Annotated in this window: 50 protein-coding genes (1 of these 50 running past the window's edge); 14 read left to right on the top strand and 36 right to left on the bottom strand. The window is 48.1% G+C overall.

Going from position 1 to position 57,671, the window contains the following annotated elements; all coding sequences use genetic code 11:
* From ychF to ACTCCX_RS04165, 7 genes are all read right to left on the bottom strand, one after another.
* Nucleotides 1-1,088: the 5' portion of a redox-regulated ATPase YchF gene (gene ychF / locus ACTCCX_RS04195; RefSeq protein WP_463274888.1), read on the bottom strand. Its footprint begins 13 nt before the window's first position; the window shows 1,088 of its 1,101 coding nt (coding positions 1-1,088); the start codon lies at nt 1,086-1,088; its stop codon lies beyond the left edge, outside the window.
* A gap of 50 nt (nt 1,089-1,138) precedes the next feature.
* Nucleotides 1,139-1,345 carry a DUF951 domain-containing protein gene (locus tag ACTCCX_RS04190; RefSeq protein WP_463274887.1) on the bottom strand — a complete coding sequence of 69 codons (207 nt, stop codon included), beginning with the start codon at nt 1,343-1,345 and terminating at the stop codon, nt 1,139-1,141.
* Between the two features lie 37 nt (nt 1,346-1,382).
* Nucleotides 1,383-2,276: a ParB/RepB/Spo0J family partition protein gene (locus ACTCCX_RS04185; RefSeq protein WP_463274886.1), complete on the bottom strand. Its 894-nt coding sequence runs from the start codon at nt 2,274-2,276 to the stop codon at nt 1,383-1,385.
* Nucleotides 2,266-3,030 (bottom strand): ParA family protein, encoded by a 765-nt coding sequence (locus ACTCCX_RS04180; protein ID WP_463274885.1) that lies wholly within the window; start codon nt 3,028-3,030, stop codon nt 2,266-2,268. The genes ACTCCX_RS04185 and ACTCCX_RS04180 overlap by 11 nt, the downstream gene beginning before the upstream one ends.
* A 178-nt stretch (nt 3,031-3,208) precedes the next feature.
* Nucleotides 3,209-4,417 carry an IS200/IS605 family element RNA-guided endonuclease TnpB gene (gene tnpB, locus ACTCCX_RS04175; RefSeq protein ID WP_463274884.1) on the bottom strand — a complete coding sequence of 403 codons (1,209 nt, stop codon included), beginning with the start codon at nt 4,415-4,417 and terminating at the stop codon, nt 3,209-3,211.
* Nucleotides 4,418-4,771: 354 nt separating this feature from the next.
* Nucleotides 4,772-5,488 carry a 16S rRNA (guanine(527)-N(7))-methyltransferase RsmG gene (gene rsmG / locus ACTCCX_RS04170; protein WP_463274883.1) on the bottom strand — a complete coding sequence of 239 codons (717 nt, stop codon included), beginning with the start codon at nt 5,486-5,488 and terminating at the stop codon, nt 4,772-4,774.
* A gap of 131 nt (nt 5,489-5,619) precedes the next feature.
* Complete coding sequence (locus ACTCCX_RS04165) at nt 5,620-6,282, bottom strand: HAD family hydrolase (RefSeq protein WP_463274882.1); 663 nt, start codon at nt 6,280-6,282, stop codon at nt 5,620-5,622.
* 348 nt (nt 6,283-6,630) lie between these two features.
* Here ACTCCX_RS04165 and ACTCCX_RS04160 point away from each other — a divergent pair, with 348 nt between their 5' ends.
* Nucleotides 6,631-6,987, top strand: a complete 357-nt coding sequence (locus ACTCCX_RS04160; protein WP_463274881.1) for a GIY-YIG nuclease family protein — start codon at nt 6,631-6,633, stop codon at nt 6,985-6,987.
* A gap of 264 nt (nt 6,988-7,251) precedes the next feature.
* Here the strand turns inward: ACTCCX_RS04160 and thiD are convergent, their stop codons facing one another.
* The 6 genes from thiD to ACTCCX_RS04130 form a co-directional block, all read right to left on the bottom strand.
* Complete coding sequence (thiD, locus tag ACTCCX_RS04155; protein WP_463274880.1) at nt 7,252-8,034, bottom strand: bifunctional hydroxymethylpyrimidine kinase/phosphomethylpyrimidine kinase; 783 nt, start codon at nt 8,032-8,034, stop codon at nt 7,252-7,254.
* A gap of 7 nt (nt 8,035-8,041) precedes the next feature.
* Nucleotides 8,042-8,683 carry an HAD family hydrolase gene (locus tag ACTCCX_RS04150; protein WP_463274879.1) on the bottom strand — a complete coding sequence of 214 codons (642 nt, stop codon included), beginning with the start codon at nt 8,681-8,683 and terminating at the stop codon, nt 8,042-8,044.
* Nucleotides 8,680-9,321, bottom strand: coding sequence for a thiamine phosphate synthase (gene thiE / locus ACTCCX_RS04145; protein ID WP_463274878.1), 642 nt, complete (start codon nt 9,319-9,321; stop codon nt 8,680-8,682). Before thiE ends, ACTCCX_RS04150 begins: the two co-directional genes overlap by 4 nt.
* Nucleotides 9,308-10,132, bottom strand: coding sequence for a hydroxyethylthiazole kinase (thiM, locus tag ACTCCX_RS04140; protein WP_463274877.1), 825 nt, complete (start codon nt 10,130-10,132; stop codon nt 9,308-9,310). The genes thiE and thiM overlap by 14 nt, the downstream gene beginning before the upstream one ends.
* Before the next feature lie 244 nt (nt 10,133-10,376).
* Complete coding sequence (locus ACTCCX_RS04135; RefSeq protein WP_463274876.1) at nt 10,377-11,924, bottom strand: prolyl oligopeptidase family serine peptidase; 1,548 nt, start codon at nt 11,922-11,924, stop codon at nt 10,377-10,379.
* Between the two features lie 181 nt (nt 11,925-12,105).
* Nucleotides 12,106-12,954, bottom strand: coding sequence for an AraC family transcriptional regulator (locus ACTCCX_RS04130; RefSeq protein ID WP_463274875.1), 849 nt, complete (start codon nt 12,952-12,954; stop codon nt 12,106-12,108).
* A 211-nt stretch (nt 12,955-13,165) separates the two neighbouring features.
* Between ACTCCX_RS04130 and ACTCCX_RS04125 the strand changes: the two genes are divergently transcribed.
* Nucleotides 13,166-13,588 (top strand): hypothetical protein, encoded by a 423-nt coding sequence (locus tag ACTCCX_RS04125; RefSeq protein WP_463274874.1) that lies wholly within the window; start codon nt 13,166-13,168, stop codon nt 13,586-13,588.
* Nucleotides 13,589-13,641: 53 nt separating this feature from the next.
* Here the strand turns inward: ACTCCX_RS04125 and mnmG are convergent, their stop codons facing one another.
* From mnmG to purE, 15 genes are all read right to left on the bottom strand, one after another.
* A complete protein-coding gene (gene mnmG, locus ACTCCX_RS04120) occupies nt 13,642-15,537 on the bottom strand; it encodes a tRNA uridine-5-carboxymethylaminomethyl(34) synthesis enzyme MnmG (protein WP_463274873.1) in 1,896 nt (631 codons plus the stop codon).
* Nucleotides 15,538-15,703: 166 nt separating this feature from the next.
* Nucleotides 15,704-17,095 (bottom strand): tRNA uridine-5-carboxymethylaminomethyl(34) synthesis GTPase MnmE, encoded by a 1,392-nt coding sequence (gene mnmE / locus ACTCCX_RS04115; protein WP_463274872.1) that lies wholly within the window; start codon nt 17,093-17,095, stop codon nt 15,704-15,706.
* Nucleotides 17,096-17,341: 246 nt separating this feature from the next.
* Complete coding sequence (locus ACTCCX_RS04110; protein ID WP_463274871.1) at nt 17,342-18,334, bottom strand: zinc-binding dehydrogenase; 993 nt, start codon at nt 18,332-18,334, stop codon at nt 17,342-17,344.
* Between the two features lie 97 nt (nt 18,335-18,431).
* The gene (gene purD / locus ACTCCX_RS04105) at nt 18,432-19,706 is read right to left on the bottom strand and encodes a phosphoribosylamine--glycine ligase (protein ID WP_463274870.1); all 1,275 of its coding nucleotides are present in this window, start codon (nt 19,704-19,706) and stop codon (nt 18,432-18,434) included.
* Nucleotides 19,707-20,207: 501 nt separating this feature from the next.
* Entirely contained in the window at nt 20,208-21,749 is a 1,542-nt protein-coding gene (gene purH, locus ACTCCX_RS04100) for a bifunctional phosphoribosylaminoimidazolecarboxamide formyltransferase/IMP cyclohydrolase (protein WP_463274869.1), read from the bottom strand.
* Between the two features lie 87 nt (nt 21,750-21,836).
* On the bottom strand, nt 21,837-22,409 hold the full coding sequence (gene purN / locus ACTCCX_RS04095; RefSeq protein WP_463274868.1) for a phosphoribosylglycinamide formyltransferase: 573 nt from the start codon (nt 22,407-22,409) through the stop codon (nt 21,837-21,839).
* The gene (gene purM / locus ACTCCX_RS04090; RefSeq protein ID WP_463274867.1) at nt 22,406-23,455 is read right to left on the bottom strand and encodes a phosphoribosylformylglycinamidine cyclo-ligase; all 1,050 of its coding nucleotides are present in this window, start codon (nt 23,453-23,455) and stop codon (nt 22,406-22,408) included. Before purM ends, purN begins: the two co-directional genes overlap by 4 nt.
* Nucleotides 23,455-24,915 carry an amidophosphoribosyltransferase gene (gene purF, locus ACTCCX_RS04085; protein ID WP_463274866.1) on the bottom strand — a complete coding sequence of 487 codons (1,461 nt, stop codon included), beginning with the start codon at nt 24,913-24,915 and terminating at the stop codon, nt 23,455-23,457. The genes purM and purF overlap by 1 nt, the downstream gene beginning before the upstream one ends.
* Entirely contained in the window at nt 24,891-27,119 is a 2,229-nt protein-coding gene (purL, locus tag ACTCCX_RS04080) for a phosphoribosylformylglycinamidine synthase subunit PurL (RefSeq protein ID WP_463274865.1), read from the bottom strand. The genes purF and purL overlap by 25 nt, the downstream gene beginning before the upstream one ends.
* A complete protein-coding gene (gene purQ / locus ACTCCX_RS04075; RefSeq protein WP_463274864.1) occupies nt 27,119-27,799 on the bottom strand; it encodes a phosphoribosylformylglycinamidine synthase subunit PurQ in 681 nt (226 codons plus the stop codon). Before purQ ends, purL begins: the two co-directional genes overlap by 1 nt.
* Nucleotides 27,799-28,050, bottom strand: coding sequence for a phosphoribosylformylglycinamidine synthase subunit PurS (purS, locus tag ACTCCX_RS04070; protein ID WP_068562113.1), 252 nt, complete (start codon nt 28,048-28,050; stop codon nt 27,799-27,801). Before purS ends, purQ begins: the two co-directional genes overlap by 1 nt.
* A gap of 72 nt (nt 28,051-28,122) precedes the next feature.
* Nucleotides 28,123-28,833 (bottom strand): phosphoribosylaminoimidazolesuccinocarboxamide synthase, encoded by a 711-nt coding sequence (gene purC / locus ACTCCX_RS04065; RefSeq protein WP_463274863.1) that lies wholly within the window; start codon nt 28,831-28,833, stop codon nt 28,123-28,125.
* 192 nt (nt 28,834-29,025) lie between these two features.
* Nucleotides 29,026-30,324, bottom strand: a complete 1,299-nt coding sequence (purB, locus tag ACTCCX_RS04060; protein WP_463274862.1) for an adenylosuccinate lyase — start codon at nt 30,322-30,324, stop codon at nt 29,026-29,028.
* Between the two features lies 1 nt (nt 30,325).
* The gene (gene purK, locus ACTCCX_RS04055) at nt 30,326-31,468 is read right to left on the bottom strand and encodes a 5-(carboxyamino)imidazole ribonucleotide synthase (RefSeq protein ID WP_463274861.1); all 1,143 of its coding nucleotides are present in this window, start codon (nt 31,466-31,468) and stop codon (nt 30,326-30,328) included.
* Complete coding sequence (purE, locus tag ACTCCX_RS04050) at nt 31,452-31,940, bottom strand: 5-(carboxyamino)imidazole ribonucleotide mutase (RefSeq protein WP_463274860.1); 489 nt, start codon at nt 31,938-31,940, stop codon at nt 31,452-31,454. Before purE ends, purK begins: the two co-directional genes overlap by 17 nt.
* 378 nt (nt 31,941-32,318) lie before the next feature.
* On the opposite strand from purE, the gene treR reads away from it, so the two are divergent.
* The gene (treR, locus tag ACTCCX_RS04045; protein ID WP_463274859.1) at nt 32,319-33,035 is read left to right on the top strand and encodes a trehalose operon repressor; all 717 of its coding nucleotides are present in this window, start codon (nt 32,319-32,321) and stop codon (nt 33,033-33,035) included.
* Between the two features lie 54 nt (nt 33,036-33,089).
* On the opposite strand, the gene ACTCCX_RS04040 is transcribed toward treR, so the two are convergent.
* Nucleotides 33,090-34,220: a GerMN domain-containing protein gene (locus ACTCCX_RS04040; RefSeq protein ID WP_463274858.1), complete on the bottom strand. Its 1,131-nt coding sequence runs from the start codon at nt 34,218-34,220 to the stop codon at nt 33,090-33,092.
* Between the two features lie 184 nt (nt 34,221-34,404).
* Between ACTCCX_RS04040 and ACTCCX_RS04035 the strand changes: the two genes are divergently transcribed.
* Entirely contained in the window at nt 34,405-35,916 is a 1,512-nt protein-coding gene (locus ACTCCX_RS04035; RefSeq protein WP_463274857.1) for a DUF438 domain-containing protein, read from the top strand.
* 410 nt (nt 35,917-36,326) lie between these two features.
* On the opposite strand, the gene treC is transcribed toward ACTCCX_RS04035, so the two are convergent.
* The 7 genes from treC to rpmH form a co-directional block, all read right to left on the bottom strand.
* Nucleotides 36,327-37,982: an alpha,alpha-phosphotrehalase gene (treC, locus tag ACTCCX_RS04030; RefSeq protein ID WP_463274856.1), complete on the bottom strand. Its 1,656-nt coding sequence runs from the start codon at nt 37,980-37,982 to the stop codon at nt 36,327-36,329.
* 78 nt (nt 37,983-38,060) lie between these two features.
* Nucleotides 38,061-39,506 (bottom strand): PTS system trehalose-specific EIIBC component, encoded by a 1,446-nt coding sequence (gene treP / locus ACTCCX_RS04025; RefSeq protein WP_463274855.1) that lies wholly within the window; start codon nt 39,504-39,506, stop codon nt 38,061-38,063.
* 228 nt (nt 39,507-39,734) lie between these two features.
* Nucleotides 39,735-40,742: an oxidoreductase gene (locus tag ACTCCX_RS04020; protein ID WP_463274854.1), complete on the bottom strand. Its 1,008-nt coding sequence runs from the start codon at nt 40,740-40,742 to the stop codon at nt 39,735-39,737.
* Between the two features lie 155 nt (nt 40,743-40,897).
* Nucleotides 40,898-41,722, bottom strand: a complete 825-nt coding sequence (gene jag / locus ACTCCX_RS04015; RefSeq protein ID WP_463274853.1) for an RNA-binding cell elongation regulator Jag/EloR — start codon at nt 41,720-41,722, stop codon at nt 40,898-40,900.
* Between the two features lie 35 nt (nt 41,723-41,757).
* Complete coding sequence (gene yidC, locus ACTCCX_RS04010; RefSeq protein ID WP_463274852.1) at nt 41,758-42,588, bottom strand: membrane protein insertase YidC; 831 nt, start codon at nt 42,586-42,588, stop codon at nt 41,758-41,760.
* A gap of 31 nt (nt 42,589-42,619) precedes the next feature.
* Nucleotides 42,620-42,964, bottom strand: coding sequence for a ribonuclease P protein component (gene rnpA, locus ACTCCX_RS04005; protein ID WP_463274851.1), 345 nt, complete (start codon nt 42,962-42,964; stop codon nt 42,620-42,622).
* Between the two features lie 224 nt (nt 42,965-43,188).
* Nucleotides 43,189-43,323 carry a 50S ribosomal protein L34 gene (gene rpmH, locus ACTCCX_RS04000; RefSeq protein ID WP_072763781.1) on the bottom strand — a complete coding sequence of 45 codons (135 nt, stop codon included), beginning with the start codon at nt 43,321-43,323 and terminating at the stop codon, nt 43,189-43,191.
* Between the two features lie 570 nt (nt 43,324-43,893).
* Between rpmH and dnaA the strand changes: the two genes are divergently transcribed.
* The 10 genes from dnaA to ACTCCX_RS03950 all read left to right on the top strand — a co-directional run bounded on the left by dnaA (nt 43,894) and on the right by ACTCCX_RS03950 (nt 56,383).
* Nucleotides 43,894-45,225: a chromosomal replication initiator protein DnaA gene (gene dnaA, locus ACTCCX_RS03995; protein ID WP_086942861.1), complete on the top strand. Its 1,332-nt coding sequence runs from the start codon at nt 43,894-43,896 to the stop codon at nt 45,223-45,225.
* A 177-nt stretch (nt 45,226-45,402) separates the two neighbouring features.
* Complete coding sequence (gene dnaN, locus ACTCCX_RS03990) at nt 45,403-46,554, top strand: DNA polymerase III subunit beta (protein ID WP_463274850.1); 1,152 nt, start codon at nt 45,403-45,405, stop codon at nt 46,552-46,554.
* Nucleotides 46,555-47,155: 601 nt separating this feature from the next.
* Nucleotides 47,156-47,422: a S4 domain-containing protein YaaA gene (yaaA, locus tag ACTCCX_RS03985; RefSeq protein ID WP_463274849.1), complete on the top strand. Its 267-nt coding sequence runs from the start codon at nt 47,156-47,158 to the stop codon at nt 47,420-47,422.
* Nucleotides 47,419-48,540, top strand: coding sequence for a DNA replication/repair protein RecF (recF, locus tag ACTCCX_RS03980; RefSeq protein ID WP_463274848.1), 1,122 nt, complete (start codon nt 47,419-47,421; stop codon nt 48,538-48,540). Before yaaA ends, recF begins: the two co-directional genes overlap by 4 nt.
* Nucleotides 48,541-48,544: 4 nt before the next feature.
* Entirely contained in the window at nt 48,545-50,482 is a 1,938-nt protein-coding gene (gene gyrB / locus ACTCCX_RS03975; protein ID WP_463274847.1) for a DNA topoisomerase (ATP-hydrolyzing) subunit B, read from the top strand.
* A 54-nt stretch (nt 50,483-50,536) separates the two neighbouring features.
* Entirely contained in the window at nt 50,537-53,128 is a 2,592-nt protein-coding gene (gyrA, locus tag ACTCCX_RS03970) for a DNA gyrase subunit A (RefSeq protein WP_463274896.1), read from the top strand.
* Nucleotides 53,129-53,603: 475 nt separating this feature from the next.
* Complete coding sequence (gene rpsF / locus ACTCCX_RS03965) at nt 53,604-53,897, top strand: 30S ribosomal protein S6 (protein WP_463274846.1); 294 nt, start codon at nt 53,604-53,606, stop codon at nt 53,895-53,897.
* A 38-nt stretch (nt 53,898-53,935) separates the two neighbouring features.
* Nucleotides 53,936-54,487 (top strand): single-stranded DNA-binding protein, encoded by a 552-nt coding sequence (ssb, locus tag ACTCCX_RS03960; protein ID WP_463274845.1) that lies wholly within the window; start codon nt 53,936-53,938, stop codon nt 54,485-54,487.
* A 42-nt stretch (nt 54,488-54,529) separates the two neighbouring features.
* Nucleotides 54,530-54,772 (top strand): 30S ribosomal protein S18, encoded by a 243-nt coding sequence (rpsR, locus tag ACTCCX_RS03955; RefSeq protein ID WP_086942853.1) that lies wholly within the window; start codon nt 54,530-54,532, stop codon nt 54,770-54,772.
* Between the two features lie 1,290 nt (nt 54,773-56,062).
* Nucleotides 56,063-56,383, top strand: coding sequence for a hypothetical protein (locus ACTCCX_RS03950; RefSeq protein WP_463274844.1), 321 nt, complete (start codon nt 56,063-56,065; stop codon nt 56,381-56,383).
* Nucleotides 56,384-57,671 lie beyond the last annotated feature (1,288 nt).

Below are 57,671 nucleotides of genomic sequence, written 5' to 3'. Positions count from 1 at the left end.
CGGAATTCCATTACGTCGCCGTCTTGGACTACGTAGTCTTTTCCTTCTAGTCTGACTTTTCCTGCTTCTTTGGCGGCTTGCATGCTGCCGTAGGCCAACAGGTCAGCGTAGGAAACCGTTTCGGCGCGGATGAAGCCGCGTTCGAAGTCGGAATGGATGATACCGGCTGTCTGTGGTGCTTTCATACCTAATTTGAATGTCCAGGCACGGACTTCTTTTTCGCCTGCCGTGAAATATGTTCCCAAGCCAAGCAAAGTGTAAGCTTTACGGATCAGTTGATCCAATCCGGATTCTTTGATGCCCAACTCCGCCAGGAATTCAGCCTTTTCTTCATCATCCAGTTCCGCCACTTCTTCTTCGATGCGGGCACAGACGGTGACAACTTCTGCGCCTTCTGTCGCCGCAAACTCACGGACAGCTTGGACCATTTCATTGTCTCCGCCGGCAATCACATCCTCTTCGGAAATGTTTGCGACATAAAGAACCGGTTTGGTCGTCAACAGGAACAGGCTTTTCACTAACGGTTCTTCTTCTGGCGTGAATTCGATTGTGCGAGCGGATTTGCCTTCTTCCAAGGTCTTTTTGATTTTATCAAGAATCTCCAGTTCACGGACAGCATCCTTGTCTTTTGTGCGGGCAATTTTGCTGATGCGTGTATAGCGTTTCTCGATGGACTCCAAGTCCGCAAAAATCAGTTCCAGGTTGATGGTTTCGACATCATCCAACGGATCCACTTTACCGCTGACGTGGGTGATGTTATCGTCTTCGAAACAACGGACAACATGACAGATGGCATCCACTTGACGGATGTTGGCTAAGAATTTGTTTCCCAGACCTTCCCCTTTGCTGGCGCCTTTTACGATTCCGGCGATATCCGTGAACTCAAAAGTTGTCGGGACGGTCTTTTTGGGTTTCACCAATTCTGTTAATTTATTCAAACGTTCATCGGGAACTTCGACGACTCCGACATTCGGGTCGATCGTCGCGAATGGGTAGTTTGCGGCTTCCACTCCCGCTTTGGTGATGGCGTTGAACAAAGTGGATTTACCGACGTTCGGCAATCCTACGATTCCTGCTGTTAATGACATTTCTTCACACTCTTTCCACTTATATTGCTTTTATTTGTTCATTCAAAGACCTATTCGACAGTTTCTTCTGCCTTAGCCAGTACTTTTTTCATTTTTTTCTCGAATTCGCGGCGCGGCATCATGACCATCTGCCCGCATTTTAGGCATTTGATCCGGATGTCCATACCCATTCGGATGATTTCCCATGAGTTGTTTTTGCAGGGATGCGGTTTTTTCATTTCGACCACATCATGCAATCCATAATCTTGTTGTACCAAGGCTAGATGCACCTCTTTCTGATCTCTTCGTCTGTTTTTAATCGTCCAGGGAAATTTCCAGGATATCCAAAATCCGGGTCAGGTCGGCTGGTGAAAGGTATTCGATCTCGATTTTGCCTTTTTCGCCCTTGCTGGATATCTGCACGGATGTTCCGAATTTGTCCATCAAACGTTCTTCACTTTCTTTGATGTATACCGGTTTCGTTTCTTTTTTCTTCTTGGTTTTCTTTTTGGCGACATCTCCAGGATTGTTCAGTTGTTGGACCAGCAATTCCAGATGTCGGACCGTGATGCCCTCTTCAGCAGCGCGTTTCGCCAATTCGCTGATCAGCGATTCATCGTTCAACCCCAAAAGCGTACGGGCTTGTCCCATCGAGATCAATCCATCCTGCAACATCAACTTGACGTCCTGCGGCAGATTCAACAGGCGCAGGTGGTTGGCGATGTACGGACGGCTCTTGCCTAACCGTTGGGCTACGTCCACTTGCGTAAGATTCAGCTTGTTCATCAAGGTTTGGTAGCCTTCCGCTTCTTCCAGCGGTGTCAGATCTTCCCGTTGCAGATTTTCCAGAATGGCGACTTCGATCATGGCCGTTTCATCGAATTCCCGGACGATGGCAGGGATGGTTGTTTTGCCGGCCAAACGGGAAGCGCGCACGCGGCGTTCGCCTGCAATGATTTCATAGCCTTTCACGCTGGATTGGCGCAGGATGACCGGCTGGATGACGCCGTTCAGCATGATCGAGTCCGCCAATTCGCGCAAAGTCGAGTCATCGAAGGTTTTCCGCGGCTGATAAGGATTGGGGCGGATTTCGTCTAAGGGGATCTCCTGCACCTTTTCTGTTTTTTCATCGATCTTCTCGATGTCTTCAAAGTTGCTGAAGAGCGCATCGATACCGCGTCCTAGCCCTTTGCTGTTCTTATTCGCCATCTGCTAACACTTCCTTTGCCAACTCAAGATAAACTTCCGCTCCTTTTGAACGGATATCATAGTCAACGATCGATTGTCCGTAACTTGGCGCTTCGGATAAACGGACATTTCGCGGAATGATTGTCTTGTATACTTTTTCTTTGAAATACTTTTTGACCTCATCAACGACTTCGAATCCGAGGTTCGTCCGAGCATCCAGCATCGTCAATAATACCCCTTCCAATTTCAGGTCCTTATTGAAATGCTTTTGGACCAGGCGGAAAGTATTCAACAGTTGACTTAACCCTTCCAAAGCATAGTACTCGCACTGGACCGGAATCAGAACCGAATCGCTGGCGGTGAAGGCATTGATCGTCAAATGACCCAGCGACGGCGGGCAATCGATAAAAATGAAGTCATATTCATCGCGCAAAGACTGCACTGCCTCATAAAGGCGCGCTTCACGATGCGGCTGGTTCGTCAATTCGATTTCAGCCCCTGCCAATTGGATGGTTGCAGGCACGACCCATAAATTTTCCCGCGAGGATTCTCTGATGACGTTCGCGATGGGTTCCTGATTCACTAATACATCATATATATCTTTTTCAACATCTGCTTTTGAAATGCCAAGTCCGCTTGTGGCGTTCCCCTGGGCATCACTATCTATCAATAAAACTTTTTTGCCCAAATAGGCCAAAGAAGCTGCCAAATTGACGGTGGTCGTCGTTTTTCCGACGCCGCCTTTCTGATTTGCGACTGCAATAATTCGTGCCATCTATTCTCCTCCACTTTCTGTCGTTCATTTGAAGCTGCTCTGACGCCGTTCCACTTTTTTGCCTAAAAAAAGAGAAAAAACGATGCCTGCGCCTTTTCTCCTACGCATTTCTTCAAAATGAATCATCATTTATCGCTCAGTATGTCTATTTTTGAACTACTCCCACCTACGCATTCGCTTAGATGTGGGAGATTCCTACGAACACCGGAGTATCCCCCGGTTCATTGAGTAGGCTAGCCCCGCAGCTTCCTGCGGTTAGAAGTCTCAAGGCTTCATTCTTGATATTGATGCTTGCGTTCAGATCCCGGTCGTGGTGGGCGTGGCACTTCGGACACTCCCATTCCCGGACCGCGAGATTCTTCACGTCTTTGTTTTGGTATCCGCAGCAGGAACAGAGTTGGCTGGACGGAAAATTCCGCGCAACGGCGACGACTTGTTTGCCGTACCATTTTGCTTTGTATTCCAGCATCATCCGAAACTGCGCCCATGATGCTTCCGATATCCCTTTGGAAAGCTTCTTGTTTTTCAGCATGCCGGACACATGCAGATCTTCGATGCCGATGATGTCGTGGTTTTTGACGATCTCTGTCGATATTTTCTGTAGATAATCGGTTCTGGCATTGCGGATCTGTTCGTGGCTTCGGGCGACCTTGACGCGCTGCTTTTGGTAGTTTTTTGATTCGGCGAGTTTACGTCCGTCCCTTTTTGCTTGCCTTGACCTCCTGGAAAGGATTTTTTGTTCCTTTGCGAGCTTCTGTTCCAGTTTGCGGAGAAAGCGAGGGTTCTCATGGACGGTATTGTCTGAAACGACGGCAAAATCTTTCAACCCGACATCGACACCGCAAGCGGAACCCGATTTCGGCAGTTCCTGAACAGCGGTTTCGACCAAGAGGGAAATGAAATATTTCCCGGACGGATTGCGCCTGATGGTGGCGTTCAGGATCCTGCCTGCCACTTCTTTGGATTTGGCAAACGGGAGCCAGCCCAATTTGGGCAGTTTCAGTTTGTTCCCCTCGATGGCGATGTTGCCGTTCGTCTGTTTGGTTGTGTAGGATTGGACGGGGTTGCTTTTGGTCTTGAAGCGCGGCGCACGGTTCTGCTTCTTGAAAAAACGATCGAAAGAAGCGCTCAGATTCCGCAACGCGGACTGCAGCGCGATGCTGTCGACTTCCTGCAGCCAAAGCGTTTCCGTTTCCTTTTTGAGCAACGTCAACTGGGCGGAACAAGCACAGTAATTCAGTCCTGATCCCGTATCCTCAAAGGTTTTATTCCATTCTGACAGGAAATGGTTGAACACGAAACGGGAGCAGCCGATGGTCTTCCCGATCAGGATGCGTTGTTGTTGATTGGGGTAGATCCGGAACTTGTAGGCTTTGTGGATCATCATTGTCATTCACCTCCTTACGATACCTATTGCACAAGAATATACATTCGTAGTCGGATGGGAGGGGTCTTCGTTAACAACAGAAATTTTTCGAAAAAATTAGGCTGACGCCTACCGACATTCTTCTTCCGCCTACTCGTTGGGCTGCGCACGGTTCACTCCTTGAGGCGGGAGGCTTCTGTCGGAAAATGATAAAAAAGGCTATAACTTTACCAGACTATTGTAACAAAAAAGTTTGGAAAAATATAGGATACGATGAAACCCGTGCCAGAAATTCGCCCCACTGCCGTCCGGGAAATGCAAAGCAACCCGATCAGCTGGCTTTTGGCGGCTGATCGGGCTGCTTCCATCCGGAATCTACAGAGGATTCTTATTCGGTGTCCCGGCTTTCCGCGGGTAAGTCTTTGGCGTTTCTTTGGTTTTTTTGATTTTCACGATATGGCGTTCGCCCGCACCGTTCGGCAGTTCAAAAAAGATATCCTCCTCGAGTTTGCCGCCCAAAGTTGCGATGGCGCGCTCCGCATCGTGCAGTTCCTCTTCCGTGCTGGCAGCTTTCATGGCGACGAAAGTTCCGCCTTTTTTAGCCAAGGGAAGGCACAATTCGCTCAGGACACTCAGGCGCGCAACCGCACGCGCAGTCACGACATCGAATTGGCCGCGGAATTGCTTGTTCTGGCCGAAGGTTTCCGCACGGTCATGGAAGCAGGAGACGCCCGTCAAACCCAATTCGGAAACCAACGTATCCAGGAAAGTGATGCGTTTGTTCAGCGAGTCCACAATCGTAACCTGCAATTTCGGGAAAGCGATCTTGAGCGGGATGCTCGGGAAACCGGCGCCGGCACCGACATCGCAAAGCGTGACTTCCGCTTCGGTGAAGTCCATATGGAAGCCCAGCGAAATGGAGTCATAAAAATGCTTCAGGTAGACTTCATCCGGCTCAGTGATGGCCGTCAGGTTGATTTTTTCGTTCCACTCGCGCAACAGACGCAAATAAGTTGCGTATTGTTCAAGTTGCGTTTCATTCAAAAGGATGCCTTTTTCGGCAAGGGCTTGGGTAAATTGTTCTGGATTCATAGTGTTTCCTTTCATCTTTGGCTACGTCTGTTTTTCTACCTCTCTACTTTATCCTGAAAGAGCGCTGTGTACAAGGGATAAATCAATATTAGAGCCGCCGTCCGGAAAAGGACAGCGGCTCTTCTTGTATATTAAGCATCAAGCAGACTTGTGATGATGATTTCCAATTCCACGAATGAATTGGCGATGCGATCCGGATTTTCCGCGCGTAAGGTTTGGGCGGAACTGCCGCCCCAAGTGATGCCGACTGTTTTTACACCTGCCATTTTTCCCATCTGCATATCATAGATAGTATCACCGATCATGACGGTCTCTTCTTTCGCCATCGGGATTTTCTCCCAAGCGGTGAAGATGCCTTCCGGATTCGGTTTGTGCTGGTTCATGTTGTCCAATCCGATGACCACTTCCATCAGGTCCAACAGATCCACTGCAGCAAGACTGCGCAACAAAGCTTTTGTTGCTTTGTTGGAAATAACGCCGAGATGGTGTCCGTTCCCTTTCAGTTCCAGCAAGGATTCCCGCGACAGATCGTATGGTTCCAGCAACATATTTTCATATTTTTCGTATTTGTCCCAAAAAACTTCCATCAACTTATCAATCTGGACCGGGGAAAGCGCCTGCTTCTTCAGATAACCGGTAAACTTCACAAAATGGGGCTTTCCTCTATCTGCTCGCAGTTGTTCAGGAGTTGGGGTGGGATAGCTGAAATGTTCAAATGTATCCATTGTAGCCATTTCGCTTATTTTGCATGTTTCCGCCAAGGTACCGTCAAAATCGAATAATAGTAATCCCATCTTCCATCTTCCCTTCGATCGCAAATATGAACCGTTGCGGACACCAGCGCCGTAGCGTGTTGTTCCGCAAGAACCCAAAATTCCGAATGTTCACTTTAAACAAAATTATAACAAATAAAAACAACAGAATAATGAGGGTTTATTTAGAATTTGGAAAGAATTCATTCGTTTTCATCATATTTAAACTCGTATTCCCGAACATTAAGAGATAGTGCATTTATAAACGTACTGAATTTAATCGTGCAGTATCACTCCATTGCCTCGTTGTTCTTTGGATTGACTCAATTGACGGAATATCAATATTTGCGTATTATTCTGAGTAAATCAAGAAAGAAGGTTGATAGCAAAATGGCAGAGAAAAAAGAACTGCGTCGTCAATTTGAAGAGGTGCCGATCGAAGCCGGCATCTACGAAGTACAGAACATGGAGAACAAAAAAATCTTCATCGGTAAAACCCCTAACCTGAAGACTTTGAACGGCATGAAACATATTTTGAATATGGGCGCAAACAACAATAAGGAACTCCAAGCCGATTGGAAACACTTCGGGCCGGAAGCCTTCACTTTCACTGTTCTGGAAGTGCTGGAAAAGAGCGAAGATCCTTCCTTCAACGAGAAGAAGGCTTTGGAACAACTGGAGGAAAAATGGCTGAATGACAAACAACCTTTCGGGGAACACGGCTACAACCGCAGAACTAAAGCCTAAGGCCGGGTTAGCTTTCCAATGCACAGAAGCTCCGAACTCCGGCGAGCGAAGGCGTCGCCGAAGTTCGGAATGCATTACGAGTGCGATCTCCGATGAGCTTGGCTTCTTCGGAGATTGGGCCGAGAGTTACCGGTGTTCTCCGGTAGCGGATCCTTCACCGGAGCTGAGCCATATTTCCGTCGTACTCCTCCGTCCAGCGTGTACACAAAACTAAAAAAAGGGCCGGTCTCAGACTATCTAGTAGAGACCGGCTTTTCTTATTTTTCAGTTGATCCGGTAAGCATGGTTGAGCGGGCCGCTGCCTTTGCCCAGATCCAGTCCGTCGCGGAGCGCGCCGGTGATGTAGGCTTTAGCCCTACGGATGCTCTCTTCCATTCCGTGGCCTAAAGCCAGATTTGCTGCGATGGCTGAGGATAGCGTACAGCCGGTACCGTGCGTATTCGGGTTTTCGATCCGTTCCGATTCGAACCAGCTGCTTTTTCCGTCCATAAAGAGCAGATCGTCGGCGCGGTCCTCAAGATGGCCGCCTTTCAGGAGCACAGCGGTGCCCGCTGCCGAAGCGATGCGCTCTGCCGCTGTCAGCATGTCTGTTTTCGTCTTGATTTTGATGCCACTCAGCACTTCGCCTTCCGGCACATTGGGGGTGATCACGTCAGCCAGCGGCAGCAACAATGTCCGAAGGGCTTGGCTGGCATCGTCCTGCATCAGGCTGCTGCCGCTGGTTGCCACCATAACCGGGTCCACGACGATATTTTCTGCCTTGTATTCGGCCAGCTTCTCCGCGATGACTTTGATGATGGCCGTATTCGATACCATGCCGATTTTCACCGCATCGGGGCGGATATCCTGAAAGACGCAATCCAGCTGCTGCGCCACAAACTCGGGCGTCACCTCCATGATGCCGGCAACGCCTGTGGTATTCTGGGCCGTCAATGCCGTAATTACACTCATCCCATAAACTTTGTGCGCCATCATCGTCTTCAGGTCCGCTTGGATGCCCGCTCCGCCACTGCTGTCCGAACCGGCTATCGTCAATACTGTTTTCATTTTTTTATCATCCTTTCCAATCCGAAAATGAGTAGATGAACCGCTCCGTCAGCGCTTCGATGCGCTCTCTGTCCTTTTCCGCGGTCTCATCATGGACGCCGACTACCCGGAATCCCGCTGCCGTTGCCGTTTCGATGGCGTGCAAGGCATCCTCAAAAATGACGGTATTCACGAGAGGGGCTCCAAGTTGTGCAGCAGCCCGCTGGTAAATGAGCGGACTGTTTTTGCCTACCCCTACCTCGCTGTTGGTCAGGACCGTGCTGAAATACTTGTGGATGTCCAACCGTTCCAAAGCACTCTCGGCCAAACGCCTTTCGGTCGCAGTGGCGATGCCCATGCTCACATTCTGATCCTGCAATTGCTGCAGGTATTCCGCTGCGCCAGCTTTAAGCGGGACTTCATAGCGGTAAAAATCAGCGATGATTGTTTCAATTTCCCCAATAATCGTCTCTTCGGTTTCGCACAATCCATAGGCGGCTTGGAAATGTCGGGCGGCCTGTTGTAGGCTCAGCGTCTTCAATACATCCTGCAGGCCCGGAGCCGGCTGCAACTTTTTCTGAAGCAAATATTTTTCTCCCAACCTTTGCCAAATCGGCATGGAATCCAACAGCGTCCCGTCCAGATCGAAGATGGCCGCTTCCATTCTCATGATTGGACCACCTCTTCCACCAGCGGGCGCAACCGTCTCACGGCTGCTGTGATGTCCGGCTGCGCAAAGATCGCCGATACGACAGCAACCCCATCGACGCCGCTGCCTTTCAGGTCAAGGATATTCCCTTCAGCAATGCCTCCGATACCCACAACCGGTATGCTGACCGCGCGGCAGATCTGCTGCACCGTTTGGATCGACAGCGCGTTCGCATCCGGTTTCGTCGCTGTCCCGTAGATGGCCCCGACACCCAGATAATCGGCCCCATTCCGTTCCGCTGCCAACGCCTCTTCGACGGAATGGGCAGAAACACCCAATATTTTTCCCTCGCCAATCCGGCTGCGGACATCTCCGGCTTGCATATCGCTCTGTCCGACATGCACACCGTCCGCATCCAACGCCAAAGCCACATCTACTGCATCATTGATGATGAAGGGAATGCGATGGCGCCTGGCCACGGTCTGCAGTTCCTTGCCTAAGGAGACAAAGGCATCGAAATCCAGCGCCTTCTCGCGCAGTTGCACGACAGTGACGCCCGCCTGGATAGCTTCTTCCAGCTGTTCGGCCAAGGATGCTTCCCCCAGCCATTGCCTATCAGTCACTGCATAAAGCAGCAAATCATTCTTATCTACTCTCAATTTTGGCGCCCCTTTCCAGTGCTTCGGCCGACATGTTGCTGATTGCATCGATGATGTAGCTGCGGTAGGATGACGTCCCTGCGTCATTGCTCAGCATCCTTTCGAAAGCCAATTCGCCGCTGACTCCCATCAGGCATATCGCTGCTGCGGTGGTGTCCAGCAGCTGCTCCGGGTTAGCTGCGCAATAGGCTGCAATCAATGCCGACAGCATGCAGCCGGTCCCGGACACCTTCGCCATCTGCGGATGTCCGTTGCGGATGATGTAGGCTCTGTCGCGGTCCGCGACGATATCAATTGCGCCGGTGATCGCGACGATCGCATCATTGCGGTCGGCCAAGCGTTTGGCAAAGGCGACCGTGGCCTCGAGCGTCTCTTCCGTCACGGCATCACTGATGTCGGCATCGACGCCTTTCGTCGTGCCGCTTCCGGAATGGATCGTTTTCATTTCGGAAATGTTGCCTTTGATCACGGTAAAGGAAATTTCCTCCAGCAAACGGAACGTGGCCTCAGTCCTGAAAGGGGATGCCCCGGCACCGACCGGATCCAGAACGACGGGATGGGAAAGCGCATTGGCTTGGCGCCCAGCCAGCAGCATGGATTCCACAGCTCGACTGTTCAGCGTGCCTATATTCAGGTTCAATGCTGCGCAAATCGAGGTGATTTCGGAAACTTCCTCGGGGGCATCAGCCATGATCGGGGACCCTCCGGCTGCCAGGAGGACATTGGCGACATCATTGACGGTAACATAATTGGTGATGCAGTGAACCAGCGGCGTCTGTTGCTGGACGTTTTCGAATAGCGTTTTGAACATGGGATACCTCCAGATAGTTTGTTTCAATCGACAAAAAAAGCGGGAAATGTCCAAAATAGGCATTTCCCGCTGAATAGAATCATTCAATGTTATTTCCCTACGTTGGCATTATCCAAATCAGGTAATCGGTCGAAGTTGATTACTTCCTCTCAGCCTGCTGACACAAGCTCCCTTTTTCGTATACAGTTATGCATCCATCTTAGCATATGCATCTCCCTGACTCAAGGATGATGATTGCTGTTTTTTATTTCGATTGATCGTTCAGCCACTCGAAAATGTTGGCATAAGTGGTTTCGCCGACTGTTGCTGCAGCCGTTCCGCCACCGCTCGCGTTGCTTGGCTCGAAGCCGAACGTTTCAGCGTCAGTAGATGCAGCGATTGCCGCTTTGTCCTGCACACCTGTCACCTGGTTGTTGAAGAGATAAATCCAGGAGAAGTGGCCCATGTAAGTCGTACCGGGGCTGTCCGTTCCTTCAACCGTTTCGAAGTAGGAAACCCAAGTATTTTCCGCTCCAGCCTGGACAAGTGCCTGGTAAGTAGGCAGCAGGTAGTTCGCAGGGACGACAACCGGATCATCGGCTGATTGGACAAGCCAAATCGGCAGGTCCTTGATTGCCTGGATTTTTTCCTCTGTGAACCACACTTGTTCCGTCTTCACAAACGCGGAAGTCCCGGTAGCCTCATCATCCGTTTTCACATAGGTGCCGTCACTCTTGCGCTCGTATTCGTAATAAGCGTACGCTTCGCAGATTGGATAAGCGGCGGCAAAATAATCAGGGTATTGGATGACCATATTCATGGTCATGTAGCCGCCGTTCGAGCAACCGCCCAGATAGATCCGGTCGGTATCGACATCCGGATGTGCCGCGACATAATCGTTGATGGTATCCATCAAAATTTTCGTGTAGCGGGAGATGCCGCTGCCGTTGCCATTCGTGCCGTCCCCTTCATCCATCCAATAGGTTGGTGCTTGGACTGCCAAAACATACGCACCTGTCACATCATCCGTTGTAAAATAAGACTGAATTTCCTCTTTGGCTAAGGCCGATACTTCATTCCCAAGGATTGCGATATCCGGATCGGTGCCGCCTTCTCCTTGCCCATGCAACCAAATGACCAGCGGATTTGCTTCCCCTTCGGCAAGGGACTCCGGTTCATAGGCGGCCGTCGAAAGTGTCATTTCCTCTTCCTGGTCCGTCAACGGATTCATGTAAGTGCCGCTGAAAGTCCCTCTGGCATTGAACAGATCGGTATCCGGCGAGATGCGGTTATTTATGGCATCTTCCGTGATGCTCAAGGAGTAGTTCTCATCCTCAATCGTGATGGAAGGCGCTGCGATTGCGACCTCATAAGTGGTGGACCATTCATTCATCGATGTCGTCGTATTGTAGGTGAACGGAGAGCCAATCACGCTGAAAGTCGCATCGTTGAAGCCCGTCTCCATATCTACTGCGATGAAATTCGAGTTTTCCTGCGGGTTCCCGTTCGCATCGGATGTGTAGACATCCGTCACCGTGCGTTCCGCTCCAGCCGTCATAACCTGCCAGCCGCTCGGGTCAACACTGTCTACCGCATCCTCCAGCTCGATGATGAGCTTCGGTACACCAGGCCCGCCTTCATAGCCTTTCACATAGATGCTGGTCTTCACGACGCCAGCGTATGCCTCCGCCTGGTGCATGCTTTCTTGTTGGGCTGAATCCTGTTGATCCACCGATTCATTGGCGCCACAGCTGGCAAGCAAGCCGGCCGCTAGTCCTAAAGTAAAAATAGTTTCCCATGTCTTACGTCCCATTCCCTATTCCCTCCGTATCCCTTTTGTCCATCCAGACAGGCGGATCACCCGCCCATTCTAAAACGGTTTCACTATTTCGGAAATCAGCCACAACCGAAAAATGGGTAGCGCTTTCCCTAATTGCTATTTTAGGCAATTTCCGGCAGAAAAAGGGGCGATTTGTGCCATCATTATGGGCAAATTATGCCTTATTCTCATCCCGATAACGTTTCGGCGTCATGCCGTATTTGTGTTTGAAGGCCGACGAAAAGGATTTTTGATTGGGGAAACCGCAGGCGTCCACGATATAGCGGATATTTTTATCCGTGAACATCAGCAGTTTCACGGCTTTATTCAAGCGCTGTTCGACAATGTGATTGTGGATGGTGCTGCCAGTTTCCTTTTTGAACAATCGGCACAGATGCGTGTAGGAGAGATGGAAAGACGCCGCCAATTTATCGAGAGCCAGATCCTTGTCCAGATTCCCATCGATGTATTCGGTTATCGCGGCAATCAACGGCAATGACACAACGCCTCTTTTATTATCCGTTTTCGGGACAGAAAAGTGCGCATCGAGAAGATAGAGGATTTGATAGATGAGCCCTTTCAGCAAAAGCCTCTTCTTTTCGGCCCCTTCACTTTCCATCACGACAAAGTACCGGTCCAGCAAACCCCGCAATTCATCCAACTTCTCCTTTTGCAGATCCGTAAAGGCGATCCGGTTCGTCAAAAGGAAGCTTTTTTTGTCATAGTCCGGTATCTCGGCTTTGATGAAGTCATAAGGGAAAATGAGCGACAAAGCTTTCGTATGATTGTGATCATCCCAGATGGAGTGGACCGCATTCGAATTGATGACAAGGATGTCACCAGTGTTCGTTTCGTGGACGGTGCCATCGATCGTGAACGCGCTGATTTTCCCCGACATCGTGTAGCTGATTTCCAAAGATTTGTGCCAATGAGCCAGGACGCCGGAATCCTTCCGTTCGTTGTGGAAAATGTAGAACACCGGAAGTTCCCGATCCGGTTCGATTATTTCATGATGGTAACGCATCCGCTGCCCCTCCCTCCTATCTTTCCTTGTTCAGGTCACGTTCCATTATACTATATTTTTTATTGGCCCATTTGCAATCCAATTTAATCCAATTTAATCCCTCCTCATCAGACACTGCTGAAGCTGGTTAAGAAATCCACTTAATATCAGGTTGCTGAACATGTTGTGATATAGTAAACATATATCATTAGAAGTAAGGGGCTGATTGGAAATGAATTTTTTTAAAAATAACGTAGTTTCCTTAATGTATGTATTTTTGTTGAGCACTCTATTAATGCCTTGGATTCTGGTTCCAGATCCAGTAACGTTAACCGTTCTGCCTGTAACAGGTTTTCGCTTCCTTTCGGATAATTTTCTGATGCTGATATTTGTGTTTTTAATTATCTTTACCTATGTTTTTTCACTCAAATCTAAAGGTCTGAACATCCTGATTTTGTTAGAAATGGAACTCATCTTTCTGGCAGCACTTTTGTTGGCGCCTGCTGTTTACCAAGGATCGGCATTTTTTTCAGGAGTGCAATATGGGTATCTTTTAATGTTAATCATTTTGATCACTCTTGCTTTATACAACTACCTATCCCTTACAAAACAGATTCCCAAAAGGGAGAATAGTCAGTCGACTCTATTGGATTAAAGCACAAAAAGAAGCAGAATGCCTGTTACTATAGGCGCTCTGCTTCTTTGAATTTATTCTGCGATTTTGGCGATCTTTCCTTGGGTCACGTAGACCATCAATACGGAAATGTCGGCTGGATTGACGCCGCTGATCCGGCTTGCCTGGGCGATCGTTTCCGGTTGGATCTTCTTCAGATTCTGTTTGGCTTCATTCGCGATTCCGTTGATGGCATCGTAATCGATGTTCGCAGGAATGCGTTTTTCTTCCATCTTCTTCAGCTTGTCCACTTTTTCGACAGCTTTCTTGATGTAGCCGGCATATTTGATCTGCACTTCCACTTGCTTGATGACCTCTTTCGGCAAAGCTGCTTCAAGCGGAGCAAAAGCGATCAGACCTTCATACTTCAGTTCCGGACGCTTCAGCAGGTCGGCGAACAAAATGCCGTCCTTCAGCGGAGCGGAGTTTTCTTCCGCAAGGAAAGCCTGCAGTTCTTCGGTCGGTTTCAGGCGCGTGCTTTCGAGGCGGGCGATTTCCTTTTCGACAGCCTGTTTTTTCGCCAAGTATGTCTCATAGCGCTCTTCCGTCACCAAACCGATTTCTCGGCTCATTTCGGTCAAGCGGAAGTCGGCATTGTCATGGCGAAGCAACAGACGGTACTCGGCACGTGAAGTCAACAGGCGATACGGTTCCATTGTTCCTTTGGTGACCAGATCGTCGATCATGACGCCGATGTAGCCATCGCTGCGTTTCAGGATGAAAGGTTCTTTGCCTTGCACAGCCAGTGCGGCATTGATGCCGGCGATGATACCTTGTCCGGCGGCTTCTTCATAACCGGATGTGCCGTTTGTTTGACCGGCAGTGAATAGGTTCTTCACCAATTTTGTTTCCAAGGAAAGACGCAGTTGATGGGGTTTCACAACATCATATTCGATAGCATAACCCGTACGCATCATTTGCGCATTTTCCATCCCCGGCACGGAACGGATCAGATCAAGCTGAACATCTTCCGGCAAGGAGGTGGATAACCCTTGCACATAGACTTCTTCGTTTTCGCGGCCTTCAGGCTCAAGGAAGAGCTGATGGCGCGGCTTGTCGCTGAAACGGACGATTTTGTCTTCGATCGACGGGCAATAACGCGCCCCTACACCTTCCACGATACCCGTAAACATCGGCGCGCGGTGGAGATTATCGCGGATGATTTCGTGGCTTTCCGGACTCGTATAGGTCAGCCAGCAGGACAGTTGGTCCTTCAGATAGTCTTCATCTTTGGAAAGGAAGCTGAAATGATTTGGCTCAACGTCGCCGGGTTGTTCCTCGGTTTTGGAATAATCGATGCTAGAAGCCATCACCCGCGGCGGCGTTCCGGTCTTGAAGCGCGCCAATTCAAACCCCAGATCAAGCAGATTTTCGGATAACTTGATGGATGGCTGCGAGTTGTTCGGTCCGGATGAGTAGACCAAGTCCCCGATGATGATTTTTCCTCGGGAAGAGGTTCCGGCTGTGATGACAACGGCCCCAGCGCGGTAAACGGCGCCAGTATGCGTCACGACACCCTTGACTTGGCCGTCTTCTACGATCAATTCCTCCACGATGGCTTGCTTCAATAACAGGTTCTCCTGTTTTTCGATGGTGTGCTTCATATGGTGGGCATAGTCATCCTTATCCGCTTGGGCGCGCAATGCTTGCACGGCAGGGCCCTTCCCTGTGTTCAGCATGCGCATTTGGATATATGTTTTATCGATGTTGCGTCCCATTTCGCCGCCCAATGCATCAATTTCCCTTACAACGACCCCTTTTGCGGGTCCGCCGATGGATGGATTACAGGGCATAAAGGCGACCATGTTCAAATCGATCGTAACCAGCATCGTGCTGCATCCCATACGTGCAGCGGCAAGCGCCGCTTCGGATCCGGCATGTCCAGCTCCCACAACAATCACATCAAAACTTCCAGCTTCAAATCTGTTCATTTTTCCATTCCTTTCGTTTGTGCTATCTATTTGTTGTTATTATTTTAGTTGAACTCTGAATCCCAGAAATCTCCGCCTAAGTTGCTAACCACACACGGACAAAAAGCGTCCGCTTTGTGGTTAGCCTCTTAGTGCTCGATTTCTACCCGGGATTCATCGTATCCTGTTATTTTCCTAAGCAAAACTGTGTGAATAATTGGGTGAGGAGTTCGTCCTGGACGCTGTCGCCGGTGATTTCTCCGAGCAGGTCCCAGCAACGGGTGAAATCGATTTGGACGAGGTCAATCGGCATGCCGGATGCGATACCGTTCAGCACTTCATCCAACGAATCCATCGCATCGTTCAGGAGCGCGATATGGCGGACGTTGGATACATAGGTTGCGTCCTTCTCGCCGGTTTCCCCGGAAAAGAACATCTTCGTGATCTGTCTTTCCAGTTGATCCAATCCGCTTTCGCTCAGCATCGAGGTTTCGATGACTCTTTCAGGATCGCTCCAAGGTTCCAGATCAGCTGTCGTCATATTAGCTTCCAGATCCATTTTGTTCATCAGGATGATGCGATTCATGTCCGCTGTATCTTCCAATAATTGCTTGTCCTCTTCCGTCAGCCCTTCATTCTGATTGATCAACAGCAGGATCAGATCCGCTTCAGCTAAAGCTTTGCGGCTGCGCTCGACGCCGATCTTTTCCACGACGTCATCCGTTTCGCGGATGCCGGCCGTGTCGATCAGCTTCAAAGGAACGCCTCTGACGTTCACGTATTCCTCGATCGTATCACGGGTCGTGCCGGCGATGTCAGTCACGATGGCTTTTTCTTCGCGCAACAGGCGGTTCAGCAAACTCGATTTCCCGACGTTCGGGCGGCCGATGATGGCTGTCTGAAGGCCTTCGCGCAGGATCTTGCCTTGCTTGGCGGTATCCAGCAGATGCTGGATATGTCCACGCACTTCAATGGTGCGTTCCTTCAACAGCTTCGTCGTCACTTCTTCGACGTCATCGTATTCCGGATAGTCGATGTTCACTTCGACCTCAGCCAAGGTGTTCAGGATAATCTGGCGGATATCGCGGATCATGCCGGACAATTTGCCGTCCAACTGATGCAGCGCCACATTCATCGCACGATCGGTTTTGGCACGGATCAAGTCCATAACCGCTTCAGCCTGCGAAAGATCGATCCGGCCGTTCAGGAAGGCGCGCTTCGTGAATTCCCCGGGCTCAGCCATGCGGGCGCCGTTCTGGAGAATCGTCTGCAGAATCCGGTTGACGCTCACGACACCGCCGTGGCAGTTGATTTCCACGACATCCTCGCGGGTGAAAGTCTTCGGTCCGTGCATAACGGACACCATGACCTCATCGATCATGTCGCCTGTGCGCGGATCATATAGGTGCCCGTAATTGATGGTGTGCGTGGCGACATCGGCCAAATGCTTCGTCCCGGATCGGTATAAGGCATCGGCTATCTGGATCGCCTGATCTCCACTCAAACGGACAATACCGATGGCCCCTTCTCCAGGCGGCGTCGAAATGGCGGCGATGGTATCAAATTCATTTATAATCATTCATTATCGTCCTTTCTCGGTTGTTTCAGCGTACAAAAAAAGCGCCCACTCCTCCCCTTCGTTCAAGCGGGAGGAAAAGCACTTTGACTGCAGTTCACTATTGGATATTCTTTTCAGCTTACTTTAAATAGATTTCTAGCCGATTATACAAGCAATGCGGGCGCAATGCAAGCATTTAACAGACGTTTTTTCATTTCATCATCAGATAGGCCGTACGCAACAAAGCTCCGGCCAACAACAGGCGGTTCAGCCGATCTGCAAAGCAATTTTCCCTGTCTGTTCGGCATTTTCCAACCGCAGGAAGGCTGCTTTGAAATCCGCTGCCGGATAAACGGCGTCCACTACCGGATGGAGCTCATGTTCCTCCACAAAACGGATCATCGCTTCATACTCTTCGAAGCTGCCCATTGTCGAACCTTTCAGCGTGTACTGTCCATAAAAGAATTTCCGCAGATCGAAAGTGACCAGATCGCCCGTCGATGATCCGAAAGTCACGATGGTACCGCCTCTGCGCACCGCATCCAGCGATTTGTCGAAAGTGGCTGCTCCGACCGACTCGATGACGACATCCACTTTTTCGCCACCCATCGCTTCCACCCAGTCCTCATCGTGCAGCAAGCCTCTGTCGGCTCCGTGCTGCAGCGCCTTCGCCAGTTTTGCTTGGGAACGGGAAGTGACGTACACTATCGCTCCAGCGGCCTTGGCGAATTGCAGCAGATAGTTGGCTACTCCGCCGCCGATGCCTGGGATCAAGACTTTCATGCCTTCCGACACGCCGCCTTTTGTGAATAAGGCGCGGTAAGCCGTCAACGCGGAAAGGGACAGGACGCCTGCTTCTTCCCAAGACAGATGAGCCGGTTTATGGACAGCATTCTCTTCGGCAATGACAATTTCCTCCGCCATCGCGCCCTGTTCGGAACTCCCGAGGATCGTGAAAGTTGCCGGTGCCGTGTCGCTGTTCTCGCGCCAACCGCTGCCGGGATAAAGCATCACTTCGTCGCCGACCTTGAAACGCGTCACTTCTTCCCCTACAGCCGTCACGATGCCGGCAGCATCCGAGCCGATGACAACAAGGTGCTTCTCATGGGATTGACTCAAGGCAAACAGGTCGCGATGGTTCAGTCCGGCTGCTTTGACCTTTATTTTTATCTCGGAAGGTCCTGCTGGCTGTTCCGCACGCTCTTCCCATTTCAAGCCTTCCAATCCGGCTTTTCCGCTGTGGATCAATGTTTTCACCATATCGCTCACTCCTCAAATGGATAGTTCTCTCAGATTCAGTATAACTTTTCCAGGCTGAAATACAAAGAGGGAGACCGCAGCCTCCCCCCTCAACTTGCTATTTTTCGGTAAAACGGATCGCTTTTGCGCCGATGTCGGAACGATAGAACGTATGCGCAATCGGATTTGCATTCAGGTAACGGTAAGCTTTGTCTTGCGCAGCCTGCAGCGTTTCGCCTTGGCCAGCGATCAACAGGATGCGTCCGCCGTTTGACAACAAACCTTGTTCGCCATTCTTCACGCCTGCTGCATAGACGATGCAGTCCGCATTTTCCGTATCCAGATCAGGCAACGGGATATCTTTCATCGGCGCTTCCGGATAGCCTTCAGCGGCGACAACGACACCCAACGTGTAACGATCGGTATACATTTCGATGACTGGATCTTTTCCATTCAGGATGTCATCGATGACTTGCGCCAAGTCGGAAGCCATCTGGTTCATGATGACCTGCGTTTCCGGATCTCCGAAACGGGCATTGAATTCGATGACGCGCAACCCTTTGGAGGTGATCATCAAGCCGGCGTAGACAACACCCTTGAATGGGATGCCCTCAGCCACCATCGCCTCTACAGTCGGTTTTACGACCGTATCCAGCACTTCTTGAATCATCGCTTCAGATACTTGCGGTACAGGCGAATAAGCGCCCATTCCGCCCGTATTAGGGCCTTTGTCTCCGTCGTAGGCACGTTTGTGGTCTTGTGCGACGCCTGAATAGTAATACTTCGCACCGTTCGCCAGCGCGAACAACGAGAATTCTTCCCCTTCAAGGTACTCTTCGATGACGACTTTCGGCTTACCGGCTGCATATTTACCTTGCAGAAGCATGTCGTTCAGCGCATCCAGTGCCTCAGTCATCGTCATCGCGACAACCACGCCTTTGCCCGCTGCCAGACCGTCCGCCTTGATGACAATCGGAACACCATTGGCTTCCACGTAAGCAACAGCTGCTTCATAGTCTTCGAATGTCTCATAGGCTGCAGTTGGGATGCCGTATTTTTTCATCAGATCTTTTGCGAATTGTTTCGAACATTCCAGGTCGGCCGCTTTTTTGCTAGGTCCAAAGACTTTCAGGCCAGCAGCTTCAAATACATCCGTTACCCCTTCAAACAATGGGATTTCCGGTCCGACGAAAGTCCAAGCGATGTCGTTGTCTTTGACGAATTGAACCAATCCTTGATGGTCGTTTTCCGCAATGTCGACTAACGTGATGCCGTCCTGGGCCATCCCTGGGTTGCCTTTGGCGCAGTAAACAGTCTCCACCAACGGGCTTTGAGTTAATTTTTTAGCGATGGCATGCTCGCGTCCGCCACTGCCGATTACAAGAAGTTTCATCTATTAGATCCTCCAACCTTTTATATGAAGCTTGATAATAGTGCCAGTACTCAAAATGCTAAAGACCTCAAACGTCGCACTGTGACGTTTGAGTGCCTAACGCTGTTCATGCCCACCCAGTCAAAACCGGGCTGTTTGGTCCTGAACTTCGTTAGTGCTCAGGCTCTAAACGGATTTTGTCATGGCTCTTGCGATGTTAATCGCTTAGAGACATGATACACTTGGTCGCTTGCGACCACAGTGCATCGTTTGTCTCTTAATCGAGTTCTGAACCCCAGAAATCTCCGCCTAAGTTGACAATCACACACGGGCAAAAAAACGCCCGTTTAGTGTTTGTCCTCTTAGTGCTCGATTTCTAGCGTGGGGTTCATCACATCCTTTTTTAATCGAGTTCTGAAATCCAGACCCCTCCGCCTAAGCTGACAACCGCTCACGGGCAAAAAACGCCCGCTCTGCGGTTGTCCTCTTAGTGCTCAGGGTCTGAACGGATTTCATCACATCTTAGTGTCTGAAGTGTCTTACGTTTGTTTTCAGCATGGTGATGCCGTATTTGTTTGCCATTTCGATCGAATCTTGGTCCTTGATGCTGCCGCCTGGTTGAACGATCGCTTTAATGCCGTGTTTGGCAGCATATTCCACGCTGTCGTTCATCGGGAAGAAAGCGTCGCTCGCCAATACAGCGCCTTCGATGGCGTTGGCTGCTTCAGCTTGTTCGATGGCGATTTTGACGGATCCGACGCGGTTCATCTGACCTGCGCCGATGCCGACTGTCTGTTTGCTGTTCGCCAAAACGATAGCGTTGCTCTTCACGTGTTTGACGATTTTCCAAGCGAAATCCATTGCTTTCATTTCGTCTTCAGTCGGTTGACGTTCGGTCATGACTTCCCAATTAGCTGGCACATCTTCTGTGTTGATGTCCTGTGTCTGCTCCAGCATGCCGCCCAATACGGAAACAAATTCTTTGCCGCCGGCTTTTGCAGCTGTGAAATCCAGAGTCATGATACGGATGTTCTTCTTCTTGGACAGAATAGCTAAAGCTTCTTCCGTGTAGCTTGGCGCCAAAACGATTTCCAGGAACATGCTGTTCAATTTTTCAGCAGTCGCCACATCCAAAGGACGGTTCGCAACCACGATGCCGCCGAAGATGGAAACTGGATCGGCTGCGTAGCAACGATCAAAGGCTTCGTCGATGTTTTCAGCGATGCCGACGCCGCATGGATTCATGTGCTTGACGGCAACCACAGCGGGCTCATCAAATTCGCGGGCGATGCGGATTGCCGCATCAGCATCTTTGATGTTGTTGTAGGACAACTCTTTTCCGTGGATTTGAACAGCACTAGCGATCGAGAACGGTACGGCCAGCGGTTCTTGGTAGAAAGTCGCGGTTTGGTGGCCGTTTTCTCCGTAACGCAAGCTCTGTTTCAGATCATAGGTCAACGTCAATTTTTCAGGTTTGGTTTCGCCGACCACATTTGTCAAATATTGCGCGATCAAAGCATCATAGCTGGCTGTATGACGGAACACTTTTGCAGCCAAAGCTTGGCGCGTCTCGAAAGTCGTTTCGCCGGTTGCTTCCAATTCGGCAAGGACTTTTTCGTAGTCGATCGGGTCGGTCAAGACCGTTACGCTTGCATAGTTCTTAGCCGCGCTGCGGAGCATGCTTGGACCGCCGATGTCGATATTTTCGATGGCATCAGCCAAAGTCACATCGTTTTTGCTGATTGTTTCTTTGAATGGGTACAGGTTGACGACAACGAAATCAATCGGTGCAATATTGTGCTCTTTCATGGCTTGCATATGGTCCGCAAGATCACGTCTGCCCAAAAGTCCGCCATGGATCAGCGGGTGCAATGTTTTTACGCGGCCGTCCATCATTTCCGGAAAGCCGGTTACATCCTCTACGGAAATAGTCGGAACGCCTGCATCTTCCAAAGCCTTCTTGGTTCCGCCAGTTGAGATGATTTCGATTCCTTTTGTTGCTAATGCCTGCGCAAATGCTACAACGCCTGTTTTATCTGAAACACTGATCAATGCTCTTGTCACTGTGTGTCACTCCTTAAATTTATGATGGATTCATGGGCTTCAACAAAAGGAAGGACTTCCGCAAGCGCGGAGTCCTCATCCATTTTGTCAGCCTTTATTCTTTTGAGCCAATTGCTGGATCACTTGCGGGAAAATCCGATGCTCCACTTGATGGATACGGGTCTCCAAAGTCTCCAACGTATCTTCCGGAAGGATCGCCACTTTTTCCTGGGCGATGATCGGGCCGGTATCGACCCCTTCATCAACGAAATGGACGGTGACGCCTGTCTCCGGAACGCCTGCTTCGAAAGCGTCCTGGATGCCATGCCTACCCGGGAAATCAGGTAGCAAGGACGGGTGGATGTTGACGATGCGGTCGGCATAGGCCGTCAATAAAGTCGGTCCGACAATCCGCATATAGCCTGCTAAGACAACCAGGTCGACCTTTTCCTCAGCCAGATGTTTCAAAATTTCATTTTCATAGGCGACCCGATCCTCGAAGCCTTTCGGCGTAAAGGAGATCACCGGGATATTGAATTGATTGGCGCGCTCGATCGCGTATGCTTTCGGCTTGTCGCAGAACAGGAAAGCGATCGTCGCATCCACTCCGCCTGAAGCGATGGCTTCGGCGATGGCTTGAAAATTCGAGCCGTTTCCTGAAGCAAAGACAGCTATCCTCATGCTTGAGCCTCTTTCAGGATAACCTCTTTTTCTGATGTTTTTGCAGCCACGGATCCGATCACGTAGGCTTTTTCATCGTTCTCAGTCAGAACGCCGAGCACTTCCGTCAAGTTTTCAGGAGCGACCGCCAATACCATGCCGATGCCCATGTTGAAGATTTCGTACATTTCAAGAGCCGGGATGTTTCCGACTTTTTCCATCACTTGGAAGATCGGCAAGACAGGCCAGCTGCCTAATTGGATTTCCGCTTGGACGTTCTCCGGAAGCATGCGCGGCACGTTTTCGACGAACCCGCCGCCTGTGATGTGGGCAACGCCATGCAGCAGTTGTTTTTTGATCAACGGCAATATGGCATTCACATAGATTCTTGTAGGCGTCAACAGAACGTCGCCCAATTCTTGGTCTTCGATGCCTTCCACTTTGTCGGCCAATTTGTAGTCATTGTCCTTGAAGAAGATTTTGCGCACCAAGGAGTAGCCGTTCGAATGGATGCCTGATGAAGGCAAGCCAACCAATACATCTCCTTCTTTGATCAATGCCGGTGACAACAAAGCATCTTTTTCCGCAATCCCTACCGTAAATCCAGCCAGATCGAAATCTTCCGGATCGTACATATCAGGCATTTCGGCTGTTTCTCCGCCGATCAAGGCAGCCCCTGCTTGGACGCAGCCTTCAGCTACGCCGGCAACAATCTGCTCCAGTTTTTCGGGACGGTTTTTCCCGACAGCTACATAATCAAGGAAATAAAGGGGTTCTGCGCCTTGCGCTACGACGTCGTTGACGCACATTGCGACACAATCGATGCCGATTGTATCGAATTTTCCGGCTTCGATGGCCAGCATCAGCTTCGTGCCGACACCGTCCGTACCCGATACAAGCACAGGTTTTTTGTAGTTCAATTCAGAAAGGTCAAAGTTTCCGCCGAATCCGCCGACTTCGCCAAAAACGCCTGGACGTTTCGTGCGGTCGATGTGTTTCTTGATGCGGCTAACTGTTTCATAACCGGCTGTGACATCCACACCCGCTTTTGCATATGCGTTTTCCATCAAACTTGTCCTCCCTTTAGATTCTCTTTTTGGATAGCTGTCATATTGTTCACGTAATCCGCTTCATAGTCATACAGCCCGGTCGGGTAGTCCCCGTTGAAGCTGTCCATGCACAAGCCTGAATACGGCATATCAAATTTCAATCCGATTGAATCGATCAGGCCTTCTTGGCTAAGGAAAGCCAAGCTGTCTGCACCGATATAGTCGCAGATTTCATCTACTGTCATTTTAGCGGCAATCAGTTCAGCCGATTTGCTTATGTCGATGCCGTAAAAACTTGGGTAAATCAGTGGCGGGGAAGAGATGCGGACATGCACTTCTTTGGCTCCCGCTTCTTTCAATAAAGTCACGATGCGTTTGCTGGTGGTCCCGCGCACGATGGAATCATCCACCATGACGACGCTCTTGCCTTGGACAACCCCTTTGACGGCGGACAATTTCATTTTAACGCCCAATTCGCGCAGTTCCTGCGTCGGTTGGATGAACGTACGTCCGACATATTGATTCTTGATCAGTCCCATTTCGTAAGGCGTGCCGCTCTCTTCCGCGAATCCGCTCGCCGCGGACAAGGAAGAATTGGGCACACCGATGACGATATCGGCAGTCACTGCAGGTGCTTCGATAGCCAAACGCGTTCCCATCCGTTTGCGCGCTGTATGCACGTTCACACCGGCAATATTGGAATCCGGACGCGCGAAGTAGATGTACTCCATCGCAGCGATGGAAATGGTTGTGTCATCCGTATATTTTTCGATCGTCAAGCCGTTGTCGTCAATGATCGCCAGTTCGCCGGCATTGACGTTGCGGACAAAATCAGCTCCGATCGTATCGATGGCACACGTTTCGCTGGCCATCACATACGCGCCATTCGGCAATTGGCCGATGACAAGCGGACGGAATGAATTCGGATCGACGGCACCGAACATTTTCTCTTCTGTCAGAAGGATATAAGTGAAGCCGCCCTTCACCTGATTCAAGCTCTCTTTGATTTTTTCGATCAAACTGTCTTTCTGGCTGCGTCTGATCAGGTGCATCAGCACTTCCGTATCCGAAGTCGAATGGAAGATGGCGCCATTTTCCTCAAGATTGCGGCGCAATGTTTTGGCATTCACCAAGTTGCCGTTGTGGCAGATGGCGATGTCCATATCATAGAAATGGTACAAAAACGGCTGCACATTCTCGATGCTGTTCTGGCCGGAAGTGGAGTAACGCACATGGCCGATGGCGCGGTTACCGGTCAACCTCTGCAGATCAGCGCTGTCCTTGAAGACTTCACTGATCAGACCAAGATTGCGGTGAACCAACAATTTTCCTTCATCACATGAAACTATTCCTGCACCCTCTTGTCCGCGGTGCTGCAAGCTATGCAAACCGAAGTAAGTCAACTGGCTGGCATTGTCGTCTCCCCAAATGCCGAATACGCCACATTCTTCGTTTAAGCTTTTTGTTTCAGCAAGCATGGAATAGCCTCCTCCCATTTCGTTTGTACTTCTTTTACGTCCAAAGTGATTGTTTCGTTTTCGGCAGCAATTTTTGCGACAGCGTCAGCAGTCACGGTACCGATTTGTTTTGCAGCTGATCCGAAGATCGCTTCAACAGCGGCAACATTTTCAGGTTTCACGGTCAAAATGAAACGTGATTGCGTTTCGCTGAACAACAACGTTTTATCCATATCAACCGTCACGTCGAAGCCTAGGCCAGTGTCAAAAACGCTCTCCATCAAGCCGACAGCCAAGCCGCCTTCGGATAGGTCATGCGCACTTGCGATCAGACCGGCTTTGATGGCTTTCAGTACATTCGCTTGGTTCTCTTTTTCGACAGCCAAGTCGAAGTCCATCAATTTGCCTTCGATTTTGCCCAATTCCATTTTTTGCAGTTCGGAACCATTGAAATCAGCTTTAGTTTCGCCGATCAGGATAATGCGGTCACCTGCAGTTTTGAAGGCTTGCGTAGTGACATGCGCAAGATCCTCGATCAGACCGACCATACCGATCATCGGTGTCGGATAAACCGCTTCGCCGTCAGTTTCATTATAAAGGGATACGTTACCTGAGATGACAGGCGTATCCAATTGGCGGCAAGCTTCAGAGATGCCGTCCGCGGAAGTGCTCAGTTCCCAGAAAATTTCTGGTTTGTCAGGATTTCCGTAGTTCAAGCAGTCTGTGATCGCCAATGGTTTTCCGCCGCTGGCAACGATATTGCGGGCAGCTTCGGCTACAGCGATCTGTCCACCGATTTCCGGGTTCAGATACAGGTAACGGCCGTTGCAATCCGTTGTCATTGCGATCGCTTTGTTGGTGCCGCGGACGCGGACAACTGCAGCATCACTTCCTGGTCCTACAACAGTGCTGGTGCGGACCATGGAATCATATGTGTCATAGACGCTCTTCTTGGAAGCCAACGTCGCTTGTTGCAATAGAGCCACCAAAGTATCCTGTGCCGATGTGAAGATCGGTTTGTAGTTTTCCATAGCCGCGAAGGCAGCAATGCGGGCAGGCTCTGCAGTCGGTTTGTAGTAGACCGGTGCATCTTCAGCCAAAGCATCAACTGGAAGTTCTGCAACCATTTTACCTGCATGGGACAGACGGTACATGCCATCATCGGTAACTTCACCGATCACGACTGCATCCAATTCATATTTTTTGAACAGGTCGACGATGCGTTGCTCTTCGCCCTTCTTGATGCACAAAAGCATACGCTCTTGCGACTCGGAAAGCATCATCTCATAAGGTGTCATTTCTGTTTCGCGTTGCGGAACATCATCAAGGTTCAACAGCAAGCCGCTGCCTGCTTTTGAAGCCATTTCCGAGCTGGAAGAGACCAATCCGGCAGCACCCATATCCTGGATACCGATCAAAGCGTCGGAGTAGTCATAAATGCATTCCAAACAAGCTTCCATCAATAATTTTTCCATGAACGGATCGCCTACTTGGACAGCCGAACGTTGGGCTTCTTCTTCTTCCTTGAATTCTTCGGAAGCGAAAGTGGCGCCATGGATACCATCGCGGCCGGTTTTTGCACCTACGTACATGATCGAATTGCCGACTCCGGCAGCTTGACCTTTTTGCATATCTTTTTGATCGATCAAGCCGACGCACATTGCGTTGACCAAAGGGTTGCCCCTGTAGCAAGGATCGAAGACCGTTTCGCCGCCGACAGTCGGGATACCGATACAGTTGCCGTAACCGCTGATGCCGGCAACGACTTCTTCGAAGATGTGTTTCGTGCGCTCATTATCCAATTCGCCGAAACGCAAAGAGTCCAGGATCGCGATCGGGCGTGCGCCCATGCTGAAGATGTCGCGGATGATCCCGCCCACACCGGTAGCTGCGCCTTCATAAGGCTCGACAGCAGACGGGTGGTTGTGGCTTTCCGCTTTGAAAACGACAGCTTGGCCATCGCCGATGTCCACGATACCCGCGCCCTCACCAGGTCCCTGCAATACTTGCGGGCCGGTTGTAGGGAATTTTCTCAGGACTGGTTTTGAGTTTTTATAAGAACAGTGTTCGCTCCACATAACGGCAAACAGGCCAGTTTCAGTATAATTCGGCAAACGGTGCAAAATTTTATCGCAGATTGTGCCGTACTCTTCGTCTGTCAGACCCCATTCACGATAAATTTTGGACTCTTTTACTTGTTCTGGCGTTGGTTCTAAAAATGCCATTATTTGTTCAGCTCCTTCTTATAATTTTCAACCATTGATTGGAACAGGCGCAGGCCGTCAGCCGAACCCAATAAAGCTTCGACAGCACGCTCCGGGTGAGGCATCATGCCCAAGACGTTGCCTTTTTTGTTGATGATGCCGGCGATGTCTTCGATGCTGCCATTCGGGTTGCCGTTGGCATAAGTGAATACGATTTGGTTGTTGGCTTTCAGGTCAGCCAAAGTTTCTGCATCGCAGAAGTAGTTGCCTTCGCCGTGTGCGATCGGAACAGAGATGATTTCGCCTTCTTTATAGAGGGAAGTGAATTGCGTATCGGCATTCACGACTTTCAGATCCTGCGGTTTGCAGACGAACTTCAAAGTATCATTGCGGCGCAAAGCACCAGGCAATAAGCCGGCTTCAGCCAAAATTTGGAATCCGTTGCAAGTGCCGAATACCGGCTTGCCTTCTTCAGCGAAACGGACGACTTCGCCCATGATATTTGAAAAGCGTGCGATTGCACCCGTACGCAAGTAATCTCCATATGTGAATCCGCCGGGCAATAGGACAGCATCGAAACCTTCTAGGCTTGTTTCATAATGTTGCACATACTCTGCATCTTCTCCAAGAATATCTTTAATGGCTGCATACATATCTAAATCACAGTTAGATCCAGGAAAAACGATGACAGCGAATTTCATTAAGCTTCAACCTCCTGGATTTCGTAACGGTAAGTTTCCATGACCACGTTCGCCAATAATTTGTCGCAGATTTCTTCGATGACTTGTTCAACGTTCTCTTCATCTTTGGAAACTTGGATTTCAAAATATTTTCCGATACGGATATCTTCGATCGTTGGGTAGCCCATACGGTGGACGGCACCCTTCACGGCTTCCCCTTGCGGATCCAATACTGAGTCTTTATACGTTACATACACGGTTACTTTATACATCTGAAAATTCCTCGCTTCTGTTTTTTTATTTTTTAATTTTTAATTTTTATTCTTCGCTTGCATTCGGATGGCTTACATTTTGTTCAGACGGTCCAGCACTTCCACGTAGACCGGGATCAGATCCCCCAAGTCACGGCGGTAGATGTCTTTGTCCAAGTGTTCGTTCGTTTCGATATCCCAAAGGCGGCACGTATCCGGTGAGATTTCATCAGCCAGGATGATTTCACCCTCAGCTGTCTTTCCGAATTCGATTTTGAAATCGATCAGGCGGATGCCGATCGCCTTGAACATCTCGATCAACGCTGCATTGATCTTTAGCGCTTGTTGCTTGATTTCGGCAACTTCTTCATCCGTTGCCGCTCCCAGAACTTGCACATGGGCATCATTGATGAAAGGATCATTGAGCGCATCGTCTTTGTAATAGAATTCCAAAACAGGGAACGGCAAGTCGATGCCTTCCTCCATGCCGAATCGTTTCGCGAAGCTTCCTGCGGATACATTACGGACTACCACTTCTAATGGATACATTGTGACTCTTTTTACTAATTGTTCGGTTTCTGATAGTTCTTGGATATAATGGCTCGCGATACCCTTTTCAGCAAGATACTCGAAGATGCGGCCTGTGATCTGGTTGTTGAGTCTGCCTTTGCCCTCGATAGTATCCTTCTTTACGCCGTTTAATGCGGTAGCCTGATTTAGGTATTCTGCCCAAAGGACATTCTCCTGATCTGTAGCATACATCTTTTTAGCTTTCCCAGTATACAGCAATTCTTTTCTTTCCATCGTTCCCGTCCCTTTCTAAATCCGAACATTAATTTGCATAAACGTCTAATTCATTCGTTTATATTGTATCATCTGCCACCCGCTTGTCAATGGGGTTTTCATGAAAATTGAAATAAATCCCGGTTTTTCTTCCCTGTTTTCAAAGCTTCCGGTGTACGGAAAAAGGCCAGAACCGTAGTCCCAGCCTTTCCTTTATTCACCTAAACCGAGTCTTTCGAATACTTCATCGACGTGGCTCAAGTGATAGTTATAGTTGAAGGCATCATCGATGTCTTCTTTCGTTAATTTTGCCATGATGGCTTCATCCGCTTCCACCAATGGACGGAAATCGGTCTGATTATCCCATGAAAGGGCAGTCTTCGGCTGTACCAAGTCATAAGCCTCTTCACGGCTCATGCCTTTGTCGATCAATTTCAACAGTACGCGCTGGCTGTAAATCAAGCCGAATGTCGCATTCATGTTACGGAGCATGTTTTCAGGGAACACGGTCAAGTTCTTGATGATGTTCGCAAAACGGTTCAATTGGTAGTTCAACAATGTCGTTGCATCAGGAAGGATGATCCGTTCCGCTGAAGAATGGGAAATGTCGCGTTCATGCCATAAGCCGACATTCTCGTAAGCCGTGACCATATAGCCACGGATGACGCGGGCAAGGCCTACCATATTTTCGGAACCGATCGGATTGCGTTTGTGCGGCATAGCGGAAGAACCTTTTTGACCCTTCGCGAAGAATTCTTCGACTTCACGGGTTTCCGATTTCTGCAATCCACGGATTTCTGTCGCGAAGCGTTCGATGCTTGTCGCAATCAGAGCAAGTGTTGCCATATACTCAGCATGCAGATCGCGCGGCAGCACCTGTGTCGAAATTTCTTGCGGTCTTGTGCCCAATTTTTCGCAGACGTACTCCTCCACGAATGGCGGGATGTTTGCGAAAGTGCCAACTGCACCGCTGATTTTTCCTGCTTCAACGCCTTTAGCAGCATGTTCGAAGCGTTCGATGTTGCGTTTCATTTCAGAATACATCGTAGCCAGTTTCAATCCAAAGGTCGTAGGTTCTGCGTGCACACCATGCGTACGGCCCATGCAGACAGTCTTTTTATGTTCCTTCGCTTTGTTGCCGATGATTTCCAGCATGTTCTGAAGATCCTTGCGCAGGATATCATTGGCTTGCTTCAATTGGTATCCGTAGGCAGTATCGACCACATCGGTACTCGTCAAGCCATAGTGGACCCATTTTCTTTCTTCTCCCAAAGATTCGGAAACGGCGCGTGTGAACGCCACTACGTCATGTCTGGTTTCTTTTTCGATTTCCAGGATACGGTCTATGTCGAAAGTTGCATTCGCGCGGATTTTGGCCACGTCTTCTGCAGGAATTTCGCCTAAGGCAGCCCAAGCTTCATCAGCCAGGATTTCGACCTCCAACCAGCATTTGTAACGATTGTATTCGGACCAAACTTCAGCCATCTCAGGGCGTGTATAACGTGTAATCATTTTAAATTGTTCCTCCGTTCCAGATTCGGGTGTTGTCTATTTCTGTTAAAGTTGCTTCTTGATCATCCGTCAAAATGGTGATATGTCCCATCTTTCTGTCTGTACGTGATTCCGCTTTGCCATAGTAATGGAAAAACCAATCCGCTTTTTCTTCCCGCAGTGCAATCGTGCCTTCCATATGCTGTCCAAGGATATTGACCATGATAGCAGGCGACAATTGCCGCGCTGTCGGCATCGGCAATCCGGCGACTGCTTGGATATGAGCATCAAACTGGGAAACGTTCATTGCTTCGATTGTGTAATGGCCCGAATTATGCGGGCGCGGCGCCAACTCATTGATGAAGATTGTGTCATCCGCTGCCAGGAACATTTCGATACCCAGTGTACCAACCAACTCAAGCGCATCGGCGATCTGTTGGGCCGCTTTGTTGGCTTTTTCGGCTACCGCGGGAGTGACGCGGGCCGGCACGATCGATTCGTGCAGAATATTATTGATGTGGATATTTTCACTGACCGGAAACACCGTCGCTTCGCCTTTTTGATTGCGCACAATCATGACCGAAAGCTCTTTGGTGAACGGAACCCAAGCCTCCAAAACGCAGATGCTGTCCGCTGCCAGTTTCAGCGCGGCTTCCTTGTCCGCTTCCGATTTCAGGACGACCTGTCCCTTACCATCATACCCGAAACGAGTCGTTTTTAATACACTCGGATAGCCGATTTTCCCGATGGCCGCATCCAACTGCTGCGCATTTTCGACTACCGCGAATTGCGCAATCGGTACGCCGGCGGACTGAAGGAATTCCTTCTCCTTGATGCGGTCCTGCGTGATCGTCAAAATTGCGCTGCCTTGCGGAATGCTGGACAATGTTTCCACTTCCTGCAGGGCTGCCGCATCGATGTTCTCGAATTCGAAGGTCACGACATCGGATTTTTCGGCCAATTCGCGCAAAGCAGCCGCATCAGCGTATGACGCCTGGATGTGCCAATCCGCTACTTGGGCCGCCGGGCAATTTTCGCCCGGATCCAAAATCCCGACGGCGAAGCCCATCCGCTTGGCGGACTGCGCCAGCATGCGCCCGAGTTGTCCCCCGCCGATGATGCCGATGACGTCATTTGGTTTCAGTATTTTATACAAGGTCTTCACTGCTTTCCAACACTTTTTGTTTTAAATCTTCGCGTCTCTTTTCCAAACGATCGGCCAAGTCCTTGTCTTCGATCGAAAGGATCTGTACAGCCAGCAGACCGGCATTGATTGCGCCCGCTTTGCCGATGGCCACCGTCGCAACCGGAACACCGCCCGGCATCTGGACGATGGACAACAAGGAATCCATTCCGCTCAATGCGCGCGATTGGACCGGAACGCCGATGACCGGAAGGGTCGTTTTCGCGGCGATCATGCCCGGAAGGTGTGCTGCCCCGCCTGCGCCGGCGATGATGACTTTCGTTCCCGCAGCCCTTGCTTGTTCAGCAAAGGTGAACATCAAGTCCGGTGTCCGGTGAGCCGAAACGACTTTCTTTTCATAAGCGATACCGAATTCATCCAGTATCAAGCAAGCTTCTTTCATAGTTTCCCAGTCAGAAGTACTACCCATTACGACAGAAACAACCGTATTCATCCATTTTTCCCCCATTATCAATTTTTCATTTTTAATATAGCACATCATCTCTCATTATTCCAAACGTTTTTGGGAAAAAGTGATGGTTTCGTTCGGAAATAATCTATTTTAATTCCAATCAAGAGAGCCAATACCCATATTTTGCTTCGAAAGAACGCTTGATTTTTTGTTCAAAAACCAACTCTTTCTCCCCTTAAATGGCAACAATATGATAAAATAATGATATGGAAACCCTTACAAAGTAAAATTTGAGTATTTTCAGATTTAATTCTGTTTTTATTTCATAAAATAAAATAGAATAATATTATTAAACAGGTTTTCTTCAACTTAATTATTCATTTCCAATAAACACATCCACTTACAGAAGGAATGATATTCATGAATAAATTTTTTGATATTTATATGGATCTGCGAAAAAAGATCGAACACGCAGAATTCGAAACTGGATCTCTGTTGCCTAGTGAAAAGACCCTTTCGGAGCATTATAAGGTTTCCCGGGAAACAATCAGAAAGGCTTTGGCTCTGTTGCTGGAGGGTGGCTATATCCAAAAGAAGCAAGGCAAAGGTTCCATCGTGCTGGACATCAGACGCTTCAATTTCCCCGTTTCCGGGCTCACCAGTTTCAAAGAACTTCAGGACTCCCAACAAATCCCCAATGAAACAATCGTCATCAAAAATAAGCTGGAGAGCATTCCAGACTTCCTTGCCGAAAACCTGAAGGTGGATCCAGGCTGCGAAGTGATTTCACTCATCCGATTGCGCAAAATTTCCGGGAAAGTCGTCATCATGGACAAGGATTACCTCTTCCATGATATCATCGAGCAAATCCCCTCCGAAGCTGCTGAAAACTCCATCTATGCGTACTTGGAGAATGAATTGGGCCTGAATATCGCTTATGCCAAAAAGGAATTCGTCGTGGAGGCGGCTACTCGGGAAGATCATAAGCTGATGGATCTGAAGGATGACACCCATGTCGTCGTCGTCAAGAGTGAAGTCTATCTGGAGGACACCCGTCTGTTCCAGTACACAGAGTCGCGCCATCGTTTGGACCGCTTCCGCTTCGTCGAATTCGCCCGCCGAAAACATAGTTTATAAGAAAAAAGCTGAAGCCAAACCGGCTTCAGCTTTTTTTGCCCAGGAAAGGGCAGATTACTCGTTGACATTCGTATAATCGACTGTGAAATAGTCTCCCTCGGCCATCAGGATATGGCCTGATTCATATGGGTTTCCGGCTACGGTCAGGTAGACTTCCTGCACGCCGTAATATTCCCCGATCGTATTGACGACACCCTGCAGAATTAATGATTCAGCCGATGTCCCGGCATTCATCTCGGAAACGAATTCCTGCGAGAAGTCCACATAGACACGCCCGTCATCACTCAAGGATAAGCTGTTGATGGAAACGTTCGGTCCGATCAGACTACCCCCTGGCGCCTCCGGTACGTTCTTCAGCGCTTCCGCCAGAATGGTGCGGGTGACCTCATTGGTCGCATAGGATAATGAGATACTTGTTGCATCCAACCCCATCAGCTCGCTGTCGGGGTAAAAGACGCGCAACTGTTGCGTTTCCGGAACGTTCTCGTCGCGGGCTTCCAGACTGGAAGAGACAACCATGTCATCCCCAAGATCCGTGACTCGTTTCACCAAGCCCATTCCCTCTACGTAGTAGTCCTTGGTGGTGGAGGCTTCATACGTCGTCGTCACTTCCAGCGCTTCGAAATTCCCCATTGGTGTTTCAATTGGCGCCGTCAGATTCGTGATTTCGGAAGGGATGCCGCTCGCGTTCACCCAACTGTTACCGACTTCCAAAGGCTCCTTCAACAGAATATCCAACTGGTTGGCCGCATCGCCGCTTGCTGTTTTTTCCAGCATGTTTTCCCTGAAGTAAGTTTCCGGACGCGTGAATACTTCCTTGAGTTCCCCATCAGCCAGTTCCAATACCGTCACAATCTGGGTGCCTCCGTTGTTGGAAGTGATCTGCATACGGTTGCCTTCGATGTATTGCGGATAAACCGTGAAGGAAGCATACTCATTCCCTTCGCCCAAATATTTAGTGAATACGGATGCGCTGAACGGATAATAAGCCTCGATTGTCGCTGTGTCTACGGGTTCGGAAGATGACGAGGAAGCCGAGCCACTATCTGATGAACTGGATTCGGAAGAGGACACGCTGCTGACAGCCGAAGAATCGGATGAGGAATCAGATCCTCCAAAGAGACTGCAGGAAGCCAATAGGGGCACGAGCAAAGCTACCATCAGGTTCGAAACTTTCTTTCTCATATATATTCCCACCTTCTGTCTTAGTTGTCTTCATTATAGCACAACCGCTTTCTAAGGCATTACCCTAACTATCGCTGCAATCCACGAATGCTGTGGCACAGGACAGCTTCGTTCAAGTATAATAAAGCCAGTACGAAAACTAAAGGAAACATTTCACAAATTTACCATAGAGGAGATCATCTTTATGAAGGAAATCAGTTTGAACGATACCGTCTATAATCTGGTGAAGCAGTATCCGGAAATCAGGGAAGTCATCATCAGTCTGGGCTTCGAACCGTTGCGAAGCGACAAGATGCTGAACACTGCCGGCCGGATCATGGCAATCGGGAAAGCGCTCAAGCGCAACGAAGTCCCTGAAGAAGCATTCGTCGAAGCATTGGCAAAAAATGGATTCAGCGTGAAGGAATTGGCATCGTCAGCAGCTGTTGCTCCAAACGAAGCAACAGCATCCGCAGCACCATCCGGCGGGATTGCCCGTATGGGTTCAACAGAATTTCAGGAACGCCAAGACATTCTGCAAAGCCTTATCCTGCGCTTGCATAGAGGAGAGGACTGGGACGCGGTACAAGCCGACTTCAAGAAACATTTCACAGGCGTCAGCGCCTACGAAATTTCCGTCATGGAGCAAGGTTTGATGGGCAAAGGAATCGATGCGGAAGACATCCAACGACTCTGCAACGTACACGCCTCACTCTTCGGCGGATCCATCGAAGCGGTCTACACCACTTCAGCAGAACAACAGAATGCCGGGCATCCGATCCAAGTCATGAAACTGGAAAATTTGGCCATCGAAAACACACTGGAAAAGCTCAGCAAGCTATTGGACGTCTACTTGGAAACAAAAGAGCCCAGCCTGAAGGATGGCCTCCAGAAACAATTGGCTCTGCTCGGCGAATTTGACAAACACTATGCTCGTAAAGAATACGCCATCTTCCCGATCATGGAGAATAAAGGTATCACAGCCCCGCCGAAAGTCATGTGGGGTGTCGATGACGATATCCGCGCCATGTATAAGGAGTTCAAGAGCCTGCTGCAAAACGACGCCTTCGACGAGATCCCGAAAGTCTTCTCCGATCTGAAATATGAAATGACGGAAATGATCACGAAAGAAGAGGACATCCTCCTGCCGATGATCATCGACATCTTCAATGAGGATCATTGGCTGCAGATTGCCAAAGAATCCGAAGAAATCGGCTATTGCATCGTCAAACCGGAGTCAAAATGGATACCGGAGCGTTCCCTTCCAATTGTTTCACGTGAAACAATTGAAGCTGAGAAAGGTGAGAACACTTCTTACATAAACTTCGAAACCGGGCATCTGACACCGCACCAGTTGGAAAAGATGCTGAACAACATCCCTCTGGAATTGACTTTTGTCGATGCCGACAACATCGTGCGCTACTACAATGACAATGGCGAAGAAAAATTCTTCAAGCGCACCAGCAGCGCAATCGGCCGCGATGTGCTGAACTGCCACCCACCAAAGAGCCTGCCGATTGTCACGAAACTGCTCGCTCACCTGAAATCCGGTGCTAAAGAAAGCGAATCGATGTGGTTCCGTGCGATGGGCAAATTCATCCTCGTCACCTACCGCGCCGTTAGGGATGACGACGGCAGCTACATGGGAACTCTTGAATATGTGCAGGACATCCAGCCGATCATCGATCTTGACGGCGAAAAACGCACCCTGTCCTGAGCAACTGTGAATTGCCGATACGATTGCCAAACAACAAAAATACCGGGCCGTCTCATTTTTGAGGCGGCTTTTTGGCGTTATCCGGTAACTTTCTGTGTAATCATCCTTCATCGCCTTCGTTCACCGTTCTGCTCCGGTGAAAGGGTGGCTCGCCGGATTCTGGCCGACATTTTTCTTGCCAGATCCTATAAGCCCCGCTTCGTCGGAGTTCACATCGACAGTTACCGCTGTTCTCCTGTAAGCAAGCGTCTTACCGGAGAAGCTGGCCATCAAATTTGATCGCATGAAATATTTTGGAAACCTGTGAAACACCTACGGTGAAGCACTTTTCAATTCGAAAAATTTTATACTTTCCTACTGTAGCACAAAAGAAATGGCCCTCTCTAATGAGACGACCATTTCTTTTGTGCTTATTTGGTTATCCTGAAGGCGATAGTTTCGTATGGTTTCAGCGTGAAGGATGGAGCCAGCGATCTTGGCTCATAGTTGCCTATCAGAACAGCTGTATCCCGATTTGCCCATTCTTCCGGAAGGCTGATTGTGTAATCGCCGGCATAGAAATGGTTCAGAACCAACACTTTTTCCTCATCATTCTCCCGGATGTAAGCAAATACCTCGGGATCGTCCAGGAGAATCCCCTCATAGGAACCGTCCGAAATGACCGGATACTCTTTGCGGATGCGGATCAACTCCTGATAGTAACGGAAAATTTTGCCTTCCGCGAGCTCCTTTTCGACGTTCACTTCCGGATAGTTGCCCGCCACCTGCAACCAAGGCTCGCCGGTCGTAAAGCCTGCGTGCTTGCTGTTGTCCCATTGCATAGGCGTCCGGCTGTTGTCGCGGGATTTCTGTTTGATGATGTGCATAGCCTCCTGGTGCGTCAAACCAGCCAGTTTCAAATCACGGTAGGCATTGTGCGATTCGATATCCCGATAAACGCTGATATCGTCGTAATCCGGATTGGTCATGCCGATTTCCTCGCCCTGATAGATGTACGGCGTGCCCCGCAACAGATGGATTGTTTGCGCCAGCATCGAAGACGTCTCGAAAGGATACCGCTCCGGATCACCGAAGCGGCTATTGGCGCGCGGCTGATCATGATTGTTCCAGAACAATGCATTCCAGCCCTGCCCATCCGACATGCCGGCCTGCCATTCGTTCAGGATCCGTTTCAGATCAAGAAAATCGAACGGATGATCCGTCCACTTTTCACCATCTTTGTAATCCACCTTCAGATGGTGGAAGCTGAAGATCATCGACAATTCATTCCTTTCCGGATTCGAATAGAGGATCCCATTTTCGACGGTGGTCGAAGACATCTCGCCGACCGTGATGATGTCCTCCAGCGTACCGAAAGAGGCTTGATTCAGCTCATGGATGTAATCATGGACAATCGGTCGATCGGTGTAGAGGCTCTTTTCATTGCTGCCTTCACTGTCGACCAATGTAACATCCTTGCCGATCAGGTTCAATACATCGAAACGGAAGCCTTTGATGCCCTTCTCCAGCCAAAAATTGACGACTTTCTGCAGTTCCTCGCGCACTTTCGGGTTCCGCCAATTGAGGTCCGCCTGCGTGACGTCAAACAGGTGCAGATAGTATTTGCCGGTGTCCCCGAACGGCGCCCAAGCTTCTCCACCGAATTTAGAATCCCAGTTGGTCGGCAGGCTGCCGTCTTCTTTCGGATCGCGGATGATGTAGTAATCCTGGTACTCTTTGTCTCCCGCCAAGGCTTTCCGGAACCATTCATGCGTCGTTGATGTATGGTTGAACACCATGTCGAACATGATTTCGATGCCGTGCTGCTTCAGCTTCCCGATGAGTTCTTCAAAATCCGCCATCGTGCCGAAAACAGGATCGATGGCATAATAATCAGTGATGTCATATCCATTGTCCATCTGCGGGGATACGAAGATCGGATTCATCCAGATCATATCGATGCCCAACTCCGCCAAATAGGGCACTTTGCTGATGATCCCTTGGAGATCACCGATACCGTTGCCATCGGAATCCTTGAATGATTTTGGATAAAGCTGATAAATCACTTTTTTTTGAAAGTCTTTCATTGTAAATCCCCCTGTCTTCTAACTATGAATGAAGGCAAAAAGCTTCACCAACAGCTTTTTGCCTCCAGTAATTCACTTTTATTTTTTTGTTTGGATAACCGGTGCATCTTCGACTTCGCCTTTAGGGACGAAAAGTTGTTTCTTTTCAAACAAAATCGTCAACAGGACCGGAACGACGATGGCGATGGCCATACATACCAAGAACATCGCCATAGAATCAGTCTGGATACTCAAGAAACCTGGGATTCCGCCGACACCGATGCTGTTCGCCATAACGTTGAAAGTAGTAGCCACCAAGCCGGCGATACCTGAGCCGATCATGGCCGCAATGAATGGATAGATATATTTGATGTTGATCCCGAACATGGCCGGTTCGGTTACGCCCAAGTAGCAGGAAATGGCAGCCGGGATGGATACCTGTTCCTCTTTCTCATTGCCTCTGTGCAGGAAGATGATTGCCATTACTGCCGATCCTTGTGCGATGTTCGAAAGAGCGATCATCGGCCACAGGTTCGTTCCACCGAAATCAGCGATGAGCTGCAAGTCGATGGCATTGGACATATGGTGAAGACCTGTGATGACGAGCGGCGAATAGAGAGCGCCGAAGAACAGACCGAACAACCATCTGAAGTTACCAGTCAATCCGGCATAGACGATTTCAGAAACCCATTGCCCGATCGTCCAACCGATTGGACCCAGCACAGTGTGCGCGATGATGACCGTGGGCACCAAAGCCAACAGCGGTACGAAAATCATCGAAATATACTGCGGAATCCATTTACGCAGCCAAATCTCCAAGTAGACCAGCACAAACCCAGCCAACATGGCCGGAATGACTTGCGCTTGATAACCGATTTTATTGATCGTGAAGGAACCGAAATCCCAGAATGGAATCTGTTCGGCGCCAGCGACACCATAAGCATTCAATAATTGCGGTGATACTAATGTGATCCCAAGAACGATACCCAGAATTTGCGTGGTACCCATCTTTTTCGTGATGCTCCAAGTGATGCCTACCGGTAAGAAGTGGAAAATCGCTTCACCGATCAGCCAAAGAAACTCATTGACGCCTGCCCAGAACTGCGAATTGGAAACGATTGTGCCGTTGGCGAAATTGATCCCTTCCAGTACATTGCGGAAACCAAGGATAAGACCCCCTACTACGATAGCAGGAATCAGCGGAGTAAAGATTTCCGCCAGCACAGCCATGGCACGCTGGACAACATTCTGATTCTGCTTGGCTGCCGCTTTTGCCTCATCCTTCGAGACGCCCTCTTTGCCGGATACTTTCGCAAACTCGTTATAAAATTGTGGCACTTCATTCCCTATAATGACTTGAAATTGTCCTGCTTGGGTGAATGTTCCTTTGACTGCGGGTATGTCTTCGATTTTTTTGATATTGGCTGCAGCTGGATCATTCAAAACGAAACGCATCCGAGTGGCACAGTGACTGACAGCGGAAATATTATCGGGGCCACCAATATATTCCAGCAGGTCTTTTGCATCTTTGTTGAAATCTACCATTTTTTCTCCTCCTAAACTTGTATAGACATATTCCTTACATTACTATCTTACCGTGAATGGATAAATAATGCAAACGTTTTCCACCCACTGTTCTTGCCCTTGTATAGACAAATCCATGGTTTTTGCTGTTTCATTAACCGTTATCAAGCTGGACAATCCCACTAAAAAAAAACGGCAAAAGGATCGAATGATCGGTTCCTTGCCGTTGCTTTTGATTGTACAATCCGATTATATCTCTTGTTTCACTTTCACCAACGTACGACCCTGCATCTTTCCATCCATGATTTTCCCGAAAGCCGCTGGCAAATCTTCCAGCGTGATTTCCTGTTCGACCAGCCAATCAAGATTTTCCGGCTTCAGATCGCTTGCCATCCGCCCCCAAAGCTTGATGCGCTCAGCGTAAGGATGGTTCACTGAATCGATCCCCACAAGTTTGATGCCCCTCAGGATGAATGGCAGCACTGTCGCGTCGAATGCGATTCCGCCGGCATTTCCGCTCAAAGCCAAGCAGCCGCCGTAATGCAGCTGCGCCAGCAAGTCCGGCAGCATCGGACCACCGACCGGATCGACGATCGCCGCCCAACGTTGCTGTGCCAATGGCCGCTTCTTCTCCAGCGCCACTTCATCAGGATGGAGAACCGCTTCAGCACCGAGTCCCTTGAGGTAATCCATGCAGTCCGCTTTTTTGCGGGATACAGCTTCGACCGTATAACCTAGGCGCTCCAGCATCGCGATCGCCATGCCGCCGACACCGCCGGAAGCCCCTGTCACCAAAACACTCCCCGTTTGCGGCTGGATGCCTTGCTTCTCCAAGGCATCCACTGATTCCGCCGCTGTGTAGCCGGCCGTCCCGAAAATCATTGCTTCCCTTAAACTCAACCCTTCAGGCAACGGAACGACCCAGGCTGCAGGGACCCGGGCATATTGGCTGAATCCGCCGAAGTGATTCACTCCTAGGCCGTAGCCAGTCACGATTACCTTGTCCCCTACGCGGAAAGCCGGATCGCGCGATTCCACGACCACGCCGCTCAAATCGATCCCCAAAATAATAGGATAGTTGCGGATGACCCCGCTTTTTGGATTGGTTCCGGCAAGCCCGTCCTTATAGTTGACGCTCGAATAGTACACTTCAATCATCACTTCCCCATCAGGCAAATCCTTTTTGTTGAATGTTCTGACCGTCGTTTCCACTTTTTCGCCTGTATTTTCAGCCCATAAAGCTTTGAACTCTTCCATACTACGTTCCCCCTCTTTTTCGCTTGTATCCTCTTTATTTTAGTCCATCTTTGTAGAATTTGCGACCGCTTCTGAATACCAGGCAGCCAGCCCACAAAAAAACCTTCACCGGGAATCAAGCTGGTTCCTGGTGAAGGTTCTTGAATGTACCATTATTACGCTAACTCAACAACCAAATAACGATGTGGCTCTTTGCCTTCAGAATGGGTTTTGATGCGTTTGTTCTGGCTCAAGCGCGCATGGATCTGTTTTCTTTCGAAAGCAGGCAGCGGCTCAAGGAACACGGGCTGTCTCGTTTTGAGGACGCGTTCCGCAGTGCGGTCTGCAATGCTTTCCAAAACGGCAGCCCTGCGCTCGCGGTAGTCACCGACATTCACGATTACAGACAGGCGACGACGCACATAGCGTTGCACCAAAGCTTGCGCCAAAATCTGTAAAGCATTGACGATTTTCCCGTATTTGCCGATCAATAACCCTGCCTTTTCACTTTCCATCTGGAAAATCAGCATGTTGCTCTTCTCTTCAACCGATACGATTGCGGGAGCACCGTAGGTTTCAGCTACAGAAGTAAGATAAGCAGTAACTGCCGCAATCGCTTCATCGCGGCCGGATTCTTCATCATAATCTTCCGGAAAATCTTCCGCTTCATCAGACTCATCCGAAGAGATGACCCGATCGATTTCAGGTTGATCCACCAATATTTTTTCCGCAGTTTCCGGATAATCCTCTTCAAGATCTTCTACGATATCTTCGACTGTTTCCTCAATTTCAGCTAATTGGATATCGCTTGGTTCGTCGAAGTCCCTGATTTCTTTGAGTGTGATTTCCACAACTGCCTCTTTTTGTCCGAATCCAAAAATCCCTTTTTTGCCTTCAGAGATTACGACGATATCGGCTTCATGGCTATCGACACCCAACAAATCCAGACCTTTGCGGATCGCTTTATCAACGGTCGTATCTTTCGCAATTACTTTATCCATAATAGAATGTCATCCTTTCCTACTTCAAAGTCTAACTAGTTTTTCTTTTTCTTTTTAGGATTTTGGGCTTTCTTCAATGCTTTTTCGCGTGCTTTTGCCTGTGCTTCCGCTTCTTCGCGCTCACGGATAGCCTGGTACGGGTTGTTCAGCAACAGCGTCTGGCCGACCGAGAAGGCATTGCTCGCTACCCAGTACAATGACAAGGCGCTCGGGAAGTTGATACCCATCAGCAAAATCATGATCGGCATCGTGTACGTCATCGATTTTGTTGCGGAATTCGCTTCCGTCTGTGACATCATCGTCAGCTTGCTTGTGGCGTACGTCAGGATTGCGGCCACTACCGGCAAAATGAAGAAAGGATCGCGTTCTCCCAAGTTCATCCAAAGGAAGCTGCCGCTCTTCAGAATCTCAGTTCTGCTGATTGCTTGATACAGAGCCATCAGTACGGGCATCTGAACCAAGACAGGCAAACAGCCCATGTAAGGATTCACATCGTTATCCGCATACAGTTTGGACACTTCTTTTTGCAGTTTTTCCTGCGTTTCCCGGTCCTTAGAGGCATATTTTTCCTGCAGCTTTTTTATCTGCGGTTGAACCGCCGACATTTTTTTCGTACTCTTCGTCTGGAAATGATTAAGCGGCAACAGGATCACCCGGATGATGATCGTGAAGGCAATGATTCCTAAACCATAATTACTGAAAAACAGATCGGACAACCATACGATCATGTTGGAGAAATTAAGAACCACATACCGATCCCAAAAACCGGTGCTTTCCGAAGTGATTGGTTCCGTTCCGCACGCTGATAAAACCATCATAACAGCAAATAAGCTGAGTGTAAAAAGTAATCGCTTACGCTTTGACAAGAGAACTCCTCCTTAATAGGAATAATATAGTTTATTTTTTTTGTAAAAGATTCGAAAGCTTCAGGACATGAAGCAGACTTCTTTTGACCTCTGCAGCCGACATTTCAGCGACCGGTTTGCGCGCGATCACGATAAAGTCGACGTCCTGAACCAAATCTGCCTTCAATTCCGTTAGTGCCTGGCGGATTTTTCTTTTGACGGCGTTCCGCACCACAGCATTGCCGATTTTTTTGCCGACGGACAAGCCGACCCGAAAATGCGGCTGCTCCTTTTTGTCGAGCACATAGATCACGAATTGGCGATTCGCTTTGGATACACCATCATGAAATACTTTCTGAAATTCTTTTTCCTTTTTAACACGAAAAGATTTCCTCATGTTTTTCCCTCAAATCTGCAATCATAACCTGCAAAAAAAAATCTCCCCCAAATGGAGAAAAACAGAAAAATTTCTCTCTCCGTTATCAGCACAAATGTGTACCCACTCCCGATGCTTTGCTGCTTCGGATTTGTGGGTCACCTTTGTCATACTCTCCATTTAAGAAAGACATTTTTGCGTTTTTGAAATACTTAAAAAAAAAGACCACTGAAACGGTCAGTGATCTATGCAGAGATAACTTTTCTGCCTTTAGCGCGTCTTCTTGCTAATACTCTACGGCCGTTTTTTGTGCTCATACGTTTGCGGAAACCATGAACGGATTGACGGTGACGTTTTTTAGGTTGGTATGTTCTTTTCATTGATCTTTACACCTCCTGATAAACTATCTTTCAAATAGGTTATATTTCACTGTTTAGACAGTCCAATACATTATAAAGAGACAGAATGTGACCTGTCAAGTAAAATTGGTTCATTTTTATTGAACTCACTGAGATATAATAGCACAAAACAGCGAAAGATAAAACACCTTTCTTGAAAAAAATTTGATTTTCACCGAAATATAATTATCCACAACCTTTTTTTTCATACACACTTCTCTGGGATAACTCTTGCAGCCACTTCGATTGCGCACACCTTCAACCCGATTTATCCACATTCTTACAGTGTGTGCATTTCTTTCGAAATATCATCACGGTAACCTGTGGAAAAGTGTATCAAAACCAGTAACAATCAGTATTTTACAAAACATGGATTCCACAACGAACCGTGGACAAGTGCTTCCTGAACAAAGTTTTTCCACACCCTCCACCAACCTGTGGAAAACTATTTATGCACCGGTTAATTGTTTTATTCACAGACAAAAAGAGTTGTGGAAAACTTTTTGATATAATGCTAAAATGAAAAGGACTCACTAAAAGGAGGTGTCCCATTTGGATGACATCTATTCATTATGGCGTTATCTGCAAGAAAAATTTCAAGAATCCCTGTCAAAAGTCAGCTACGATACTTGGATAGACAGCGCAGTCCCGGTCCGGCTGACTGATACGAATATCATCATCGAAGTTCCTTCTTCTTTACATAAAGATTATTGGCAAAATAACTTGATGAGCAGAATTGTCGAAGGCATCTACGAATTCAGCGGCAAAGAACTGACTCCCATTTTTATGATCAAGAATGAAGAAATGCCTGATATTGCAAAACCGACCATCAAACGCACCAACAACAACCGTCTCTTCAAGGATGCCCAACTGAACAGCAAGTATACCTTTGACACCTTTGTTATCGGAAAAGGCAACCAGATGGCTCATGCGGCTGCCCTCGTCGTTGCAGAGGAACCAGGTACAATCTACAACCCGCTCTTCTTTTATGGAGGCGTAGGTTTAGGCAAGACCCATTTGATGCACGCCATCGGCCATCAAATGCTGCAACTGCGGCCGACTGCCAAAGTAAAATACGTCAGCAGCGAAACATTCGCTAATGATTTCATCAATTCCATCCAAAATCGGACGCAAGAGCAATTCCGCAATGAATACCGCAGCGTCGACTTGTTGATGGTCGATGATATCCAGTTTTTTGCCGACAAAGAAGGAACGCAGGAAGAATTCTTCCATACTTTCAATGCGCTTTACGATGAACGCAAACAGATTGTCCTGACGAGCGATCGTTTGCCGAACGAAATCCCGAAACTGCAGGAACGGCTTGTCTCCCGTTTTGCTTGGGGTTTATCGGTTGATATCACGCCGCCCGATCTGGAGACGCGCATCGCCATTCTGCGCAAAAAAGCCAACAGCGAGCGCCTCGAGATCCCGGATGACACCCTCAGCTACATCGCTGGACAGATAGATTCCAACATCAGGGAACTGGAAGGCGCCCTCGTCCGGGTTCAAGCCTATTCAGCGATACAAGGGACCGATATCACCACCAGTCTTGCAGCGGACGCCCTGAAGAGCATCATGCCTTCGGAGAAACCAAAGGCCTTATCCATCTATGCCATCCAGCAAGCGGTAGGAAAATATTACCATGTGACAGTCGAGGAATTGAAAGGCAAGAAGCGCACCAAAGGGATCGTAGTGCCCAGACAGATTGCCATGTATCTTTCCCGAGTGATGACGGACAATTCCCTGCCGAAAATCGGTTCCGAATTCGGCGGCAAGGATCACACGACCGTCATTCACGCCCATGACAAGATTGCCCTTTCCGTAAAAAAAGACCCAGTTCTGCAACGCGAAATCGAGACGATCCAAAACAGTCTGAAAAAATGATCCGCTCGTGCATTGTGGATAACCCGATAAAGAAGGCGGCATTTACGAACACGTTATCCACAAGTGGAAAACGATTGTTTTTATCGCCTTCTTTCACTTATCCACAGTATGAACAGGCCCTACTACTATTACTAATATTATTTAATTTATATTAATTACCATCGGAGGTCCCTTATTATGAAATTTTCCATTAATCGTCAGGTTTTGATCAAACACTTATCTGACGTACAGAGAGCTATTTCCAGCAGAACGACGATTCCTATTTTGACAGGTGTCAAAATCAGTGCTGATGAAAGTGGGATCGTACTGAGCGGAAGCGACTCGGATATTTCCATCGAAACGCTGATCCCTGTGTCGGAAGAAAATAATCAGATCGAAATCCATACACACGGCGGCATTGTTTTGCCGGCTCGTTTCTTCAGTGAAATCGTAAAAAAACTGGCTGATGAAAAAATCACGATTGAAGTCAAAGATCACTTCCAGACAAACATCACTTCTGCAAAAGCTTCTTTCACTATCAACGGAATCGATGTCAATAATTATCCGAATTTTCCGGTAATCGATTCGAATGAGGTCATCACTTTGCCTACCGCTCTATTCAAGCAAGTGATCCAGCATACTGTCATCGCAACATCTACACAGGAAAGCCGTCCGATTTTGACGGGGGTGAACATGACCATCAAGGAAGGAAAATTGACGGCTGTCGCTACCGATAGCCATCGATTGAGCCAGCGCATCATCTCGATCGCCGCTCCGGAGTCACAGCTGGAAAAAACCTACAACGTCATCATTCCTGGAAAAAGCTTGGTCGAGCTTTCACGGATTGTTGAGAGCCAACCAACCATCGAAATGATGATCACGGAGAACCAAGTCCTTTTCAAAGCCGAAAATGTCTATTTCTACTCGCGCTTGCTGGAAGGCTACTATCCCGATACAAACCGCCTGATTCCGGCCAGCTCCAGCACGCAGATCGTCCTGAATGCCTACGACCTGCTGCAGGCTACCGACCGTGCCTCACTGCTTTCGCATGAAGGCAAGAACAACGTCGTCAAATTGTCGATCGACTCAAACAAAGTCGAATTATCAGGAAACTCCCCTGAAGTCGGCAATGTGGAAGAATCTTTAGCCTATCAGTCAGCCAGTGGCGATCCGCTGATCATATCCTTCAATCCTGATTACATGAAGGATGCGCTGCGCACATTCGGCCAGCAGGATGTCCAAGTCAATTTCACTTCGGCTGTACGGCCATTTACGGTCGTGCCGGCAGATCGTGAAGACGACAACGATAATTCATTCATCCAATTGATCACACCTGTAAGAACTTATTGATCCGAACAGCAAAAGTTGAAAAGGAGGAGCTGTCCCGAAAAAGGACAGCTCCTCCTTTTTGACTTTCCAGGTTTCTGCGCGCAAGTTCGTCCGCCGGAGCAGAACGGATTGAACCAAACCGCAACTCCGGTAAGGCATCCGTTTACCGGAGGACACCGGTAACGCTTGTAAGCAACTCCGACGAAGCCATCCTCACCGGAGTTGGCAGTCAAAAACGCAGACGCCACTCCGGATGACCAAGGCTTCGCCGGAGTTCCGCCTGCAGTTTGCGCTTTACGGTCGCTAATCACAATTTACTGTAGAAAATGAAAAATTTTCGACCTGCCGTTTTTTTCCATAGGAAGAAAGTCTGTATCCACTTCCTTTATCCTTCTGAAAATGAAATAACAAAAAAACGCGAATTTTTAATTTATAAGCCTATGGACGATTTCGTTAGTCTCCAGCTAATTTGTATTGTTTTTTGATAAAATTGAAATAAGGCCCTTTTTTTTCGCGAAAATTTGAAATCGAGCAAAAAAAATAGTATAATAAACCTATTAATGAGCGTTGTTGCGTGGATTTTGTTTTCCACGCTTATTTTATTGGAAAATAGGTGAATTTCTTGAAAAATATTGTGAATATAGATGCAGAGTTCATTACTCTGGGCCAACTCCTGAAACACGTCAATCTGATTTCCAGCGGTGGGATGGCCAAATGGTTCCTTTCGGAATATGTGGTGTACGTGGACAACGAAAAAGAGGACCGCAGAGGCCGCAAATTATTCCCCGGTACGATGATCGACATCCCTGGTGAAGGAACGTACTTCATCCAGTCAACAAAATCGGATAAAGATGAGGCTGAGCAAGACAATCGTGAGTCCGAAGCATGATCCTGAAGGAATTGACGCTGCAGAATTTTCGGAATTATCCGTCTCTTTCCGTGTCCTTTTCAGATGGCATCAATGTGTTTTTGGGTGAGAATGCGCAAGGCAAAACCAATCTCATGGAGGCAATCTATGCATTGGCTTTGGCCCGGAGTCCGCGCACATCAAACGAAAAAGAAATGATCCGTTGGCAGGAAGATTCGGCCAAGATAAGCGGCAAAGTCCAAAAAAGGGTTTCTGCTTTCCCTTTGGAAATCATTTTTTCGAAAAAAGGGAAAATCGCGAAGGTCAATCACCTGGAACAAAAAAAACTCAGCCAATACATCGGCCAGCTGAATGTCGTGCTGTTTGCCCCGGAAGACCTGAATCTGGTCAAGGGCGCACCCGCCAACCGGAGAAAGTTTCTCGATATGGAATTGGGCCAGATGAATCCGGTCTATCTGCATGATCTTGTGCAATACCAGCGGATACTGAAGCAACGGAATCTTTATCTGAAGCAGTTGGTGACCGGCAAAGCCAAGGATGAAGTCTATTTGGACGTGTTGACTGAACAATTGGCCATTTTGGGTGCCGATCTGTTGGTCTACCGTCTGCAGTTCATCAAAAAATTGGAAGACTGGGCCCAACCGCTGCACAAAGAGATTTCTTTGGAGCGGGAAGAACTGACGATCGCCTATAAGTCCAACATCGAATTGTCTGATGAGATGGATAAAGACACCATTTTCCTGAAATTGATGGAGGCGTTCCGGCAAGGCAAAAGCCGGGAAAGAGATCAGGCAGTCACCCTTTTCGGTCCCCACCGTGATGACCTGGTTTTTCAGGTGAACGGGCGTAATGTCCAAAATTACGGCTCGCAAGGGCAGCAAAGAACGACTGTCCTCAGTCTTAAATTGGCGGAAATCGAATGCATGAATGAGGTCCTGGGGGAGTATCCGATCCTGTTGCTGGATGATGTCCTGTCGGAATTGGATGATGAACGCCAGACCCATCTGCTGAAAGCGATCGAAAAGAAGGTCCAGACCTTTTTGACGACAACCAGTTTGGATGGCATAAAAAAGAATAAGATAGACGAACCGACTATCTACCATATAAAAAACGGTGAAGTAGAAATGGAAGGTGTGTAACAGAATGGTAGAAAACGAAAAGAACAAAGCTGAACGAGCAAAAGAATATGATGCCAGTCAGATCCAGGTTCTGGAAGGACTGGAAGCAGTCCGCAAACGCCCCGGCATGTACATCGGTTCCACAAGCGGCGCTGGTCTGCACCACTTGGTATGGGAAATCGTAGACAACTCAATCGATGAAGCCCTGGCCGGTTTTGCGACAAAGATAGAGATCGCAATCGAAGAGAACAACAGCATCACCGTAACCGACAATGGCCGCGGCATCCCTGTCGATATCCAAGCCAATACTGGTCGTCCAGCTGTAGAAACGGTCTTCACTGTTCTGCACGCAGGCGGTAAATTCGGCGGCGGAGGCTACAAAGTTTCTGGAGGTCTGCACGGTGTCGGAGCTTCCGTCGTAAACGCCCTCTCCTCCACACTGTCTGTCAGTGTGCATAAAGACGGCAAAATCTATACGCAGACATTCGAGCGCGGGGACATCACTTCCGAATTGACGGTGACAGGCGAAACGGACAAACACGGGACGACCGTGAATTTCTTGCCCGATCCGGAAATCTTTAAGGAAACAACCGTTTTTGAGTTTGAAAAACTGGCTGTGCGTGTAAGAGAATTGGCTTTCCTGAACAAGGGATTGAATATTTCCATCACGGATAAGCGTTCAGAAGAACCTGTAGAACAGGATTATTATTACGAGGGCGGCATCAGGAGCTACGTCGAATTCCTGAACCGCAATAAAAAAGTCCTTTTCGAAGAACCGATCTACATCGAAGGCGAACAGGATGATATCCAAGTGGAAGTGGCCATGCAGTATACGGATGGCTACCATACAAACCTATTGAGTTTCGCCAACAATATCCATACCTACGAGGGAGGAACCCACGAATCCGGTGCGAAGACTGCCTTGACGCGTGTCATCAATGACTATGCAAAACGCAATAAGCTCATCAAGGAAAATGAAGAGAACCTGACCGGAGAAGATGTGCGTGAAGGCCTGACCCTTGTTCTCTCCATCAAGCATCCTGATCCGCAATTTGAGGGACAAACGAAGACGAAATTGGGTAATTCAGAAGCGCGTACCATCACAGATCGCCTTTTCTCAACCTTCTTCGACAAGTTCCTGATGGAAAACCCGCAAGTGGCCCGTCAGATTGTCGAAAAAGGGATGCTGGCTGCGCGTGCGCGTTTGGCAGCCAAAAGAGCCCGTGAAGTGACCCGCAAGAAGAGCGGATTGGAAATCAGCAATCTGCCCGGAAAATTAGCCGATTGTTCAAGCAAAAACCCAGCAGAATCCGAATTGTTCATCGTCGAAGGGGATTCAGCCGGCGGTTCGGCAAAACAAGGCCGCTCGCGTTTCTTCCAGGCGATCCTGCCGATCCGTGGTAAGATCCTGAATGTCGAAAAAGCATCGATCGACAAGATCCTTGCCAACGAAGAGATCCGTTCGCTGTTTACGGCGATGGGTACCGGCTTCGGCGGAGACTTCGATGTTTCCAAAGCCCGCTATCATAAATTGGTCATCATGACCGATGCCGATGTCGATGGCGCCCACATCCGTACGTTGCTGTTGACCCTTTTCTATCGCTATATGCGTCCTTTGGTTGAAGCTGGATATGTGTATATTGCACAACCGCCTTTATATCAAGTGAAGCAAGGCAAAAAAGAGAAATATCTCGATACTGATCAGGAACTGGAAGCGTACTTGGCATCCATCCCTGACTCGCCAAAACCAAGCATCCAACGCTATAAAGGGCTTGGAGAAATGGATGCGGAACAATTGTGGGATACAACCATGAACCCAGAAAACCGTCACTTCCTGCAAGTGACTGTCGATGATGCCGTCAAAGCCGACGAAACATTGAATATGCTGATGGGGGATCATGTAGAACCAAGAAGGAACTTCATCGAAGAAAATGCGGTTTACGTGAAGAACTTGGATATCTAAAAGGGGGGTGGAAATTAAATGTCTGATGAAATTGAAAAAGTAAATGATCAAGCCATGGAACAAAGGGAATTAAGCCATGAAATGGAAACGTCATTCCTGGAATATGCCATGAGCGTTATCGTAGCCAGGGCTTTGCCTGACGTCCGTGACGGACTCAAGCCGGTCCATCGCCGTATCCTTTACGGCATGAGCGAATTGGGTGTTACGCCCGATAAAGCACACAAAAAATCTGCACGTATCGTCGGAGATGTAATGGGTAAGTACCATCCACACGGTGACAGTGCCATCTATGAATCGATGGTGCGCATGTCCCAGGATTTCAGTTACCGGTATCCGTTGGTCGATGGCCACGGAAACTTCGGTTCCATCGATGGAGACAGCGCGGCAGCGATGCGTTACACCGAAGCGCGGATGTCAAAAATCGCTTTGGAAATGCTGCGTGACCTCAACAAAGATACAGTCGATTACCATGATAACTATGACGGATCCGAAAGCGAACCCGATGTGTTGCCGGCCCGCTTCCCTAACCTGTTGGTGAACGGGGCCTCCGGTATCGCCGTTGGGATGGCGACAAACATCCCGCCGCACAATTTGACGGAAATCATTTCCGCCCTGCATATCCTGATGAACAATCCGGATGCGACGACTGCCGAATTGATGGAGGCTGTTCCCGGTCCCGATTTCCCTACAGGCGGTATCGTCATGGGCAAATCAGGCATACGGAAAGCCTATGAGACAGGCAAAGGCTCCATCATCGTCCGCGGACGCGTGGAAGTCGAAATGCTGAAAAACGGTAAAGAACGCATCGTCATTTCGGAATTGCCGTACATGGTCAACAAAGCGAAATTGGTCGAACGGATCGCCGAGCTGGCCCGCGACAAACGGATCGAAGGCATCACCGACTTGGCGGATGAATCCGACCGCGACGGCATGCGCGTCGTCATCGACGTCCGCAAAGATGTCAGCGCCAGCGTCATTCTGAACAACCTCTATAAATTGACGCCGCTGCAATCCTCTTTCGGCTTCAATATGTTGGCGATCGTGAAAGGCATCCCGAAAGTTTTGGGATTGAAGCAGATTCTGGTCCATTACTTGGAGCACCAGGAAGAAGTCATCCGCAGAAGAACTGTGTTCGACAAGCGTAAAGCCGAAGCCCGTGCGCACATCTTGGCTGGTTTGCGGATCGCTTTGGACCACATCGATGAGATCGTCGCGATTCTGCGTGGCTCATCCAATGGGGATACGGCAAAACAGATTTTCATCGACAAATACGGCCTTTCCGATAAACAAGCGCAAGCCATTTTGGATATGCGTCTTGTGCGTTTGACCGGTTTGGAAAGAGAGAAAGTCGAAGCGGAGTATGATGCGCTGATGGCTCTGATCGCCGATTTGGCTGATATTTTGGCGAATGAGAAACGCGTCTTCGACATTATCTACTCAGAATTACTTGAAATCCAGGAAAAATTCGGCGACAAACGCCGCACCGAACTGTTGGTCGGAGAAGTGTTGTCCCTTGAGGATGAAGATTTGATCGAAGAGGAAGACATCGTCCTGACATTGACCCACAACGGCTACATCAAACGTTTGCCTAACAGCGAATTCAGGGCTCAAAAACGCGGCGGACGCGGTGTCCAAGGCATGGGCATCCATGATGATGATTTTATCGAAACGCTGATTTCGGCATCAACACATGACGTGCTGCTGTACTTCTCGAACCAAGGGAAAGTATACAAAACCAAAGGCTATGAAGTGCCTGAATACGGACGCCAAGCAAAAGGTTTACCGATCATCAATTTGCTGAACTTGGATGCCAACGAAAAAATCCAAGCCATCATCAACGTCAAAGGCGGCCCGAAAGACGGAGATTATTTGTTCTTCACGACACGGATGGGTACCGTCAAACGGACATCCGCTACGGAATTCCAGAATATCCGCCAAAGCGGTCTGCGCGCGATCAACCTGAAGGATGGGGATGAGCTGATCAAAGTATCCTTGACCGACGGCAACCAGAACATCATCATCGGAACGCACTTCGGCTATTCCGTAAGCTTTGAAGAAAAGGACGTCCGTGATATGGGCAGGACTGCCACCGGTGTCCGCGGCGTGAAACTGAGAGAAAAAGACTATGTGGTCGGCATGGATGTGCTGAAACACGAGTCAGAAGTTCTGATCATCACGGAAAATGGTTACGGGAAACGTACCGCAGCCGATGAATATGCCATCAAAGGACGCGGCGGCAAAGGGGTCAAGACAGCCAACATCACTGAGAAAAACGGTAAATTGGTAGGCTTGACTACCGTCTCCGGCGACGAAGACATCATGATCATCACGGATAAAGGCGTCATGATCCGTTTCCATGCTGATGCCATTTCCCAAACAGGCCGTGCCACTCTGGGCGTACGCTTGATCAAACTTGACGGCGAAGCCATTGTATCGACAATGGCAAAAGTTGAACGTGAAGAAGATGCCGAAGCTGCAGCGCCACTGAATGAAGAAGTGGGTTCAGAGGGCGAAAATAACGCCTCAGAAGCATCAGATGCACCTACGCAGGCAAATACACCAGATACAACAGAAACATCCGATATGGCCGATAAATTGAGCGATTTCGCAGATGAATTGTTGGATGACGAAGATTCGAAAGAATAAAGCATCATCAGCGAAATTTTTATAAAGAACGGGGTTGGCTCAGTTTGGAGCCAACCCCGTTCTTTATTCTGTCACTCAGATGCTATCCGCTAATTGGAAGATAAGGCTGGAAGCTGCCCGTTGTTCCGGTGTGGCGGCTGCTCATCGGAGGACAGAGAAGATTCTCAATCGTACCTCCGAGAAAGCCGTTCTTATCGGAGGTAACCAATAAAATGATTGGCCAATGTTGGTGAAGATTTCGTTCGCCGGAGAAGAAGGAACAACCCGCCGATCTGCTTGCTCACCGGGTTGATGATTTTTCCTTGATTCATCTGATGAATTCCCTGCTGCCTTCCCTACTCTGAATTTGCGGTGAAAAAAGCTTGCCATCAAAAATGGAATATGGTACAATCTTTAGATGTGAGTAATCCTGAAAAGGTACTCTCCTTGCTCTTACAAAAGTAAGGGCCAAAGTCCACAAGGAGGTGACAGTCAAATGAGCAATTACGAAATCAACTACATTATCCGTCCTAACATCGAAGAAGAAGCTAAAGCAGAATTGATCGCACGTTTCGATGCTATTTTAACAGATAATGGCGCTGAAGTTATTGAATCAAAAGACTGGGCGAAACGCCGTTTAGCTTATGAAATCAAAGATTTTCGTGAAGGTATCTACCATATCGTGAAAATTTCTGCTTCAGATGCTAAAGCAATCGACGAATTCGACCGTCTAGCAAAGATCAATAGCGATATCATTCGCCACATCGTTGTTAAAGAAGAAGCAAAGTAAAGTGTTCCACGTGAAACATTTTGAAAGGAGTAAGATGAATGATTAATAATGTTGTCTTAGTCGGCAGACTTACAAAAGATGTTGATTTACGCTACACATCCAGCGGCACAGCAGTCGGAACTTTCTCTCTTGCGGTAAACAGACAGTTTACGAACCAAGCGGGAGAAAGAGAAGCTGACTTCATCAATTGTGTCATCTGGAGAAAATCGGCAGAGAATTTTGCGAATTTCACTCGTAAAGGCTCTTTAGTCGGTATCACTGGCAGAATCCAAACAAGAAATTATGAAAATCAACAAGGACAGCGCGTATACGTGACTGAAATTGTTGCAGATAATTTCACATTGTTGGAATCCAAAACAACTACCGAGCAAAGACCGAGAGAGACTGGCGCAGGTTCTTCAAATCAAGCAGCTCCGAGTGCAAACTTCGGGTCCAGCAGATCTTTTGAATCTAACCAAAACCAAGGACAGTATAATAATCAATACTCTTCTCCGAAACAAAACGGTTTTTCTGATTTTAACTCAACTGCTGATCCGTTTTCATCAAATGGAGAATCAATTGACATTTCAGACGATGATTTGCCATTCTAGTCTTAGGACAGAATGGTTAGTTTAGGAAAAGGAGGAATTGACATGGCATTTCAACGTAACAGCAGAGGCGGACGCAAACGTAAAAAAGTTTGTTACTTCTGTGCTAACCACATTGATCATGTAGATTACAAAGAAACTGACTTATTGAAACGTTATATATCTGAAAAAGGTAAAATTTTACCTCGTCGTGTAACAGGTACATGCGCTAAACACCAAAGAACGTTAACTGTATCTATCAAACGTGCTCGTATCATGGCTCTTATGCCATTTACATTAGCAGAATAATATTTAAGGAGTCGCTTCCAGGAGCGCTCCTTTTTTTTTGCCCAAAAATAGTTGAGGACACGCGCTGAGTCGTAACCATAATGCCGAGCACTCCCCTCTTCCTTCAGCTTCGAGAACTCTATCTATTTTACTGTGATAGCCCCCTTGCCTATTTTGTTTAACGGATAAGTTTTATCAGGCGAAGCAAACTGCATAAACCCTCTCTTTGAATTCTCTCAATGGACTAGCTGGTACACTACAACTTTTATCCGCCGACTGATCGGAACAACCCCTTGAAAGTCCTCCTCCCCTACTTTTCCCATTGACAAAAAGCCCCATAAAAATTTTTCATAAGCGTTTGTTTGTGAGCTGGATATCCTCAATCAAGGCATGGGTCAAGTAACTAAACTACTCTCAAGGGGCTAAAAAACTACCTTAGCAAAGAGTTAAATAAGATGAAGGGAAATAGTTCAGCAAGCAATTAAGAAGCTATCAGGGCCTCAAATTTTTTAGATTTGAATAATATAAAAATCGCCAGCTGCAAAATGTTCCACGTGGAACATTTTGCAGCTGGTTTTGATACACAATGTTTTGCACGTCTTTCCTAAGGAACCTTTTATTAGTGAGAGGACCGTTGCAACAATTGATAGTTATCTTCAAAAAAAACAGCAATGGTGGGCATAGTTACAGCAGCAGAGGGAATAAATTAGAACATTCAATACATAAATCCTTAAAGCAAGAGGCATCCTTTTTGGCTGGATGCACAAAATATCCGATTTGCAGTACAGCAATGGGCTTCCCTGCTGTGATCTGAATCGTTTTGATGACCAGTTTGTCCCGAATCGCAAACAAACGCCAGCAATGGAGTAGTATCAGGAGAAAACAACAACACATGCCACTTTGAGTAGTTTAAAGCGAAGAATTCCCTCCCTTTAGCAAAAAAATGTTAAGAAAGTCTGCCAAAGGATAGCAAGATTCCAAAGCGAAAATAGTTAATCGTCAATATGAAGAATGCAGAGGCAGGCATTCCGTATGCCACTTTGAAGCAAATCGAAATTCAAGAAGAAGGTATCCGAGACCTGAAAGACTAAAACAGTGGAATTGATTTGCTTTTTATCTTGATTCCATAAAAGCTGGATAGAGAAACTCCCCTCAAAACATACTCATGTGAAGTGCGGTTCACGATGACCAGTAGTGTAGTCACATAACATCTTTGTCTGAACAATATGTATTTATGGAGACTTATAGCAGTCTAAGAAAGTGCATCTGAAAAAACTTGTCACTTTCTTCATTAGGTAAAGCAGAAATTTGATGAGAAAAGATTGGAAAATCCTATATACAGATTTATTTGGAAACAGTGCGTTAAATAATGAAATCTGCAGCTATAAAGGGATGACATCCTCAGAGCATCTCCACCAACAGGACATTCAAGTGAATCGCGATAAATCCGGAATAAAACCAGGTGCCGGTAGAGAAATATTTCCCCTTTTGCGTACTATGTTATTGAAACAGTACCGTCTCCGAGAGGAGTTCATTGAAATAAACCGGAACTTTTCCCTGCAATTGGCTGGATGTTTTGCTTTTGAAGTTATCCACAAAAGGAAGTTCAACGGCAGCGCATCGAATTTTTAGCAAGGGAAACACGATAATGTGGAAAACTAATCTTTGAACTTTATCCACAGAATCGTGTGATTCGAACAAGATGCCTTTTAAATGCATTGGCACACGATTTCAGTGACAGATCGAACTGAGGTAATAGGAAAAATAATTCAGGAAAAGTAATTTTCATAAAAACATCAATAAATTAAGGCAAAATAAAATGATTAATTTCATATGCAAACGAATCAAACAATTGTTCGAATAAATAAAGGAGAGCAGGTAAAAGATTTTAAGGTTATCCCCAAGTTATCCACATGCTATAAATGGTAAACATGATGACTAAAAAATATCAGAATTAAAAGTTATCAACAAAACCGATCCACAGGGAAAAACCTATAACAACAAGGATAAAACGAATTTACAGGAAAGTTATACACAGGCTGTAGAAGGGGAATGTGCATAACTGGAAAAGATGGGATTATCCTGAATTATCCACAAGAAAAGGGAGAGGTATAGGAGGGGGCCAACAGAGACTATTAAAAGAAAACAAATTCGATTTTCAAACGCTGGAATTAATTTAAAAGAAATATATGAAAAAATAAGAGAACATCATATAGCTAGATTATTCAAATTATTAGTCCAATAGCAGTAGAGGCCATCAGAAATATCGTTTCCGGGGAAAATTTTGTGGCTGAATAAAAGGTCGAACGATGGCGATTTTAATCTAGAAAAAATAGAAGAGGGAAACAAATCGAATAAAATACGAAAAAAAGTTCCACGTGGAACATAAACCCGGAAATAAACGAAGAAAGGATTTGAAAGAGAATTGAAGAGGTAATCAATAAATGTTCCACGTGGAACTATTGAAAGAGCGCAGAACAAATAGCGACTGAATGGTGACTATAATAATAATTACATTTATTTCGGAAATGGTTACTATATTGAGAGAGATTTTTCACGGACATCAAATTAGTTTGCGGTTAATGAATCAAAAAAATACAGTACTATGATCCAATATGGCGTGATGGTAGGGTGGAACATTAGCAGTACTTGCGGCAGACTGTATATTCTTTTTAAGCAAAATGTATTTTCATATGCAGAAAATGTAGCAATATGATTTCTAATTCAGAAAAGTCGCATTCCGGGATGCACATTATCCAGAAAAAATGTTTCACGTGAAACATCCAAATCACCGTCAAGAAGTCAACGAATCCCGACGCAAAGCTAAGTGTATAATTTTTCTATGCGAAACTATTCTTTTGTTGAAATAGGCAAAAAGAAGACCTTACAATACAACTAAAGGTCGGTAGCCAATTTAGTG

The sequence above is a fragment of the Trichococcus sp. genome (assembly GCF_055118575.1).
The sequence above is the reverse complement of the archived record's forward strand: the minus strand, read 5'-3'. Positions and strand labels throughout refer to the sequence as shown.

Excerpts from the sequence above, each read along its gene's own strand:
- ACTCCX_RS04185 (WP_463274886.1), bottom strand. The coding sequence starts at position 2,276 with ATGGCGAATAAGAACAGCAAAGGGCTAGGACGCGGTATCGATGCGCTC.
- ACTCCX_RS04180 (WP_463274885.1), bottom strand. The coding sequence starts at position 3,030 with ATGGCACGAATTATTGCAGTCGCAAATCAGAAAGGCGGCGTCGGAAAA.
- tnpB (WP_463274884.1), bottom strand. The coding sequence starts at position 4,417 with ATGATGATCCACAAAGCCTACAAGTTCCGGATCTACCCCAATCAACAA.
- rsmG (WP_463274883.1), bottom strand. The coding sequence starts at position 5,488 with ATGAATCCAGAACAATTTACCCAAGCCCTTGCCGAAAAAGGCATCCTT.
- ACTCCX_RS04165 (WP_463274882.1), bottom strand. The coding sequence starts at position 6,282 with ATGGGATTACTATTATTCGATTTTGACGGTACCTTGGCGGAAACATGC.
- ACTCCX_RS04160 (WP_463274881.1), top strand. The coding sequence starts at position 6,631 with ATGGCAGAGAAAAAAGAACTGCGTCGTCAATTTGAAGAGGTGCCGATC.
- thiD (WP_463274880.1), bottom strand. The coding sequence starts at position 8,034 with ATGAAAACAGTATTGACGATAGCCGGTTCGGACAGCAGTGGCGGAGCG.
- ACTCCX_RS04150 (WP_463274879.1), bottom strand. The coding sequence starts at position 8,683 with ATGAGAATGGAAGCGGCCATCTTCGATCTGGACGGGACGCTGTTGGAT.
- thiM (WP_463274877.1), bottom strand. The coding sequence starts at position 10,132 with ATGTTCAAAACGCTATTCGAAAACGTCCAGCAACAGACGCCGCTGGTT.
- ACTCCX_RS04135 (WP_463274876.1), bottom strand. The coding sequence starts at position 11,924 with ATGGGACGTAAGACATGGGAAACTATTTTTACTTTAGGACTAGCGGCC.
- ACTCCX_RS04130 (WP_463274875.1), bottom strand. The coding sequence starts at position 12,954 with ATGCGTTACCATCATGAAATAATCGAACCGGATCGGGAACTTCCGGTG.
- ACTCCX_RS04125 (WP_463274874.1), top strand. The coding sequence starts at position 13,166 with ATGAATTTTTTTAAAAATAACGTAGTTTCCTTAATGTATGTATTTTTG.
- mnmG (WP_463274873.1), bottom strand. The coding sequence starts at position 15,537 with ATGAACAGATTTGAAGCTGGAAGTTTTGATGTGATTGTTGTGGGAGCT.
- mnmE (WP_463274872.1), bottom strand. The coding sequence starts at position 17,095 with ATGATTATAAATGAATTTGATACCATCGCCGCCATTTCGACGCCGCCT.
- ACTCCX_RS04110 (WP_463274871.1), bottom strand. The coding sequence starts at position 18,334 with ATGGTGAAAACATTGATCCACAGCGGAAAAGCCGGATTGGAAGGCTTG.
- purD (WP_463274870.1), bottom strand. The coding sequence starts at position 19,706 with ATGAAACTTCTTGTAATCGGCAGTGGCGGACGCGAGCATGCCATCGCT.
- purN (WP_463274868.1), bottom strand. The coding sequence starts at position 22,409 with ATGAGGATAGCTGTCTTTGCTTCAGGAAACGGCTCGAATTTTCAAGCC.
- purM (WP_463274867.1), bottom strand. The coding sequence starts at position 23,455 with ATGGAAAACGCATATGCAAAAGCGGGTGTGGATGTCACAGCCGGTTAT.
- purF (WP_463274866.1), bottom strand. The coding sequence starts at position 24,915 with ATGCTTGCTGAAACAAAAAGCTTAAACGAAGAATGTGGCGTATTCGGC.
- purL (WP_463274865.1), bottom strand. The coding sequence starts at position 27,119 with ATGGCATTTTTAGAACCAACGCCAGAACAAGTAAAAGAGTCCAAAATT.
- purQ (WP_463274864.1), bottom strand. The coding sequence starts at position 27,799 with ATGAAATTCGCTGTCATCGTTTTTCCTGGATCTAACTGTGATTTAGAT.
- purS (WP_068562113.1), bottom strand. The coding sequence starts at position 28,050 with ATGTATAAAGTAACCGTGTATGTAACGTATAAAGACTCAGTATTGGAT.
- purC (WP_463274863.1), bottom strand. The coding sequence starts at position 28,833 with ATGGAAAGAAAAGAATTGCTGTATACTGGGAAAGCTAAAAAGATGTAT.
- purB (WP_463274862.1), bottom strand. The coding sequence starts at position 30,324 with ATGATTACACGTTATACACGCCCTGAGATGGCTGAAGTTTGGTCCGAA.
- purE (WP_463274860.1), bottom strand. The coding sequence starts at position 31,940 with ATGAATACGGTTGTTTCTGTCGTAATGGGTAGTACTTCTGACTGGGAA.
- treR (WP_463274859.1), top strand. The coding sequence starts at position 32,319 with ATGAATAAATTTTTTGATATTTATATGGATCTGCGAAAAAAGATCGAA.
- ACTCCX_RS04040 (WP_463274858.1), bottom strand. The coding sequence starts at position 34,220 with ATGAGAAAGAAAGTTTCGAACCTGATGGTAGCTTTGCTCGTGCCCCTA.
- ACTCCX_RS04035 (WP_463274857.1), top strand. The coding sequence starts at position 34,405 with ATGAAGGAAATCAGTTTGAACGATACCGTCTATAATCTGGTGAAGCAG.
- treC (WP_463274856.1), bottom strand. The coding sequence starts at position 37,982 with ATGAAAGACTTTCAAAAAAAAGTGATTTATCAGCTTTATCCAAAATCA.
- treP (WP_463274855.1), bottom strand. The coding sequence starts at position 39,506 with ATGGTAGATTTCAACAAAGATGCAAAAGACCTGCTGGAATATATTGGT.
- ACTCCX_RS04020 (WP_463274854.1), bottom strand. The coding sequence starts at position 40,742 with ATGGAAGAGTTCAAAGCTTTATGGGCTGAAAATACAGGCGAAAAAGTG.
- jag (WP_463274853.1), bottom strand. The coding sequence starts at position 41,722 with ATGGATAAAGTAATTGCGAAAGATACGACCGTTGATAAAGCGATCCGC.
- rnpA (WP_463274851.1), bottom strand. The coding sequence starts at position 42,964 with ATGAGGAAATCTTTTCGTGTTAAAAAGGAAAAAGAATTTCAGAAAGTA.
- rpmH (WP_072763781.1), bottom strand. The coding sequence starts at position 43,323 with ATGAAAAGAACATACCAACCTAAAAAACGTCACCGTCAATCCGTTCAT.
- dnaN (WP_463274850.1), top strand. The coding sequence starts at position 45,403 with ATGAAATTTTCCATTAATCGTCAGGTTTTGATCAAACACTTATCTGAC.
- recF (WP_463274848.1), top strand. The coding sequence starts at position 47,419 with ATGATCCTGAAGGAATTGACGCTGCAGAATTTTCGGAATTATCCGTCT.
- gyrB (WP_463274847.1), top strand. The coding sequence starts at position 48,545 with ATGGTAGAAAACGAAAAGAACAAAGCTGAACGAGCAAAAGAATATGAT.
- gyrA (WP_463274896.1), top strand. The coding sequence starts at position 50,537 with ATGGAACAAAGGGAATTAAGCCATGAAATGGAAACGTCATTCCTGGAA.
- rpsF (WP_463274846.1), top strand. The coding sequence starts at position 53,604 with ATGAGCAATTACGAAATCAACTACATTATCCGTCCTAACATCGAAGAA.
- ssb (WP_463274845.1), top strand. The coding sequence starts at position 53,936 with ATGATTAATAATGTTGTCTTAGTCGGCAGACTTACAAAAGATGTTGAT.
- rpsR (WP_086942853.1), top strand. The coding sequence starts at position 54,530 with ATGGCATTTCAACGTAACAGCAGAGGCGGACGCAAACGTAAAAAAGTT.
- ACTCCX_RS03950 (WP_463274844.1), top strand. The coding sequence starts at position 56,063 with ATGAGAAAAGATTGGAAAATCCTATATACAGATTTATTTGGAAACAGT.